This is a genomic window from Elizabethkingia occulta (assembly GCF_002023715.1).
GTDB classification, from domain to species: domain Bacteria; phylum Bacteroidota; class Bacteroidia; order Flavobacteriales; family Weeksellaceae; genus Elizabethkingia; species Elizabethkingia occulta.
Window position 1 is genome coordinate 1 of the sequence record NZ_MAHX01000018.1, and the last position, 57,671, is coordinate 57,671.

Here is a 57,671-nt window from a genome sequence, read left to right on the forward strand (position 1 = left end):
AGACCGCACTTTTCCTTGAATTACAACATTCCAAGTCAGGTACACATCAATAATAATGTGAAATTGAAAACTTATAAAAAACAAAATCAGAATAGAAAGATTCTACTCTGATTTAATATATTTGATTTATTAAACTAGTCAACCTTTTTCAGGACTAGTCATTATTTTTTTCTAACAGACCAACTACCACTCCAGGATCCTTGTTTCCAAGTCCCGCCTTTTGAATTTAGGTTTCCATATAAGGTAAAGCCGGTACTTGGTGAACTTACCTTTTCTAGAGCACCTCCTTCAAATACAATTCCCTGTAGAAAAGTTTCACTGTTCCCTGAAAAAGTTTTAGTCACTTCCACACTGCCACTCTTCTTAATATTTATGATAAGAGCTCCCGTTGCATTTCCAGACAGTTCACCAACATATGTCCCCATATAAGGTGAGGCATAGTTTTTAATAGCTTCTCTTTCTCTCATACTATCACAGGAGAGAAACATTAGTGAAGCTAATATAATAATAGAACTGAATTCTATTTTTATTATCATATTTTTATTATTCAAAAGTATCAATTTTACTGCTACGCCAAGCACTATTCTTCCAAGTAAATATATGTATAAATATCATTAATATTATACGATTAAATTACACATATTATAAAATATTTTCAAGCTACTAAGTATAATAATATTTACTCAATCCAAACTCAGGAATAGAAAAACCTCCTTATATCTCCGCAAATAAAAAAGCCGGAAGAAAATCTTCCGGCTAACTATACTAGAATAGCTAATATTATATTTATCTACATCTACTTTCCAGACAAATATTTCACAGCCTCATTCATCACCCTATCTACAAACGTTGTCGGCGAGCTGCTCATGGCTGCTACCTCAGCATCCGTAGGTGGTGTTACAAATATATCAGGCTTCACTCCAATACCCTCTACAACGTTACCATTCATATCTTTTGTTGCCATTACTGGCATATAAAACCTAAACACTCCCGCTATAGAAGGATCAAAAAAGTTTGTGTTAATAAGACCTCCGTTAAATGCATCCTGATCTGTGGTTAAACCAGCAGTTGCCCCTGCACTGTAATCCCCTATAGAAATAACATGATTCCCCTGGCTTTTCAGCATCATTGTTGACATTTCAGACATACTGGCACTTCCTTTATCCGTTAAAATGACGATCGGAATGTTTTTAGGCAAGCCAAACTTATGAGGTTTTGTCTGCATCGGAACCCATGGCGTATAATTAAACTGACCATTCCCTTCTTTAGTTCTCTGATAAGACCAAACCGTATTCTTTGTAACAAAACGTTCCACAAATACTCTGAAATCCACTACAGCACCACCCCCATTATTTCTGACATCAATAATGAGTTTCTTGATATCACCTTTGCGCAAAGGATTTAAAAATTTTTGATAGAAAGGTCCTTTGGCAGCGATACTCTTTGCATCTGCCTGAAAAGAAGTCAATGCATACCCTTTTTCGACATGCTCTTTAATTCTCCCCATAAACCATGTAATATACTTATCACTATCATTATTGAGGACAGATGCATAAACAGACTTATCACTATAAGCGACCAAACCTTGAGAATCCAATTGCAGCTTCTTGGCCAAAGTAATGAAATTATCGGAAACAACTTCCGTATCTCTAAATACAACAGCCTCTTTATTAAAAGATTTGACATCATCGGAATTAAAAAAAACATTCCATTGATTCAGTATATTTAGAGTAAAATCTCTTACTTTATTTCTGGTATTTACATCTTTAATAGTATTCAAATCAGAATTTTTACCTATTTCTTCTGATGTCAGAATATAATTATCTACAGAATTAGGAGTCAAATATCGATCATGATTATCAATCTGAAGGTTATACAATGCAAACTGATTATAACTGATATAGTATATATCGGGATTGGTTTTCAGATTCCCCATAAAACAAGTAAAGCTTCCAGAACTCAATGTCGTTGGCTTCTCAATTCTAGCTGTCATATAGTTCATCTTGTCACTAAAATTGTATACATTGCTTTCTTTGGTTTTCATTCCGCCACGGAATATTTCCCCTTTCAGACTTGAAAGTTTAGACTCCGGCATATAAACGATCATTCCAAAATGCCTGTCAATAATAGGGTCTATAATATTAGTAAAGTATTCTATCGCTTTTTTCCGATCAGCCAAAATATCATTATCACTCATATCTTCTTTCATTTCCCATGTTTTCAGTGCCGCAAACTTAGGATAATATTCCCGGTAGACAGTATTCCAGTCCATCCCATCTTTACGTTTTTGTTCATAGAAGTAATTGTAACGTTGATCCATTATATTCCAGAATACTTTAAAAAGATCAGCATAAGACTTCACGTCATTTCGTGTATATCTTGTTGGTTCCGTTATGGATATTTCATCATCCTTTACACAGGAGTTTAATGTTCCGATAATTGTAAAAAGTCCCAGGCTTAAAACGATATATTGTTTAAAATTTCTTTTCATATTAATATAATTATAATGAGTTAAACAGAGGTTAATTGAATTTATAGGAAATTCCTACCGAAATCATATACGAACGGATTGTAGCTTTCTTGTTTTTATCTGTATTGGCTTTATTAATATCTGACAAACCATGCTGATATTGATAAGCCCCATATACATCAAACTTATTAAAGGAATAGCCTAGCTGAGCCTGCCCCTGAAAACCATAACCAAATCGATCAAGCCCGTTTTCGTTCTTTTTGAAATCATAAGTATCCGATACTTTTGTATAAGGGAAATTACCATCTACCTGTAATTCACTAAAGACAGGATACTGACCATTTCTTTTCATACTAAGCCAGTATTCCATATACATACCTCCAGCAACTTTAGCCCAAACACCTCTGTCTTCATGCGGATTCTTCAGGATATATCCACCAACCAGTAGAGGGAAAGCCAGAAAGTTATTATTGTATTCCGTATATCATCCGGAACGACTGCCTGTTCTTTCGTACTTATAATTTTTCTGTAGAAAAGAAACCCCTGTAGATACAAAAAGAGATTCCCATATCATATACTCACCTGATAAATTCACTCCGATACCATACCGACTATTGTATTTAGAATCTACCTGATTAGACAGATTAGTCTTCATTGCGCTGTAAGTATATCCTGCATCCAGGCCAATTTTAAACCTATTCTGCGCATACAAACTTGCCCCTAAGTAAAAAAGACAAAATGTGAAAATTTTAAATAAAAGTTTTTTCATATAAAATTATTTTATTGATTATCAGGTAAATATATACATAAATATTATCAAGTTTATTTAACATAATAAATATTTTAAATATAAAAAGCATGAAAAATTAAAATTAATACACTACAAAAGCTTTATACAAAAGAAAATTTTAAATAAAAAAAATAATTAATAAAATATCATTTTATGATACAAATCATAAAATATTTTAATAAAACATGTTTTCACACTAATTCGTATGGAAACATATACCTAACTCGTAATAAGAAAACCTGTATACTCGAATAAACTTTTATTCAAAAAAGAGAAGAACGTACTTATATCTTTGCAAATAAAAAAGCCGGAAGATTTTCTTCCGGCTAACTATTAGAATAGCTATATTATAATTATGTAAATCTACTTTCCAGACAAATATTTCACAGCTTCATTTATCACCCTGTCTACAAAAGTTGACGGAGAACTGGTCATCGCTGCCACCTCTGCATCTGTAGGAGGTGTTACATAATAATCAGGCTTCACCCCGACCCCTTCTATAACCTGTCCGCTGGAATCTTTAGTTGCCATCAAAGGCATATAGAAACTAAGATAATAAGCAACCTGATCTCTGGTACCACCATTGAAGTCATCCGGCGATCCTAAACCAGCTGTAGCTCCCGCACTAAAATCTCCTATCGAAACTGCTTGAGATCCCTGAGTTTTAATCATCATCGTAGACATTTCAGACATACTATAACTTCCCTTATCTGTTAAAACAGCAATTGGAATATTAGATGGAAGACCAAATTTATTTGGATTAGTTTGCATCGGAACCCAAGGCGTATAATTAAATTGTCCGTTCCCTTCTTTTGTTCTCTGATACCCCCAAACAGCAGGTTGTGTAACAAATCGTTCTGTAAAGAATCGTGCATCAACTACTGCGCCACCGCCATTACCTCTTAAATCTATAATAAGCTTTTTAATATCTCCTTTATGTAAAGGATTGAAAAAAGATTTATAAAGCGGAGCCTTATTAATAACCCCTTGTGCAGCATCCTGAAACTGAGGCAATCTATACCCCCATTGCACGTGATTATTCATACGGGCAATAAACCATTGAATATAAGGGAGACTTTCAGTTGTTAAAACCGGTGCATAAGTTGCCCCACTAGTATACGCTACCAAATTTTTCGATTTCGTCAATGCTTTCTGAGTTGCATCCAGAAAAGCATCTGTAATGATTTCCGTATTATTAAATCCTGCAATCTGGTCATTAAATGCTTTTACTTCTGCAGAAGCCGGGAAAGAATTCCACTGATTCAGAATATTAACTGTGAAATCCCTTACTTTAGTTCTAAACGTTGCATCTTTAATAGCATTCAATTCATTTGAAGCATCAATATCGGCAGTCGTTAAAACCAATCCGTTTCCAGGGTCTGGGCTAAGATACTTATCTAATAATGTAATCTTAACCGTTGAAGATAATGCAAATTGATTATAAGTGAAATAATAAACATCCGGGTTAGACTTCAGATTTCCTGCCAAATAGGTAAAAGTTGAACCATCTGCCAAAGTATAAGTTTGAGTCAAGGTATTATTCAACCTATCCTTCATATAGCCATACTTTGAATTAAATGCATAGATATTATTTCTTTTTGTTTTCATTCCTCCCGAAAACACCTGAGAAGTAATAACACCGTTATTACTAGCTGGAATTCTTACGGTTAACTGAAAATGCCTATCTATAATAGGATCTATAATATCAGTAAAATATTGTGCAGCTTTCAGCTTGTCATCGTTAATATCTTTATCATTATCCGTGCTCCTACCAAATGTTTTCAATGCTGCAAACTTTGGATAATATTCACGATAAATAGCATTCCAATCCATTCCATCAGCTCTTTTTTGCTCATAGAAATAATTGTAGCGCTGATCCATTACTGTCCAGAATACTTTAAAAAGATCAGCATAAGATTTTACATCACTACTGGTATATCGCGTAGGCTCCGTTATAGAAGTTTCTTCGTCTTTCACGCATGAGTTTAGTGTTAAGGCTGACAGAGCCAAGCCTAAAGCAAAAACTGGTATTTTTATAAAATTTCTTTTCATAATTTAAATAGTTATTTGGATGATAAGGTTAGTCGAATTTATAAGATACACCTACAGAAATCATATAAGAACGGGTCGTTGCTTTCTGATCTTTATCTGTGTTGGTTTTGCTGATATCCGATAAACCATATTGATAATTATAAGCTCCATATACATCAAACTTATCAAAAGAATAACCTAACTGAGCCTGTCCCTGAAGCCCATAACCAAAACGATTCAATTGGTTTTCATTCTTTTTAAAGTCATAGGTATCTGATACTTTTACATAAGGAAAGGTACCGTCAGGCTGCAGCCCTCCAAAAACAGGATATTGACCTTCTCTTTTCATATTGAGCCAATATTCTGTATACATACCACCTGCTACTTTAATCCATACTCCTTTACTTTCATGTGGATTATTCAGAATATAAGCCCCAACCAATAAAGGGAAAGAAAGGAAATTATTCTTGTAATCGGTATACTGTCCGGAGCGGGTTCCTGTTCTTTCATATTTATAATTCTTTTGCAGGAAGGAAACCCCTGTAGACATAAAAAGAGACTTCCAGATCATATATTCTCCGGAAAGATTTACTCCAAAACCATAGCGGCCAGAGTATTTTGTGTCTACTAAATTTGAAACATTGCCATTTAATACACTGTACGTATATCCGGCATCCAGGTCAATTTTAAACTTATTCTGTGCAAACAGACTTGCGCCCACGGGTAATAGGCAAAGACATAAAGCCTTGCATAAACTTTTTTTCATAGATTTTTTTGATTTGGTTAATTACACAGGGGCAATATACAAAATATTATTATTACAACAATTTAACATAATTAAATATTCTTCGATGAACAAAACCAATAAAAATTAAATGTTTCAGTACTTAAAAACTGAAACTATTACACAAACTATAAATCATTACAAAAGCATTCAGTCACAAAAAAATATTTACCTTTGCTATAACAAGAAATTATGAAAGTAGAACTGCCGGAAAAACTATATTATTCTATTGGAGAAGTTGCCAAAGCTTTTAATGTAAACACCTCTCTTATTCGTTACTGGGAGCAAGAGTTTACTATTATAAAACCAAAAAAAAATAAGAAAGGAAACCGTTATTTTACTCCAGAGGATATTAAAAACCTGAAAGTTATTTATCACCTGGTAAAGGAAAAAGGTTATACATTAGAGGGTGCCAAAACAGCCTTAAGTACATCTCCTAAAGTTGAAAAAACGGTTGAATTGATAGACCGATTGGAGTTTGTAAAAGCGGAGCTGCTAAAGCTAAAAGAATCTTTAACTGAAAATGAATAAAGTAAAAATATACTATTTACACTAACTACTTAACCATGAAAAAAATTCTGAATAATAAATACTTTTGGCTTTCAATGACAGCTCTTTTTGTCTTATTATTTATAGCAAAAACTTCTAACCTTATTGCTTATGGTTTCCAGTTTCATACAATAGAAAGCAACGCATTCAATACGGGATTATTTACAGGAAAAATATTTACTTTAATCTCATTTTTAATATTATCATACTCATTTTATAAAAAATATTTATATTTAGGGAGAAATAATATTAAATAATGAAATATGAAATCTCTACTCTCATTTCACATGAGAAAGAAACAGTTTATCGGATTAACTGTTTTAGGGGTTTTGGTGCTTATTTTAGAGGTATCTTTTCATTTTTATAAAAAATACAAAACCCAGCAACCTTCCGATGCTATAGAATTTATTCCTGCTGATAAATCTGCCTTTATTCTTGAAGCTTTTAACCCCAACGACCTTAATCTCAAACAATGGGAGAAGCTGGGATTTACAACAAAGCAGGCAACAACCATCCTGAATTATAAAGAAAAAATCTGCAAAGGAAATTTCACCTCCAAGGAACAACTATCCGAATGCTTTGCAATAAGTAAAGATAAATTCGCTGAGCTTAGCCCATATATATTACTTCCGGAAACTACTAATAACAAAGATCCTGAATATCGAAAGAAAGACAAAAAACTCATAATAAAGGGGAAATTCAATCCTGACCATTACAATGCACAAGACTGGGTCAGATTAGGATTTTCGGAACGCCAGTCAGAATCTATTCTGAAATATAAAAAGTATTTGGGAGGCAGCTTTCAGTCTAAGGAAAAGTTTAAAGAATGCTTTATCATTAGTGAAGAACAGTACTTACAACTTGCTCCTTTCCTCATTCTTCCGCAACAAAAAAATACAGATAAGCCTTTGATAAAGGAATTAAAACTTAAAAACGCGTTCGATCCTAATACACTAACAGCACTGGAATGGAAAGATCTTGGCTTCTCAGAAAAGCAGGTACAGGGTATGCTGAATTATAAAGAGAAAATTTTGAAAGGGAGTTTTAAAACTCCTGCAGACCTACAAAAATGCTATATGATTTCTGCTGAAAAATTTGAAGAATTAAAACCCTGGATACGCATTAATCAACCCGTAACAACATCTATTTCATCTCAAATCACAGAACCGGATATCAATACTATCTCTTTCCGGCAACTCCGTGATTATGGTTTTGACGAAAAAGCTGCCGCCAGCTTTCTGGGATTCAGAAAAAAATTGGGCGGCTTTGCTCAAAAAGAACAAATACTGGAAACCTATAACATCGATAAAGATTTAGCCTTAAAACTTATTCAGGAAGCTAAAATAGACCTCAGTAAGGTTAATAAAATTGATATTCTTACAACAGATGAATCTACACTAAAAGGACATCCCTATTTCCGATTTTATGCAGATAAAATAATATTTTACCGTACCTCGCTTTCAGATAAAAATGACATTCTGAAAAAACTGAATGCAAAACCAAAAGATCTCGAAAAAATACTGTGGTATCTGAAATAATACGATTACAAATACGTAAATTCGTGTAACCATTCGCTTATACTCCTAAGCAACCAACTAATAACCAACAACCAATGAACAGCATTATACTAAAAAACGTGTCCGTTAAAAGGGGCAGCGACAACTTATTAAACAATATTGACTTTACTTTAAATTCCGGAGAACATCTAGCTATAATAGGGCCTAGCGGAAGTGGAAAATCTCTTTTGGCAATGGCTTTAAAAGGGCAAATCCTACATACCGGAACCATAGAATACAGAAAAAACAACGAACTTACAAAACCCAAAATCGCTTATATTACAAGTACATATGCATTAAAAAACAAATCCAATGTTTCTGATTTTTATTATCAACAGCGGTTCAATACTAGTGATGCAGAGGATTCAGCAACTCTTACAGATGAACTCTTGAAAAAAGGCGATACAGAATCTGTAAACAAATGGCTGGATAGATTTCAGTTAACACACAGAGCTCAGGCTCCTCTTATACAACTCTCTAACGGGGAGCTAAAAAAAATGCAGCTTATCAGCCATTTGTTAAATAATCCCGAAATCCTGATTCTGGATAAAGTTTTCACAGGACTTGATGTCCTAAGCAGAAAAGAATTACATATAATTATCAATCAGCTAGCCAGTGAAAATGTAAAAATTATCCTGATCACAGACCATCATAACATTCCGGGCTGCATTACTCATTTCGCAGAAATGTCCGACGGTGGTATTACAGAATACAACAGCATAAATCGACTTAATTTTACTGAAACACAACAGACCGGATTCAACAAACCTCTTCCTGTTATTCAAAATCCTTCTGTTGATGCACCGCTAATTCGGATGGAAAATGTAACCATCCAGTACAATAACAATATCATTCTAAACAATATCAATTGGCAAGTAAACCCTGGTGAATGCTGGCAGATAAAAGGGCATAACGGTGCCGGAAAATCTACTTTACTCAGCCTCATTAATGGTGATAACCCACAAGCCTACTCTCAGCAGATTTATCTGTTTGGAAAAAAAAGAGGAAGTGGAGAAAGCATTTGGGATATTAAAAAGAAAATTGGATTTGTATCACCGGAACTTTATAACTTTTTTGATCGCAATACAACTGTTGAACAAGCTATTGGATCCGGACTCTTCGACACTATTGGCCTTTTCAGAAAACTAAATGAACAACAGGCATTAAAAGTAAAAGAATGGCTCAGTTTCTTCTCTCTGGAAAGTAAAGCAACAAAATTACTGTCTTTTTTGTCCACCGGAGAACAACGATTGGTACTGATTGCAAGAGCTCTTATAAAAGATCCGGTTATGCTTGCTTTAGACGAACCTTGCCAGGGACTGGATGATTCTCAGATCACTACAATTACTCATCTTTTGGAACAAATCCATCGAAACAGCAATATCAGCATGCTCTTTATCAGCCATTACGATGACGAAGTACCTTCCTGTGTAAAGCATATACTGGAACTAAATAAAGGAGTTCTCACTATTAGCGAAAGAAAATAAAACACTGAATATCAGGCTCATTAAAAAAATACAATTTTCTTATGTTTTTCATTATATTTGAGAAAAATAGACACCTATGAATTTCGAAACTTCAGAAAACCTGAAAATGATTGCTGAAACAGCACGTGATTTTGCTGAAAAAAATATTCGCCCTCACATTATGGACTGGGATGAATCTCAGCATTTTCCAAAAGACTTATTTCATCAGCTTGGTGAAATGGGCTTTATGGGAATTGTTATCCCTGAAAAATATGGAGGTTCCGGACTTTCTTACGATGAATACGTAGCTATTGTAGACGAAATTTCTCAGGTAGATCCTTCTATAGGACTTTCTGTGGCTGCCCACAATTCACTTTGCACCAATCATATTTATGAATTTGCAAATGAGGAGCAGAAAATGAAATGGTTGCCTCAATTAGCTTCAGGAAAGGTAATTGGCGCATGGGGACTTACTGAACATAATACCGGCTCCGACGCCGGAGGAATGTCTACCACTGCTGTAAGAGATGGTGATGACTGGATTATTAATGGTGCTAAAAACTTTATTACCCACGCTATTTCGGGCGACATTGCTGTAGTAATGACGCGTACCGGAGAAAAAGGCGCTCCTAATAATGCAACTGCTTTTGTTCTTGAAAAAGGAATGCCTGGTTTTACATCAGGAAAAAAGGAAAATAAACTGGGAATGCGTGCATCAGAAACAGCCGAATTAATCTTCGACAACGTAAGAGTACCAGACAGCCACCGTTTAGGTGAGGTTGGTGAAGGCTTTAAGCAGGCTCTTAAAATACTAGATGGCGGAAGGATTTCTATTGCAGCCCTTAGCTTAGGTATTGCTAAAGGTGCTTATAAAGCCGCTTTAAAATATGCTAAAGAGAGAAAGCAATTCGGTCAGGCAATTGCCGATTTCCAGGCAATAAACTTCAAACTGGCAGATATGGTTACTGAAATTGATGCATCAGAATTATTGATTCAGCGTGCTGCTTATTTGAAAAACAATAAACAAAAAATGACTCGTGAAGGAGCTATAGCTAAACTATACGCTTCTGAGGCTTGTGTAAAAATAGCAAATGAAGCTGTACAAATCTTTGGAGGTTATGGTTACACCAAAGACTTCCCTGCAGAGAAATACTACAGAGATTCCAAGCTTTGTACAATAGGCGAAGGAACTTCTGAAATTCAGAAACTTGTTATCGGAAGAGATATTACCAGATAAAAAATAAAGCCTGATTTTTTCAGGCTTTTTTATTGGCCGAAAGTTTGGCACGAAATATTCTATATATAGGAAACATTTGAAGTTTGCATTGCACATCAATATATTTCAAAATTCGTAATTCACTCTTCATACTTTAAAATAGGACATTGCTTATATTTGTTTAATAATCTATCTCACCAATGAAAAAAGTATTCATAGCAACTTTGGCCTTTATGGCTTTATCTACATATTCTGTAAGCGCCCAGACAAGCGAAATCAATCAGCGTATTAAAAACGAAAGAGGCGTATTGCTCATCGGACAGCAAAATATGGAACCATTCAACAAGAAACCATTTAAAGCATGGTATGATGAAGAATACACGCCTTATGTTGTCGACCAGCCCTCTATAAAGAAACTGGAAAAAGAAAACATATCTTCTTACGATATGACTATATTTATTGGATCATGGTGTCCGGATAGCCACCGTGAGTTTCCAAGATTTATGAAAATACTTCAGGAGTTGAAATATCCCGTAGACAAAGTGCAGATTTTCGCACTAGACCGTCAGAAAAAAAGCCCGCATGAAGATGAGAAGCTTTACAACGTCACTCACGTTCCTACTTTTATTATAAAAAAGGATGGTAAAGAAATCGGAAGAATTACTGAAGCTCCGGAAACAGGATTTTTAGAAAAAGATTTATTGAACATTATAAACAAAGCAAAATCTTCTTCTTAAACTTTATTTCATCAATAATCATTAAAACATTTTTTCTTTGAGAAAAACTCCAACTTACATAGGTATTTTAATAGGTATACTCTCTACCCTTCTTGTTGTTTCCGTATGGCGCGGTTGCAAAGAGAAAAAAGCTGAAGCCATTAACCAGGATTATTATCTGATTAGTAATCAGATAAGTAAAATGAATAAAATGGTGGTTTTAGAGCAGAATTTCTCAAGCTTTCAAACACATAAAAGTGCTGCTTTTAAATTTGGTGGCTACGACATCCTTCCTAAGGAAATGGTATTGTACACAACCGCTAAAGCGCAGGTAACCTACGACTTGAAGCAAATGAAGATAGATGTAGATACCATTAACAAAAAATTGGTTATTACAGAACTTCCAAGAGCTGAAATCAAAATATATCCGGATGTAAAAATTCATTTTATGGATGATTATGCCATGAACAGATTCGACCAGAAAAGCATCAATGGAATTATGGAATCTGCTAAACAAAACATGGTAAAAAGTGTTGACAAGAAGAAACTGGAACAAGAAGGACATGAACAGCTGGTAAAGAATATAAATGATATTTTTGTTTTGGCTAAAGCTCTGAACTATAAAATAGAGGATAAAACCGGAGAACTGAAAGGAATTATTCTTTAAAATACATCCTTTTCGAGGTTTAAAACCTTGAAAAGGATCTTCCTAATAAAACCTCATAGGTCTCAAAGACCTATGAGGTTTTATTTTTAAATTCATGATAACTAATCAGATACAAATCCTGGGGAAATACAGAGAAAAAATTGCTATTGGCAGATATTATTCCTCCGGAATACCTACTTCTTGATATACCTGTTTTTTACACAGATAAATCTCCTCCGGAGCATTTTTCTGATTTCTTAGACCAGGATTTATATAAATAAAATTCATCATAATGAATGAGGAGCTCCGTCAGGAGCTTTATCTATATAGATAGATTATAATTTAGGAAAATGGCGTTCCGGAGGAACGCTATCTTAATATAAGGGTCTGTTAAAAGTAGAAAGACCCCCGAACATGTCGGAGGCCTTTCAAAAAATAAACCCTAATAATAAATCAACTTTAATATTTAAACTATCGTAGATTTTCCAATTTGAATGTTTTCGTAGTTGTAATAACTACCATGCTGTGTGTTACGGATAAACTCCGCTACAAAACTTCCTACTTCTGATGTAGAATAAGATTTTGTTGTATTGAGATCCTGGGTTACAAAACCTTCTGCTATAGCTTTTTCTACAGCTTTCTCAATTGTTCTGGCAGCAACATCCCACCCAAGGTGGTCCAGCATCATTGCTGCGCTTAAAATAGATGCTAACGGATTGGCAATTCCTTTCCCTTTAGCCTGCGGATAGGATCCGTGAATTGGTTCGAACATCGAGTTAGACTCTCCTACCGATGCGGATGGCATTAGGCCAATAGATCCACCAATAACACTTGCTTCATCCGAGATAATATCTCCGAACATATTTTCCGTCAGAATAACGTCAAACTGTTTCGGATTCAGGATCATTTGCATTGCTGCATTGTCCACAAAAATATAATCCAAAGCAACATCTTCATACTGAGGAGCTATCTCCTGACATACTTTACGCCACAATCTGGACGTATCCAATACATTGGCTTTATCGATTAATGTAAGCTTCTTGCGACGCTTCTGAGCTGCCTGAAATGCAAGGTGTGCAATTCTTTCAATATCTGTTCTGTTATATTGGCAAACATCATATGCATATTCACCATTCTCTTCCGTAAATTTCTCACCGAAATAGATACCACTGATCAGTTCACGATAAATTACCATATCTGTTCCGTCGATAATCTCTTTTTTCAACGGGCTGCTTTCTGCTACCTTATCAAATATTTTTACAGGTCGCAGATTAGCGAATAGTCCCAGCTCTTTTCTTAGCTTTAGTAATCCCTGCTCCGGACGTACTTTAGCTTCCGGGTTGTTATCAAAATGGGGATCACCTATTGCACCAAACAAGACTGCATCTGAGTTTTTGCAGATATCCAGAGTTTTATCCGGTAAAGGATTTCCTGTCTGAAAAATAGCTTCAGCACCAACTATAGCCTCCTGAAACTGAAATTTGCAACCGTATACTTCAGAAACGGCATTTAATACTTTAATACTTTCATTTACTACTTCCGGTCCTATTCCGTCACCAGCAAGTACAGCAATTTTCATTTCGCTCATTAGAATGTGTTTTGTAAGTTTTTTTCGAAAGCATCGATTTGAGCTCTTTTACTGATCAAGAAATCAATATCGTCATAGCCGTTCATCAAACATATCTTTTTGTAAGAGTCCAGATCGAAGCTTTCGGATTTATGGTTAAAGGTTATAGTTTGCTTCTCTACGTCCACTGAAATTTCGGTTCCAGGGTTATTAGTTATGGTTTGTAATAATTCTTTCAGAAATTCTTCGGATACCTTTACAGGCAGCAATCCGTTATTCAGCGCATTACCTCTGAAGATATCGGCAAAATAGCTGGATACAACTACTTTAAATCCGTATCCTGTTAGTGCCCACGCAGCATGCTCGCGGCTGCTTCCACAACCAAAATTGTTACCTGCTACCAGTATTTCTCCATAATATTTTGGATTATTAAGAACAAAATCTGTATTCGGATTATTTTCTTTATCAAATCTCCAGTCTCTGAAAACATTTTGCCCAAAACCATTCTTGTCAATACTTTTCAGGAATCTTGCAGGAATAATCTGGTCTGTATCTATATTTTCCGTTGGTAAAGGAATTGCTGTTGAAGTAATATGTGTAAGCTTCTGCATTTTTCTTAATTTTTAGAAATTAAAATTCTCCCTTCTACTGCTACCTTAGCCGCAGTTAGCGGACTCGCTAAAATAGTTCTGGCACCTTGCCCCTGTCTTCCTTCAAAGTTTCTGTTCGATGTAGAAACACAATATTCGCCTTCAGGGATTTTATCATCATTCATTGCCAGACATGCTGAGCAACCAGGCTGACGAATTTGGAAACCGGCTTCTGTAAATACCTTATCCAATCCCTCATTATAAATCTGCGTTACAACCTGTTGTGATCCCGGAACGATAAGCGCATTAATATTTTCGGCTTTTCTCTTTCCTTTAATATATTCTGCAACTGAACGGAAGTCTTCGATTCTTGCATTGGTACAGCTACCAATGAATACATAGTTTACAGGAATATCGCTGGCAGATTGCCCTGCCTGTAATCCCATATACTTTAATGCTTTTTCTTCAGATTCAGTTACAGGAGTCGGAACACTTTCATTTACTGATATTCCCATTCCCGGATTGGTTCCATAGGTAATCATTGGATGAATATCTTCTGCATTGAAATGGAATTCTTCATCAAATGCCGCTCCGTCATCGGACTTCAAGGTTTTCCAATAGGCTACCTTCTTCTCCCATTCTTCTCCTTCAGGTGCAAACTTGCGGCCTTTTACATAAGCGAAAGTAGTTTCATCTGGTGCAATCATTCCGCCACGGGCTCCCATTTCTATACTCATGTTGCATACCGTCATACGACCTTCCATAGACATCTCCTCAAAAACATTTCCGGCATATTCACAGAAATAACCTGTTCCGGCATCTGTTCCTATTTTAGAAATAATATACAGAATGACATCTTTTGGCTGTACATCTTTATTCAGTTTACCATTTACGGTAACACGCATAGATTTAGGTTTGTTCAGCAGCAAACATTGGCTGGCAAAAACCTGTGCTACCTGACTGGTTCCAATACCGAAAGCTATAGCTCCAAAGGCTCCATGAGTAGACGTATGGCTGTCTCCACACACAATACTCATCCCTGGCTGGGTAATTCCCAATTCAGGAGCAATAATGTGTACAATTCCCTGATATGGGTGGCCTAAACCATATAATTCTACATTATTTTTTTTACAATTCTCTGTCAGTTGCTCTACCTGTGTTCTGGAAAGATCGTCCTTTATTGGCTGATCCTGATCCAGTGTAGGCACATTATGATCGGCAGTTGCCGTAATTTGTTTCGGACGGAATACCTGTACTCCTTTAGATTCCAACTCCGCAAAAGCCTGTGGGCTCGTTACTTCATGGATCAGGTGTCTGTCGATATAAATAATCTGAGGTCCGTCCGGCACCGTATCTACAACATGGGCATCCCAGACTTTATCGAATAATGTCTTCTTATCTGCGTTCATAATTGGCACTTTGGCTATATACATTCATTATAACATTCAAATCTTCATCATTTACTTCTTTCTTGCTGTCGGCTACTTTTAAGAATTCAGAGTATAAAACATCCAATTCGTTTTTAGTAATATCAAAACCAATATTTTTATATCTGTAAGCTAATGCTGAACGTCCGCTTCTGGCTGTAAGAATAATTGATGATTCAGTTACCCCAACATCTTCCGGATTAATAATCTCGTATGTTTCACGGTTTTTAATCACACCATCCTGGTGAATCCCGGAACTATGCGCAAAGGCATTGGCACCAACAATAGCTTTATTAGGCTGTACAACCATCCCCATCATATCCGAAGTCAACTGACTAAGTTCGGTTAGCATTCTGGAATTAATATCTGTAGCTAAATGAAGGTCTCTATGTTGTTGCAAAATCATTACCACTTCTTCAAGAGCAGTATTGCCGGCTCTTTCCCCTATTCCATTGATCGTACATTCAATTTGTCTTGCTCCGTTTATTGCTCCGGCTATAGAATTAGCTGTAGCCAGTCCAAGATCATTGTGACAGTGGCAAGAGATAATTACATTATCAATACCCTTTACATTTTCTTTCAGGTATTTTATTTTAGCTCCATATTCCTCTGGCAAACAATATCCGGTAGTATCCGGAATATTCAGTACCGTAGCTCCGGCTTTAATTACCGCTTCACATACACGTGCTAAATGAGCATTATCTGTTCTTCCGGCATCTTCCGCAAAGAATTCTACATCTTCAACAAAGCTTTTAGCAAAGCTTACAGCTCCTACAGCACGCTCGATAGCCTGCTCCAATGTAATATTGAATTTATATTTAAGATGGGATTCGGAAACTCCTATACCTGTATGAATCCTTGGTCTTTTAGCAAATTTCAGTGCCTGAGCAGCAGATTCTATATCTTTTTTATGAGCACGGGAAAGTGCACATACTTTAGCATTTCTTACTAACTTTGCAATCTCGGTTACAGAATGAAAATCACCGGGACTGGAAATAGGAAAACCTGCTTCGATAATATCTACACCGAGCTCATCGAGTTTTTCTGCGATAACTAACTTTTGTTCTACATTCAATTTACAACCCGGGACTTGTTCCCCATCACGTAAGGTAGTGTCAAAAATTTCAATCTTCTCGGCTTTCATAATGAAGTTTTAATTAATTTTGACTCAAAAGTAGATGAATTCACTATTACCGGTTTTTCAGATTCGCTAAAAACTACAATATCCATTTCATTGAAAACTTTTTATAAAAAACTGATTATCAAATAAATAAACTTTCATTTTTTACAATGGCAGATTTGCAAAAAGATTTTCTTTTCGTACTGATAAAGTCACTTTCTACATCAGAAAAAAGACAATTTAAGCTTTATGTTAACCGTTTAGGAATAAATGTAGATGCTAAATTTCTTCTCTTATTTTCCGAAATGGAAAAAATGAAAGAATATGATGAAGACATCATCATTTCAAAAAAAATATCTACCAAACAGCAGCTTTCTAATCTTAAAGCACACTTGTACAAACAAATATTGGTGAGCCTTCGCATGAATCCAAGTCTTCAGAACAACAGAATACAACTGCGGGAGCAACTGGATTTTGCCACCATTCTTTATCAGAAAGGTCTCCACCGCCAGGCACTGAAGATATTGGATAAAGCCAAACAAACCGCTATGGATCTTGATGAAAAAACACTAGCCATAGATATTATAGATCTGGAAAAAGTTATAGAATCCCAATATATTACACGAAGTATAGAAGGACGTGCTGATGAACTTATTGCTCAGTCCCATGAACTTAGTATTCAGAATTCATATTCCACAGAACTCTCCAATCTATCACTGAAGCTGTACAGTGAAATGCTAAAAAACGGTTATGCTCAGAATGACACCGACAAGGAAAGTATTATCCATCAGTTTAATGAGCAAATACGGAAAATAAGTTTTTCTAAATTAAATTTCAGGGAAAAATTGTGGTTCTATAAAGCCCATGTATGGAAACATCTTTTGCTTCAGGATTATAAACATGCCTATAAGTATTCTCAGAAATGGGTGGAATTATTCTATGAAAATCCTGAAATGATAAGTAACCACCCGGTATGGTATATTAAAGGCAATACTAATCTGATGAAGATTCTTTTCCTGAATGGGCAGGTAAATAAACTGGAAGGCTGGTTTGAAAAATTTAGAGAAACAACCAACTCGGGGTATTTTACTACTAATGAAAACCTGCAGTCTCTTACTTTTCTGAATGTTTATAATACTCAAATGAATATTCATTTTATAAAAGGAGAGTTTTTCATTGGTACCAAACTTATTCCCGAAGTCGAACTGAAGATGGAAAAATTCCGGGATAAGATAGATGACCATCATCTTCTTATACTATATCTGAAAATTGCAGCCCTCTACTTTGGTTCTAAAAAATATAAAGAGACTATAGAATACGGGCAAAGAATTCTTCAGGCCAAAGGGTTCAGCATACAGGAAGATTTGGCATTTCATACAAGAGTATTGATTCTAATGGCAAAATACGAGTCCGGAATGGATGAGGATTACGATGAATTTGCAAAACAAACCCATCGTTTTGTATCTAAAATGAAAAATGCAAGTGAAATTCACTTTAGTATCAGTGAGTTTTTCCAGAAACTAAATGAAGTTTTCTTTTCAGAGCAGGAGAAAATTTTCATGGAATTTTATAACACCCTTAACATATACAACCAGAACCCTTTCCATAAGCGTACTTTGGTATATATTGACATTCAGAGTTGGGCAGAAGCCAAAGCTACACACATAGATGTTGTAGAAATTATCAGACAAAAAGTAAAGAATAGAAAACTGTAGCTGATTTTTTCTCATTTTTTTGTAATTTTGCGTACATTTTTTTACTATGATAAAGATCACACTTCCGGACGGAAGCATTAAGGAATTCGAGGCAGCGGTAACTCCGCTACAGGTGGCGCAATCCATTAGTGAAGGATTGGCACGTAACACTATTTCGGCATTGGTAAACGGGACACAGACAGAAGTGACCACGCCAATAACGGAAGATGCCACGGTTCAGCTTTTTACCTGGAACGACGATATGGGTAAAAAAGCTTTCTGGCATTCCTCCGCTCACCTATTTGCTCAGGCAATATTGGAGATGTTTCCCCATGCTCACCTCACAATAGGCCCTCCAATTCAAAGCGGGTTTTATTATGATGTTGATTTGGGTGATGATACTATTTCTGAAAAAGATTTTGCAGAAATAGAAAAAAGAATGCTGGACAATGCTAAGAAAAATTCACCATTCAAAATGTATCCTGTTTCCAAAGCCGAAGCATTGGAGATGTATAAAGACAATCCATATAAAACTGAATTGGTTGAAAATTTAACTGATGGCGAAATTACTTTCTGCTCTCATGACAATTTCACAGATTTGTGTCGTGGTGGTCACATCCCGGCAACAGGAATCGTCAAAGCAGTAAAAATACTTAATGTATCGGGTGCTTACTGGCGTGGTGATGAAAAAAACAAACAGCTAACTCGTGTCTACGGAATTACTTTCCCTAAACAGAAAGATTTAACAGAATATCTGGAGCGTCTGGAGGAAGCGAAGCGTCGTGACCATCGTAAACTAGGTAAAGAATTAGGAATTTTTGCTTTCTCAGAAAAGGTAGGTGCAGGTTTACCATTATGGTTACCAAAAGGAGCTGCTCTTAGAAAAAAACTGGAGAATTTCCTTTCTGCTGCACAGAAAAAGCAAGGATATGAGTTCGTTATCTCTCCGCATATCGGTCACAAAGACTTATATGTAACTTCCGGTCACTGGGAGAAATACGGAGCAGATAGTTTCCAACCGATTAAAACGCCACACGAAGGAGAAGAGTTCTTATTAAAACCTATGAACTGTCCTCATCACTGTGAGATTTACAAAGCACAGCAATGGTCTTATAAAGATCTTCCAAAGCGTTATGCTGAGTTTGGTACAGTTTACAGATATGAGCAAAGTGGAGAACTTCACGGTTTAACCAGAGTTAGAGGATTTACTCAGGATGACGCTCACCTTTTCTGTACTCCGGATCAGTTATTAGAAGAATTCGAAAAAGTAATTGACTTAGTACTTTATGTTTTCTCTTCTTTAGGATTTGCTGATTTTACAGCTCAGGTTTCTTTAAGAGATAAAGAAAACAGAGAAAAATATATCGGTTCTGAGGAAAATTGGGAAAAGGCAGAACACGCCATTATAAATGCTGCTAATAAAAAAGGACTAAAAACTGTTATAGAATATGGTGAAGCTGCATTCTACGGACCCAAACTAGACTTTATGGTGAAAGATGCATTAGGCAGAAGCTGGCAGCTCGGAACTATTCAGGTAGACTATAATTTACCTGAGCGTTTTGATCTTTGGTATACAGGTTCTGATAATGACAAGCACAGACCGGTAATGATTCACCGTGCTCCGTTTGGATCTATGGAAAGATTCATTGCAATACTTATAGAGAATACAGCCGGAGATTTCCCGTTATGGCTTAGTCCTGAGCAATTTATCATTTTACCAATCAGCGAAAAATATGTAGATTATGCAAAAAAAGTTTCGCAATTGTTAGAAATTCACGATATTTGCGGTCTGATTGACGAAAGGAATGAGAAAACGGGTAAAAAAATCCGTGATGCAGAACTTAAGAAAATCCCATATATGCTTGTTGTAGGCGAAAATGAAGCTCAAGACGGAAGCGTTTCTGTAAGAAGAAGAGGCGAAGGAGATTTGGGTGTCATGTCAGTAGACGATTTCGTACTACACGTAAAGAAAGAAATAGCTAACCATTTAAATAAATAAGACCATAGCACTAAGAAGACCAAACAACAGACCACCGATGCGCAAAAAGGAAGATGCGCATATGATTAACGAAAATATCAAAGTGAGAGAAGTCCGCTTGGTGGGTGACAATGTAGAGCCGGGAGTATATCCAACTGCTGTTGCACGTAAAATGGCTGAAGAGCAGGAATTGGATCTTGTGGCAATCTCTGATAAAGCAGAGCCTTATATTTGTCGTATTTTGGACTATAAGAAATTCTTATATGAACAAAAGAAAAAACAAAAAGAACTAAAGGCTAAGCAAGTTAAAGTTGTTGTAAAGGAGATTCGTTTCGGCCCTCAGACTGATGATCACGATTACGAATTCAAGAAGAAACATGCTGAGAAATTCCTTGAAGAGGGAGCTAAGCTTAAGACTTACGTATTCTTCAAAGGGAGATCTATTATCTTCAAAGATCAAGGAGAAATCCTTCTTCTTAAACTTGCTCAGGAACTAGAGCATGTTGGAAAGGTAGACCAGCTTCCTAAACTTGAAGGTAAAAGGATGATCATGATGATGAGTCCAAAGAAACCTGCAAAATAAGTACAATGTACTACATTGTAGCAATAATCATTGATAAATTATTATATAGCTACATTGATAAAAAGATATTGATAACAAAATATAAAAAAGCAAAACAATGCCTAAATTAAAAACTAAATCAGGAGCTAAGAAGCGTTTTGTTCTTACCGGTTCTGGAAAGATCAAAAGAAAGCACGCTTATAAAAGCCACATCTTGACTAAAAAAGAAACTAAGCAAAAGAGAAATCTTACGCAAACAGGTCTAGTTAGTGCAGTGGATACAAAAAGCGTACTTAGACAATTAGCAATCAAGTAGTTTTTATAAATCTAATATCGGTTTATAAGAATTCTAACAAATTCAAAACAAGTTAACCCTGAAGCGGAGCCCATTAAGAGTAATATAATGTTACCGCCCTCTTCAAAAAAACAATTAAAATTATGCCTAGATCAGTAAACGCGGTTGCCAGTAGAGCACGCAGAAAAAAAATCATGAAGCAGGCTAAAGGTTTTTTCGGTAGAAGAAAGAACGTTTGGACTGTAGCTAAAAACGCGGTAGAAAAAGCAATGCAATATGCTTACCGTGGTAGAAAAGAAAAGAAAAGAAATTTCCGTTCCCTATGGATTACCAGAATTAACGCTGGATGTAGAGAGCACGGTGTTTCTTACTCCAAATTTATGGGGGATCTTAAGAGAAACAACATCGAGCTTAACAGAAAAGTTCTTGCTGACTTAGCAATGAACCACCCTGAAGCTTTCAAAGCTGTTGTAGATCAAGTAAAATAATTAATAATTTCTGTTATCAATATAGAAACTCCCGGTTTTTCTGGGAGTTTTTTTATATATTTATGCCTTTAAAAACTAAGAAGAACTAATAACTCATAAATATGAATAACTCATTTAACAGAAGAGACTTTATCAAGACCAGTTCTATGGCAGGAATGGGCGCCTTAATTCCCTCGAGCACTTTATTCAACATCTTCGATTTTAACCCTAAAAAGGTAAGAGTAGCTTTTATCGCTGTTGGTTTACGTGGACAAACTCACGTAGAAAATATGGCAAGACGTGATGATGTGGAGATTGTAGCATTTGCAGATCCGGATCCTTACATGGTTGGACGTGCACAGGAAATTCTGAAAAAGAATGGTAAGAAGCCTGCTAAAGTTTTTGGGAATGGTAATTACGATTACAAAAACATGCTTAAGGATAAAAATATCGATGCTGTTTTTGTATCCTCTCCATGGGAATGGCACCATGAACACGGCGTAGCAGCTATGAAAGCCGGTAAAATTGTTGGGATGGAAGTTTCCGGTGCTATAACACTGGACGAATGTTGGGATTATGTAAAAGTATCTGAACAGACCGGAGTTCCGTTAATGGCATTAGAAAACGTATGCTACAGACGTGATGTAATGGCTATTCTGAATATGGTAAGAAAAGGAATGTTTGGGGAACTTGTTCACGGAACAGGAGGCTACCAGCACGATTTAAGACCTGTTTTATTCAACAGTGGTATCAATGGTAAAAACGGAGATGGTGTTGAATTTGGAGAAAAAGCATTTAGTGAAGCAAAGTGGAGAACGAATCACTATAAAAACAGAAACGGGGAACTTTACCCTACTCATGGTGTTGGTCCATTGCATACAATGATGGATATTAACCGTGGGAACAGATTACTAAGATTATCATCTTTTGCATCCAAAGCAAGAGGATTACATAAATATATCGTGGATAAAGGCGGAGAAAGCCATCCTAATGCAAAAGTAGAATGGAAACAAGGAGATATTGTTACTACTCAGATCCAGTGTCACAACGGAGAAACTATTGTATTAACACACGATACCAGCTTACAAAGACCATATAACTTAGGATTCAAAGTTCAAGGTACAGAAGGTCTTTGGGAAGATTTCGGCTGGGGAGAAGCAGCACAAGGATTTATTTACTTCGAGAAGATTATGAACCATTCCCACAGATGGGATAGTTCTGAAAAATGGATTAAAGAATACGATCACCCTATGTGGAAGAAGCATGAACAGAAAGCTGTTGGTGCAGGTCATGGCGGTATGGATTACTTCTTAGATAATACGTTTGTAGAATGTATTAAAAGAAATGAAGCATTCCCACTAGACGTTTATGATCTAGCTACATGGTATTCCATTACTCCTCTTAGTGAAAAGTCTATCGCTGAAAACGGTGCCGTTCAGGAAATTCCTGATTTTACAAACGGCAAATGGAAGAATGCTAAAAATACATTTGCAATAAATGACGACTACTAAAACTAATGCAACTTTACTTGTCCTGGCAGGTGGCTTGGGCAGCAGATACAAAGGAAAAAAACAAGTAGATCCAATGGGACCTTCAGGTGAGTGCCTGATGGAATATTCTATTTATGATGCTAAGAACGCTGGTTTTGATCAGCTTGTACTTATCATCAATGACTACTTTAATCAGGAAACCAAAGATCATTTCCAAGCTATTGCTGACAAAGCTCGCATAAAGCTGGATTTTGTGATTCAGGCTCTTGACTCTCTTTTACCAGAAAAGCATAAAAACAGACTGGAAAACAGAGTAAAACCTTGGGGTACAGGTCACGCTATTTTAACGGCTAAGGATGTTATCAAAAATCCATTTGTGGTAATTAATGCCGATGACTATTACAACAGAAAGGCCTTTGAAAAAGCTTATCAGCTGATCAATTCAGGACAAATTAATGAGCATCAGTATGGAATGGTAGCCTACCCTCTTTCAGCAACGCTAAGTGATAACGGAAGTGTATCTCGTGGTGTTTGTACAACCGAAAATGGTTTACTGAAAAAAGTAGTAGAGCATACCAATATTTCTGAAGAAAACGGAAAAATCATCCACACAGATGATTCCGGAAACAAAACAGAATTAGCTCCTGACACACAGGTTTCCATGAACTTCTGGATTTTGGATACTTCTGTATTCCAAGTTTTAGAAACTGAATTCGATCAATTTTTAACTAACCTAAGCTCGGAGAAAGCAGAACTTTTCATCCCTTTTGTTATTGACGATATGATCCATAATGAGGGCTTAAAAGTTGTTGTTGAATCTTCACAGGATAAATGGTTTGGAGTAACCTATCCTGAAGACAAAGACTTCGTTATCAAATCTGTTCAGGAAATGGTAGATAACGGCTATTACCCGGCTTCGCTATGGTAAACTATGAACAACTACATTAAGATTTTACAGTCTTTTATATCTATAAAAGATGAAAATAAAGTGTCCATCATTCCTATTAATGATGGACACATTAATACTACATTGCGTGTAGATATTAATGACAACGATACGCAACAGTATATTTTACAGAAAATAAATCATCATATCTTTCGTAAACCGGAAGTAATTATGCATTCTATAGATGTGGTAAATAAGCATCTTCAGTCGGCAGGATATGAATATGAAATTCTTGAAACTGTCCCAAATCTGGAGGGCGAATTTCTAACCATAGATGAGAACAAGGATTACTGGAGAATGACGAAATTTATTCCTAATACTTATTGTGTTACAAAAGTAAAAGACAGTGACCAAGCTTATGAAGCTGCGAAAACATTAAGTGTTTTTTATTCTAAAATTCTGAACCTTGATCCAAATCTGATCGAATCATCGATTCCGGGTTTTATAGACTTTGAAAAAAGAATTAACGATTACAAAATTTCTTTGGAAAAAGCTTCTGAGGAAAGAAAAAATCAAGCTTCTGAGGAAATAAACTTCGTTAACGAATACCTGGATCTTCCGGACCTATTCATCCAAAATCAGAAAAACGGAAGCTTTCCACTACGGATTGTACATGCTGATCCTAAGATCAGTAATATACTCTTCGACAGTAATACTCATAAGGGTCGTAGTGTAATAGATCTAGATACACTAATGCCTGCAACCATTCTGTATGATTTTGGTGATATGGTAAGGTCGTATACCAATCTAAAGGAAGAAGATGACCCTAATCCTGAGAATGTATTCAGTAGAGAATATTATGATGCTGTAAAAGAAGGTTTTCTTTCTAATACATCAGATTCGCTGACAAATGCAGAGAGAGATAATCTGGATTATGCAGGTCAGGTGGTTGTATTTATACAGGCAGTACGCTTCTTAACTGATTTTTTAAATGGAGATACCTATTACAAAACAAAGTATCCTACCCATAATCTGGACAGAACAAAAAACCAGATTAATCTATTAAAAGAATTACTTAAAATGAAACCAGCATCATAAGCTGGTTTTTTTATTTTCAATCAAAAACATCAACTTATCCTTTCACTTTTACCATTCATCAAATAAAGTTTAGTATCAATAGCCTTCTTCGTTGTTTTGCGTCAGATTTAAACAACATTTACAATGAAACGACGAATTTTAGGACTCACTGTATTATTAGCATGTATTACCTGCTCTGTAGAAGTAAGCGCACAACAACAACCTTCTATTTTCCATTTAGGTGTAAAAGGAGGCGGAAATTTCACTAAGGTATCTACATCATCAGGACTAACTGGAAAATACGATTATGGCTATCATCTGGGAGCTATGGCTCGGATTGATCTTGGTAGTTTATATGTGCAGGGTGAAGCCTTATATAATCAAAAAAGAACATCTTATGACACTGATAGCGAAGGTTCTCAAAAACTAAAATGGAAATCAATCGATATTCCTGTAGTAATAGGTTACAAAGTTATTAATGATAAAGACTATAATGTAAGAGTCTTTGCAGGAGGTGTATACAGTTACGCATTTAGTGATAACCTTTCGGCTTCTACAGCATTACAGGAAAGCTTTAAAAAATTTGACAAATCAAATATCGGAATTACCGGGGGTATTGGACTGGACTATAAAAACTTTACAATAGACCTGAGATACGAAACCGGACTTTCCAACATTAGCAAAGAATTCAAATCCAAACCTCATAGTTTCTCACTTGGTATTGGCTACTTCTTATTCTAAAAACTTAAATTATCTTTACCAATTAGAAACTACGGATTTGTAGTTTCTAATTTTTTATAAACCTACTCTGTATTATTTATGACAAAACCTTTTGCTCTAAGGAAGTATATATTTACTATAATATTCTGGTTTGCTTTTGGCATTTTCCTCTGGCTAAATTTCCAGGCAACAGATGGAAAGCTTAATTCTTTTTTTCAGACCTGTGTTATTTTAATCAGCTCTTTTATTTTCACTCAATTTTTAACAATCAAACTTCTTCCTAAAGCTCTGAGAGCGAAAAAAATGAAGTGGTTTCTTATACAGGCAATTCTAATTATTTTTTCACTCAGTATTATATTTGCTTTAGTTTTCACTTATATCCGTGTTGATAATGGTAATCCTTTGCCAGAAGATTTTTTAAATCAACTTCCTTTCTTGTGGAAAGGTTTCTATATGTCTATTCCCGCATCTCTTCTCATTAATGGTACAGCCTGCGGAATAAAATTCTATCAGGAACATGGAAAAATAGAACGGGATCATATCCTTCTTCAACAGGCACACCTGGAAAATCAGTTAAAGTTATTACAGGATCAGATCAATCCACATGTAATGTTCAACATTCTGAACCATATTCATATTCTTATGAAAAGCAATACTGAATTAGCTTCTTTTCTTTTATTAAAATTTTCAGATATACTTCGTTACCAACTCTATCATTGCAATCAGAATTTGGTAGTATTAGACAAAGAAATTCAGTATCTACAGGATTTAGTAGAGGTAGAAAAACTAAGGTGGGGAAATGAACTGAATGTAAAAGCAGAATGGCGGATCGAAAATAAAAAAGCACTTATTATACCTCTCCTTCTTGTTCCGTTTATTGAAAATGCTTTTAAATATGTATGCAGACTCCCAGGACAAACTGGCTATATAAATATTTTATGCAGAGAAAAAGAAGGTTTGCTTTCTTTTTATGTAGAGAACTCTTATTCGGATTTAGTGGTAAGCAGAAAGAAAGACGGAGCTCACGGAATTGGATTGCAAAATGTAAAAAAGCGATTAAAACTTCAGTATCCGGACACTCATGACCTTAAAATTGAATCAGAAGGAAACATCTATAAAGTATCCTTAAAACTAAAATTATCTAACGAAAATGACCAATAATTATACCCTACCCAAAATGAAATGCCTGATTATAGATGATGAACCATTGGCAAGGTTCCATCTTAAAGATATGGCAGATCAGATCGAATTCTTAGAGGTTATTGCTACTTGTGCAACAGCATTGGAAGCAAATACTAAAATACAGGAAAACCAGATTGATCTTATTTTTCTGGATATCAATATGCCCTATTTAACCGGACTTGAATTTTTGGAACAACTGGAAAATCCACCATTATGTATTCTTACCACAGCTTATTCAGAATATGCGCTGGAAGGCTATAGATTACAAGTAGTTGATTATCTTCTGAAACCTATAACTTTTAATCGTTTTTATCAGGCTGTAAATAAAGCTCAGCAGCAATTTATTATGGCTGAAAAAATGAAAAAAAATGTTCAGCTGGAAGATCCTTTTTTATATGTTCGCCAGGGAGATACTTTTATAAAAGTTTCCTGGGTGGACATCCTTTATGTTGAAAGTATGCAGAACTATACTAAACTGCATTTTAAAGAAAAATCTATTGTAATCCATCAGACAATGAAAGCTATTGAAGAATCGCTTTCGACAGAGCATTTTTTCAGGATTCATAAATCGTTTTTAATTAATATCACTCACATAGAAATGATTTCCAGAGGACGCCTGTATATTAATAAAACTGAGCTTCCTATATCCAGAACCCGTAAAGAAGAATTACTTAATCAGGTTGTCTATAAGAAGCTCATTAGTAAATAAGAATCTGCCTATGGCAGATTCCAACGCAGCGCTACAGCTGTATAGAATGAGTTGGTAAAACTCGGATCTTTTTGTTTTTTCTCTTTAAAAAAGCTTTTCAGACTACGGTCATTCTCACTAAAAGATCTTACAAGCACACTTCCGCCGGTAATACGCAGACTTAATGATTTTCCGATTTTTATTTCGGGTCTTAATCCTGCTGTTATCTGCTGATAGCCTAATAGTATTGATTTATCTTCCTTTTTTCTCTCTACTACCATACCGTCTAATCCTACTACAGCTTTTAAAGCAAACATATCAGAGAACTGATAGCCAACAGTTGCTTCTTCCGGGAATTTTACGCTAACCTTAAATTTAGTACCTGTTTTCCAATCTAAATAAATGAAAGGCATAATCATCGGAACTCCGAAAGCTGTCGTTATTCCCGGTCCAAACCCAAAAGCCAGGTTAGGATTAAACTGCTTTATAAATACTACACCTCCCTGCCCCAGGATATCATTCTTGTCTACATTTTCCAAATCAGTATAGACACCAACAGTTCCCATAATCATCATGCTCCATTTCCCTCCTAAAGGCCTAATATGCTGCAATCCAATCTGAGCATTCAGCATTTGATCCGGAAATAGTTGTGCAGCATAGTCTTTATGGGACAACTTCGCATAAGAGCCACTTACTAATAGCGACCATGCTTTTACCTTTCCATCATCTGTTTTCTTCACAGACAAAGGAATACTAAGATTCATTTGTATTCGGCGAAAGTTACTTTTTGAATTGGTTTTTGTGCTGTCCTCCGGACGGATGTAATTGGAATAAGGTATGTATTCCGTTTTTAGTTCTCCGGATATTCCGGATTGTGCATTTGCCCAATAAAAAAATTGGGTCATACAATAAAAAGTAATCAAAAGACCTTTTCTCATAGCTTAAATTTTTTGCAAAGAGAGGTCTTTGATAATCTGATACAAAAATTACTTGATTAATTGCATTTGGGTTATGACGAAATGATAACATAACCGGACAAAAAAGATCAGAGAATGTTCTCTGATCTTCTTACTTTAGTTATATTTCATTTAAAAATTACACTGTCATTCCGATATCAATACCTTTAATTTTTCGGTAGATATCAGTTGCATAATTATCTGTCATACCCGATACGTAATCTATAATACCCAATACTTTTTGGTAATCGGAAACTCCTTCATACACAAATTGTTTAGGCAGAAGGCGTAATGCCATTTTATCATAGTTTTTTCTGTCCGATTTATCCTTTAAAATTGAAGGAATAAAATGGTTAAGTAACTCATACATTACATTATAACCTGCATTTTCAATTTCTACTACTGCCCGGTGGCGGTAGATATTTTCGATAGAATATTTCTCTATTTTTTCTAAAGCATCACATTCTTCTCCAAAAATTCCTAAAAGCGATTTGTTTAGACTTCCATCTAGAATTTGCGGAATATTCTTAATATAAATTTCTTTTGTTTTCGAAATTAGAGAGTTTATTACCTTAGCTCGCAAATAAGAGATTCTTTCGTTCTCATTGGTAATCTGTTCAAGGTTTTTTCTGACTCTTGGCATATCATCTGCGTTTACAGATTCTATAAGTGTAGTGAAAAGCTCTTCACAAGGTTCTGTTTTTACAATTCCCAGGCGGTGCGCATCTTCCATATCGATAATATTATAGCAAATATCATCAGCCGCCTCTACCAGCCAAACAAATGGATGTCTTTTGTAGATAACCGGAGATTCTGAAGTCTTAATCAGATTAACAGATGAAGCAATATCTTCGAAAGTTTTTTCTTCACTCTGGAAAAATCCAAACTTCTTGCGTTGAAGATCCTTTTTCGTGAAGTCTTTAGCAGATGATTCACAAGGATATTTAGCAATAGAAGCTAATGTTGTGTTTGTCAGCATTAGCCCCCCCTCGCTCTTGCCTATTTGTTGCTGGGTTAAAACTCTTATTGCGTTTGCATTTCCTTCAAAATTAATCAGATCATTCCATTCTTTCTCAGAAAAGTGAGGTTTCAGAGAGCTTTCATTTCTTTCAAAATAACTTGCAATAGCATCTTCCCCCGAATGTCCAAATGCAGGATTACCAATATCATGACAAAGGCAAGCTGCAGCGATAACATTATTCAGATTATACTGGTAAAACAGACTGCTTTCTTCCTCCAGATCAGCAGCAAAATCTTCAGCAATATGCTCTCCTATTATACTTCCAAGAGAACGTCCCACAGAAGCTACTTCCAGAGAATGAGTTAATCTGTTATGTACAAAAACACTTCCGGGCAATGGGAAAACTTGTGTCTTATTCTGGAGTCTTCTAAATGCCGAAGAAAAAATAATTCTGTCAAAATCTCTTTGATAAGCACTTCTGGATGCCGTTGTGCTTTCCTGTACTCCTGCCCTCTTGGTTGTAAAAATCGTATTCAAATTCATTGCGGTACCAAAATTAAATCTAATTTTAAACAAAAAGAATTTTTAATCAGAAAAATTGTACCTATTCCTTTTATAACCCCTCTAAAGCTTTTATTAAATAAACAATCTATTTAGTGAAAAAATAAATCAATCAGATTTTCAATGCTTATTTTAATTCTTTTATTAATTATATATAATAAAAATAATTCCCAAACACATTAACAATCATTCACAAAAGCTATTAAATAAAATTAATATTCATAACAAATATGTATTTATTTTTTCATTAACTTCACTAACTGTAACGGATTATAACTCAATATTTTTGGATTTATTCCGTTATATAATCTGAATAAAAAAAGAAATTTAATGGAGACTGTAGTAATTACGGGTGGAAGCGGGTTGATAGGAAATCATCTCGCCAAGCTTCTCGTGGAGGAAGATTATAAAGTGATTCTTCTTTCCCGGACACCCGACAAAAACAAAGGGAGTACTAATATTCGATTTGCAGGATGGAACCCAGCCACAGGTGAAATTGAAAAAAAAGCTATTGAAGAAGCCGATTATATTATACATCTGGCTGGAGAAAATATTGGTGCAAAAAGATGGACGTCTTCCCGAAAGAAGGAAATAGAAAATAGCAGAATACAAAGCTCTGCGCTATTATGCAAAAGTCTTAGAGAAATCCCTAATAAAGTTAAAGCTGTAATATCAGCATCCGGTATTAATTATTATGGTGGTGATTATGACAACCGTATGACCTTTGACGAAACGGCTCCTAAAGGGAAGGGATTTCTTGCTGATGTCTGCCAAAAATGGGAGGAAAGCATAAAACCTGTTGCCGATACAGAGAAAAGATTGGTGATTATGAGAACCGGTGTTGTCATGTCTCCAAAAGAAGGGGCTTTAAAAGAGTTTCTGAAGCCTTTAAGTTTTAGAATTGCTCCTATCCTCGGAAGCGGCAAACAAAGAATGAGTTGGTTACACGTAGATGACATTACAAGAGCTTATCTTCATGCCATAAAAAACGAATCTGTAGAAGGAATTTATAATATTACAGCTCCCCATGCTATTTCGTACCGTCAGGCTATCATTAAGATTGCAAAAACTAAATACAGAACCATTTTTATACCTCTCAAAATCCCTTCATTTGTTTTAAAGATGATGAAAGGTGAAATGGCAGAAGGAACAGTTTTAACAGGTATTACAACAAATTCCGCTAAGTTTACCAATACAGGATTTCAGTTTTTATTTCCTATATTCAACAGAGATTGTATAAAAGATTTATTAGGAAAATAATTACCTGAAAAGTCATTCCATTCACAAACAAGAAAAGATAAAAAAGGCCGTATCATCAATGATGTACGGCCTCATTTGTGTGAAAAATAGTTTAATCTTCCTTCATATATATATTCACCTTCTCTGCGCATTTACGTCCTTCGGTAATTGCCCACACCACCAAAGATTGCCCTCTTCTGGCATCACCGCAAGTAAAAATTTTATCCTGATTCGTTTTATATTCAATATCATTACCAATCAGATTGAGTCTTGGATCTAACTGAATATCTAAAGCCTCAACCAATCCTTTATGCTGTACATGTAAAAAGCCCATTGCCAGAAAAGCGTAATCACAGTCAATAATAAACTCTGAGCCTGGCTTTTCTACAAAAGATGTATAACGTTTCGTTAAAGGATCTTTCGCCCATTCTACTTCCGTAGCTCTTACTCCCTTCAGATTTCCCTGCTCATCTTTTAAAAACTCTTTACAATTAATCATCCATTTCCTCTCGCAACCTTCATCATGAGAAGTGGTTGTTTTCAGAACCATTGGAAACATTGGCCATGGCATTGTTTCATCCCTTTGGACTGGTGGCATAGGCATAATCTCAATCTGTAGAACCAGCTCCGCACCTTGCCTGTTAGAGGTGCCTATACAATCCGAGCCTGTATCTCCACCACCAATAACAAGTACTTTTTTCCCGTTCACATTAATTTCTTCGTCCGGATATGCTATATCGCTAACTCTCTTATTGCTTTGTTTTAGAAATTCCATAGCGAAATAAACACCTTTAGCATCTCTGTTCGGAATTGGCAGATCTCTTGGAATTGTACTGCCTAATGCCAATATAACAGCATCAAAATTGCGGTCAAGCTCTTCAGCAGAATAATCTACACCAACATTGACATTGGTTTTAAAAACCACACCCTCCTGCTCCATTAATCTGACTCTCCTTTCTACAATTTTCTTATCCAGTTTAAAATCCGGAATCCCAAACCTCAACAAACCTCCCACTTCCGAGTCTCTTTCGAAAACAGTGACCAGATGTCCCATCTTATTTAACTGATCTGCAGCTGCCAGTCCGGATGGACCTGATCCTACTACAGCTACTTTTTTTCCTGTTCTGTTAATGGCAATCTGAGATTTTACATAGCCTTCCCTGAAAGCAGTTTCTATAATATTTTTTTCAATTTCTTCTATCGTTACCGGTAATTCATTAATTCCAAGCACGCATGATCCTTCACAAGGCGCCGGGCAAATTCTTCCGGTAAATTCAGGGAAGTTATTGGTGGTCGAAAGTATATCATACGCTTTCTTCCATTGGTTATTGTATACTGCATCATTAAACTCCGGAATTACATTCCCCAACGGGCAGCCACTCTGACAAAAAGGTATTCCGCAGTTCATGCAGCGGGCTGCCTGATTATTTAACAATTCGGCAGATGGCAAGTGCTGGAACTCCTGATAATGTTTCACCCTGCTTTCTACCAGTTCTTTCACCGGTAATTCTCTATCATATATTAAAAATCCGTCTGTCTTTCCCATGGCTGCTAATTAGTTTCTTTGTTTTCTTTTTGCTTTAGTAAAGCTTTTTTATAATCTCTCGGATATACTTTTACAAAATATCCCTGTGCCTGTTCAAAATCACTTAGTAAATACTGACCTATCTCACTCCCTGTAATGGTAACATGCTCCTCTATTAATTGTTTGATTAACTGAATATCTGATTCCTCCAAAGGCTCCAGATCTGCCATATCCGGATTAAAATTTTTATCCAGAGATTTATTGACATCCCACACATAAGCGATTCCGCCACTCATGCCTGCTCCAAAATTTCTTCCGACATCTCCCAAAATAACAACCGTTCCTCCTGTCATATATTCGCATCCGTGATCACCTACTCCCTCTACTACCGCTGTTGCTCCGGAATTTCGAACACAAAAACGTTCTCCCGCCATTCCGTTAATAAAAGCTTTTCCGCTAGTTGCTCCATATAAAGCCACATTACCGATAATGCTATTTTCATGTGCCTTAATTTTGGATTCTTCAGGTAATTTTACAGCCAGCTTTGCACCAGAAAGCCCTTTACCAAAATAGTCATTGGCATCACCTTCCAAAATCATTGTAAGTCCTTTATTACAGAATGCTCCATAGCTTTGTCCTGCAGTTCCCTTGAAATCGAATACCAGTGAATCTTCTTTCATCCCTTCGGATTTATACTTCTTGGTAATTTCATGGGATAATATAGTACCTATGGCTCTGTCTGTATTTTTAACCTCAAAGAAAGCTCTAACCTTACCTTCATTCTGCAGTGCCTCTTGTGCTGTTTCCAACATTTTCCACGATATAGAATCATCCAATTCATTATCCTGATCTTCTGATTTCACCAATGGTAAATCACTTTCGACTTTTTGCAGAAAATCATTAAGATTTATATTCTGATGCTTCCAGTGTTTTAGTTTTTCTTTTTTGGTTAAACACTGATACTGCCCTACCATTTCATCTATCGTTCTGAATCCTAAAGCCGCCATCAGTTCTCTTACCTCTGTAGCCAGAAATCTGAAATAGTTAACCAGATGATCCGCACTACCAGAGAATTTTGCCCTTAAATCAGGATTTTGTGTAGCAATACCTACAGGGCATGTGTTTAGATGACATTTACGCATCAGAATACATCCCTGAACAATAAGTGCAGATGTTGCGATTCCCCATTCTTCAGCACCTAGTAATGTAGCAATAACAATATCTCTTCCGGTCTTTATCTGACCATCTGTTTGAATTGTTACCCGCTGTCTTAGTTTATTTTTAATTAAGGTTTGGTGCGTCTCTGCCAGCCCAAGTTCCCAAGGCAGTCCCGCATGTCTTACAGAACTCACCGGAGATGCACCGGTGCCACCATCGTAGCCAGATATTAAAATATGATCGGCTTTCGCTTTCGCTACACCAGACGCAATAGTTCCTACTCCTGCTTTTGAAACAAGTTTAACACTAATTCTTGCATGTCTGTTTGCATTCTTCAAATCAAAGATCAGCTCAGCTAAATCTTCTATTGAATAAATATCGTGGTGTGGCGGTGGAGAAATTAAGCCTACTCCAGGAGTAGCATGACGGGTTTTTCCAATCCAGCTGTCTACTTTATCTCCAGGTAATTGCCCTCCTTCTCCAGGTTTGGCTCCCTGTGCCATTTTTATCTGTATTTCTTCTGCTTCAGCAAGATATCTACTGGTTACACCGAACCGCCCTGAGGCAACCTGCTTAATTGCGGAACGCATACTATCACCATTTTGTAACAAATCGTAACGCAGCTCATCTTCTCCTCCCTCTCCGGTATTGCTTTTTGCTCCGATACGATTCATTGCAATTGCCAACGTTGTATGGGCTTCCCAGGAAATGGAACCAAAGGACATCGCCCCTGTAGCAAAACGTTTTAGTATGTTTTCTATAGGTTCTACTTCTTCTATAGCTATTGCTTCACGATCATTTTTTAGTTCCAGCAATGCTCTCAGGCTTACTGGTGCGTCATTTCCTATATTAACAGCTCTGGAATATTTTTTGAAAATTTCATAATCATTTTTCCATGTAGCTTGTTGTAATAAATGAACCGTATTTGGATTATATTGGTGGTATTCTCCTGTCTTTTTCCATTGATATACTCCGCCTTCCTTTAGTACTTCCTGTTTCATTACAGGACGGAAAGCATTATTATGCTTAATAAGTGCTTCTTTGGCAATTTCATCAAATCCAATTCCCTCAATTCTCGAAATAGCCCCGGTAAAACAACTATTTACAACCATTTTGTTAATACCAACAATTTCAAATATCTGAGATCCCTGATAAGACTGTAAAGTTGAAATGCCCATCTTAGAAAAGATCTTCAATAATCCGTCTCCTACAGACTTTAAGTAATTCTTTTTAAGCTGATCCAAATCCCCTTCTATCTCTCCGGCTAAATGTAATTGCCTGATAGAAGCTAGTGCCAGATATGGGTTAATTGCCGTAGCGCCAAAACCTAATAAGGCAGCAAAATGGTGTACTTCCCATATATCTCCTGCTTCTATTACAATACCAATTTTCCGTCGGGCACCTTTACGTACCAGATGGTGATGTACAGCAGAGCATGCCAGTAATGTAGGAATCGCAACATGGTCGGAGTCTATAGCTCTGTCTGAAAGTATCAGGACATCGAATCCATCTTCCACAGCATCCATTGCATATCTGCAAATACGATCTATCCCTCGCTTCAGGCTACCAGGATTTCCATCTGCTTTGAAATATGTATGAATTGTTTTTGCCTGAAAATTCCCAGTGTCTATACTTCTGAGTTTTTCCAACTGTTCATTATTTAGAATCGGCTGTTTTAAAGTAATAGAATGAGCAAAGTTTTTGTCTTCAGAAAGAATATTTCCGTTTCCGCCAATGATAGTAGCCAGAGACATCACCATTCTCTCCCGAATAGGATCTATTGGCGGGTTTGTTACCTGCGCAAATAACTGTTTAAAATATGAGCTTAGGTGCTGTGGTTTTTCGCTAAGTACAGCCAAAGGAGCATCGAATCCCATAGAACCAATAGGCTCTTTTCCGGTAAGTGCCATAGGTTTAATAACCTGATCCACATCTTCACGTGTATAACCAAATGCCTGCTGATATTTAAAAATATCATCTGTCTGTAGCATAGTAAAACGAATTCTCGGTGCTGGCAACTCTTCCAAACGTATCTTCTGACTATCCAGCCATTCTTTGTAAGGCTGAGAAGTACATATTTCTTTTTTAAGTTCTTCATCACTGACAATCTTACCTTTGGCAAGGTCTACCAGAAACATTTTTCCAGGCTGAAGACGTCCGCTTTTAATAATTTTAGCAGGATCTACAGGCAAAGCACCAGATTCTGAAGCCATCACAACCATATCATCGGAAGTAACACAAAATCTTGACGGGCGTAATCCGTTTCTGTCCAAAGTGGCTCCGATAATTTTACCATCTGTAAATGAGATAGAAGCAGGTCCGTCCCATGGCTCCATTACACAGGCATGGAACTCATAGAAATGTTTTTTGTAATCTTCCATGATCTCGTTACCATCCCATGCCTCAGGAATAAGCATCATCATAACGTGTGGTAAAGATCGGCCTGCATGCACTAGCATTTCTACCATATTATCCAGATATGCTGAATCTGACTGATCAGGAGTAACCAATGGCAAAAGCATATCTACTTCCTGAGCAGTAAAATAAGGACTTGTAAAAGTTTTCTGAGAAGATTTTAACCAATTAAGGTTTCCCTGAACGGTATTTATTTCCCCGTTATGTGCCAAATATCTAAAAGGCTGTGCAAGACTCCATGTAGGGGAAGTATTGGTTGCAAAACGGGAATGCACCATTCCAAAAGCAGAAGTAAGTTTAGGATTTGTTAAATCTTTGAAATAGTGTCTGATCTGTATACTTCTCAATTGACCTTTGTAAACAAGCTTTCTACATGAAAGCGAAGCTACATAAAAACCAATAGGGTCGTTTTGCAGAACATTATTAATCTGATTACTGATATAATTACGGAAAACGAAGAGTTTTCTTTCAAAACTATCTTCATCATCGATTCCGAAAGGCTTTTCGATGAAGATCATTTCCATTACCGGCTCTACTTCCTTCGCGAGTTCACCAAGTTCAATATTGTTCACAGGGACAGGTCTGTACCCCAAGACATTTAATTCCAATCTGTCAGCGGCATGCTGAATAATATTTTTGCATTCATCAATAAGTGCCATATTTTTAGGAAAGAAGAACATTCCTACTCCATAGTCTCCCAACCGCGGCAAATCTATTCCATAAGTAGAAGCTTCTTCCTCCAATAGTTCATGTGGAATCTGGATTTGTATACCTGCTCCGTCTCCGGTATTACTTTCATAGCCGGTAGCCCCCCTGTGTTCCATATTCTCCAGCATTGTTATTGCATCTGCAACAACTTTATGACTCTTAACTCCCTTAATATTAGCTACGAAGCCAACACCACAAGAGTCAAATTCAAATTCAGGTCTGTACAATCCATAGTTCTTCATAGTCCTCAGTTTTCAGACACGAAATTACGAATTATATCTATAAAATAAGATTTACATAAATATTGAATAATTTTAACACACAATAAGTGTTGATTTTATTCAATTACAATCATTTTATTAAAAATGTAATATAAACTAATTTCATTATAATGATTTCAATATATAATTATTAAACAATAAAAATCATAAATAACTGAAAATCAATAGATATAAGTTTTAAAACACTTTAAATTTCTTTAAAATAGAATTATAAAACAATCAACTACAAAGCAAATATTCAAATTTGTCTTAAAATTATTTTCACATACTGTAAATAATTTTATTTATTTTTTGTAAGCAAAACAAATACAAAATATTAAAAATATAAAGTTTTTAGAATGATTATAAATTATAAAAGAAAAGATATTTTCACTACTTTAATATATAAATACAAATAAAAAAGCCCCAAACTAAGTTTGAGGCTTCATTATTTTCATGCGTAAATTACATATAAGCTTCGATTGGTGTACATGTACAAATTAAATTTCTGTCACCATAAGCTTCATCAATTCTGGAAACTGTAGCAAAGAATTTATTGTCTCTCACCCATTCTAATGGATATGCTGCTTTTTCTCTTGCATATGGCTTGTCCCATGCATCAGAAATAACAAGCTCCATTGTGTGTGGTGCATTTTTCAGTACATTATTTTCAGCATCTGCAACTCCTTCTGCAATCTCATCGATCTCTTTTCTGATAGAGATTAATGCTTCTGCAAAACGATCGATTTCAGCTTTACTCTCACTCTCAGTAGGCTCTATCATTAAAGTACCTGCTACCGGGAATGAAACTGTAGGTGCATGGAATCCGTAATCCATAAGACGTTTCGCAATATCAGCAACTTCAATCCCTAAAGATTTGAATTGTCTGAAATCTACAATACATTCGTGAGCTACTCTGTCGTTCTGATTACTGTAAAGAATTGGATAATGCTCCTTTAAAATATTTTTAAGGTAGTTTGCATTAAGGATTGCATGTTCTGTAGCTTTTCTAAGTCCATGAGCTCCCAGCATTTTGATATATGCATAAGATATATTCAAAATTAAAGAAGAACCATAAGGTGCTGCAGAAATTGCATCAATTGCTTTCTCTCCTCCTGTTTTAATATTAGGGTTAGAAGGAAGGAATGGTACTAAGTGCTCAGCCACACAGATTGGGCCAACACCAGGACCTCCCCCTCCGTGAGGAATAGCAAATGTCTTATGTAAGTTCAAGTGACAAACGTCTGCACCAATATTTCCCGGACTTGTAAATCCTACCTGAGCATTCATGTTTGCACCATCCATATATACCTGACCTCCATTGTCATGGATAAGTTGAGTAATTTCTTTTACGTTTACATCAAAGAATCCATAAGTAGATGGATATGTAATCATAATTGCAGATAAATTCTCTTTATTCTGCTCTACTTTTAGTTTTAGATCTTCAAAATCAATTTCTCCATTTTCAAGGTTCTTCACTACTACAACCTTCATACCTGCCATAGCTGCAGATGCCGGGTTAGTACCATGAGCAGACTGAGGAATTACAACTACATCTCTGTGGAAATCTCCTCTGGATCTGTGGTACTCGCGAATAACCATTAATCCTGCATATTCACCCTGAGCTCCTGAATTTGGCTGAAGCGATGTCGCTGCGAATCCTGTAATCTCAGCAAGATCTCTTTCCAACTCCTCAATTAACTGCTGATAACCCAAAGCTTGTCCTTTTGGCACAAACGGATGAACAGAACCCCATTCGCTCCATGAAAGCGGAAGCATCTCTGCCGCAGCATTCAGTTTCATTGTGCAAGATCCTAATGAAATCATAGAATGCGTTAAAGAAAGGTCTTTTCTTTCTAGTTTTTTGATATAACGCATTAATGCTGTTTCCGTATGATAGCTATTGAAAACCTCATCTTTAAGTATTTCATGCCTTCTTACCAGGTTCTCAGGAATAGAGCATTCTTCTTTGATTTCAACTACAAATGTCTGGGCACCTTTGAATTTTGCTAATTCATCTACTAATGCTTGTAATTTAACCAAAGTAGATGTTTCATTAAGTGAAGCACTTACAAATTCAGGTGTAAAGTAATTCAGGTTAATTCCTGCTTCTTCCAACTGAGTTTTTAATTTATGTTTATCTTCTTCAGATAATTTGAATTTAACCGTATCAAAAATAGGGTGTTTTACAACCTCATAGCCTAATTTTTCTAAAGCTCCGCGTAAAGTATTCGCTTTGTAGTGTACCTGATTAGCAATAAATTCTAATCCTTTTGGCCCATGGTAAACAGCATACATACCTGCCATTACAGCTAGTAAAACCTGTGCCGTACAAATGTTAGACGTTGCTCTTTCCCGCTTAATATGCTGCTCTCTGGTTTGCAAAGCCATTCTTAATGCCGGCTTACCGTACATATCCTGAGAAACACCAATAATTCTTCCCGGAATATCTCTCTTATAATCTTCTTTACAAGTAAAGAATGCAGCGTGAGGACCTCCGTATCCCATAGGAACACCGAAACGCTGAGATGTACCAACAGCACAATCTGCACCCATTTCAGCTGGGGATTTTAATTTGACCAAAGCTAACGGATCACATGCAACAGCAACCTGTAAAGCAAGGGTTTTGTATGTGGAAATAAGATCCGTATAATCTACAACAACTCCGTTTTTACCAGGATACTGAAGTAATGCACCATAGAATGTATTATCTAATTGCATTGCCTCATGATTTCCTATTACAATTTCAATATCTAATCCTGAAGCTTTAGTTGTAAGAACTGCAATAGTTTGTGGCATTACAAGATCCGAAACGAAGAATTTATTTACGCCTCCTTTCTTCTGTTCTTTTGTTCTGTTTGCAAAGAACATGTGCATTGCTTCTGCTGCTGCTGTACTTTCATCTAACAAAGATGCATTGGATAACGGCAGTCCTGTTAACTCAGCCATTACAGTCTGATAGTTAAGAAGCGCCTCAAGACGTCCCTGTGCTATCTCAGCCTGATATGGCGTATATGCTGTATACCAACCTGGATTTTCAAAAATATTTCTCTGAATAGCCGGTGGTAAAATAGTATCATGGTATCCGTAACCGATATAGTTATCGAATTGTGCATTCTGGCTCGCCAGAGCTTTGGAATGCTGCAACATTTCGTATTCTGAAAGTGCCGGAGAAATATCCAGATCTTTGTTTAAACGAATCTGTTGCGGAATTGTTTGTGAAATTAGTTCTTCAACACTCCCTACACCAATTTTTTGTAACATTTCGGATTTGTCTTTTTCGCTCATGCTAATATGGCGATTGACAAACTGTTGTGTGTTCATATAACTTTTATTAGATTTTTCAGAAATTTTGGAGTGTAAATTTACAAATTTTTAAAGGATATTCAATGCATAAAATTCAGCTTATGAATTCCCGTTTTCATAGTACAACTAGTGATATTTATCAGGTTTAAAGCACCAGCCTACAGAAAGCTTTTTACCACTTTTTCTCCTTCATTATTATCATTTCGTAATTAAAGATTACATTTGCTTTTTATACAGTCTATGAAAAACTCTATGATCGAAAAACTTTCTTCTTTTATTTCCAACTTATTCAATCCTGTATTTTCATTTCTATTCTTTCTTTTATATTACGCGTTCAATACGATGGAAATTGGAGAAGCATGGTTATTTATAGGGAAGGCTGTCCTCATCTTTGCAGTTCCTATATTAGGATATATCTATTATAATGTAAAGAAAGGAAAGTTTACAAATATGGATGTTTCCAACAGAAAACAAAGAAACAGTCTTTACTACTATATCATCGCTTTATTACTGCTATTCATTGTAGTAAATCTTATTACAGATAAAACTATACCGGCTGCTTTTTATTATCTTACAGGACTCCTGTGTATAATGATGTTAAGTAATTTCTGGATTAAAAGCTCTATGCATACAGCTCTTAATTTCTTCGTTGCAGCACTTTTTTACCAACTTTCACCAACTTTAGGATTGATCTGGAGTGGACTCACTATAATCATTGCTATCACGCGTCTTATCCTGAAAAGACATACGCTGAGCGAGGTACTTTCAGGCGCAGTTATCGGAATAATATTTTCCATAGCTTTTGTTTATTGGAATTAATCCCTACTTTTGAGTAAAATAATTTTTATGAAGAGCCTTACTCCGGCAGAGGAAACGTTAATGCATGCGTTATGGACAATAGAAAGAGGGTTTCTTAAGGATATTATGGAAGCATATCCGGAGCCTAAACCACATCACAATACAGTAGCAACAGTATTGAAAATATTGGTTGAAAAAGGATTTCTGAAAGTAAAACCTTTTGGCAGACTTCACCGTTATGAAGTAAAAGTTTCTAAAGAACAATATTACCAACAGCTACTAAGATTGTTTATTGAAGAATATTATAATGCATCTCCTGAACTTTTACTAGCTGAAATGGTCAGATTAGAGCTATTAAACGATCAACATCTAAAACGATATACTACAGGTGCTATTGCTGAGTCTGCTTCTGTAAAAGAGGAAGAAACTAAAAAAGCAAAACCTGAGAAAGAAAAGAAAAAGAAGAAAGAGAAATCTAAAAAGAAAAAAACTGAAAAGAAATCAGTAGAATAACTTTCTTTCTGTAACAAGGATATACAAATACCCTGAATTTTGAAAATTCAGGGTATTTTTTTATTGTAATGCCTGTATAAGGCACAAAATTAAAGTAAACATCATATCTTTTACAGTTATACCGTTATGAGATCAGGCTCCTCCGGAGCATTTCTGTTAATCTATCCTTTTTCTTATATCATAATCTAATCCAAAAATTATAAGACAGAGTAAAAGATGAGACAGTGCCAAAAAGCATATCACTTTTTTATCCTGAGCCTGTTGAAGGATTTTATTTTCGTATGCACAGAACTTTTTGCTGAAGTTCTAATTTTTACACCTGATCTACTGGCATTAATTTTTCATCCAGTATGAAAATAAAAAAACCGGAAGATTTCTCTTCCGGTCACGACACGACAATTGTCGTCTTTTTCTAGTATCTATTATTATTAAATGATCTTCTAGGTTTTTCTTCTTTAGGTCTAGCTTCAGAAACGTTTAGGTTTTTACCTTGAAACAAAGCTCCGTTTAAAGATTCAATAGCTGTGTTAGCTTCATCATTGTTTGGCATTTCAACAAAACCAAAACCACGAGAACGACCAGTCTCTCTGTCCATAATAATTTTAGCAGACTGAATAGCACCATATGAAGCAAAAAGTTCTTCTAATTGAGATTCCTTAACTGAATAGTTAATGTTTGAAATAAAAATGTTCATTATAAAAAATTAAAATTGTTGATAAAATATGATTTAAAGTAATCAAAAAGCGTAATGAACATCCTATTGACTTCTGTTAAATAATGTAGGCAAGGTACAACAATTTTATCGAATATTGTAAGTTTCTTCCAAAATATCAAAATATTTTCTTAAAATATTTTCTTTGGAAAATCTGTTTTCCATGGAATACCTTATTAATTCAGGAGATTTATCACTATACAGTGATTCCAAAATTTGTTTTGCAAAGCTTTCATGTTTCTCAATATTTAACATTTCTCCGTTCACTTTTGGCTGAATAATTTCTGAAAGACCATTTAATTTACTATCTGCCAAAACATAAGTACCACAACATCCGGCTTCCAATAATGTATTTACTGAATCATCACATTTAGAGGAAAGGATAAATAAGTCTGAATATTTTACAAAGGCGCAAGAATTAGTCATTGTACTATGAAAAATCACATTATCCAGCTTCAGAGTATTTTTTGCCTGCCGTATTTTTTCTTTACTTATTTCATCTGTTAATATATGAAGTCTCACCTTTTCATTTTCAAGATGTTTGAATACCTGTAACAGATGCTCGAACCCTTCTGTAGAAGATGAATCTCCCATTGTAACAATATTTTTGTATTCATCGTCGAAAAAATGAGGTTTCCGGACATCAGAGAATTTATTATCCATCTGATCAAAATCCACAGAATTATGAATTTTCGCTAGTTTATGGGGTTCAATTTTAAAATTCTGAATAAGATCATTACGCGTATCCTCAGAGGATATAATAATCCTATCATAATTATTATAAAATCTGTAGAAAAAACGCAGACTCCTTCTGAATAATTGTCTGGAGAAACCCTCATTCATTTTTGTAATAAACTTAGTATGCGGAAAGAAGTAAGAAAAGTATGCAAAATAGACATTCAGCTCTTTTGCATTACAGAAAACAATATCCGGATTTCGTTTTTTAATTTGTCTCAGGATAATCGCTAGAGAATTTCTGATTTTCCCTACCTGCAGATCAATAACCTCCACATATTCCCGAAGTGTATTCAGATTATAATAATGCCTTCCTTTATTTAATAATAGAACAGAGGGGCGGAAAACATCTCTTGGTAAATATTTCAACAGCATTGAAACAGTATATTCCTCCTGACCCGGTCTGAGATCAGGAAGAATAAACATAATTTCAATAAGTTTCATTTTTCCTGCTTTTAGTTCGCTACATCGCTAATAAATTTTATACGCAGCATTCGGATTTCCTCGTCGGAAAGTTCGTCAGAAAATTCAGAGCATAAAGTCTTCATACTATCGCTCTCAGACTCCATCATAAATTCCATAAATCCTTCGACGATATCCTCATCAAAATTTTCGTCGATATAATAATCGATATTTAGCTTCGTTCCCTGATAAACGATACTCTCCATTTCGGAAAGCAGATCGTCCATTGACAAATTTTTAGCTTTAGCAATATCTTCCAAATCAATTTTCTTATCCGTATTCTGAATAATAAAAACCTTATGACTGGATTTATTTGCTACCTGCTTCAGTACCATATCGTCCGGACGGTCGATATCGTTTTCCTCAACATACTTTTTTATAAAATCCGCAAATTCCTTTCCGAATTTTTTGGCTTTTCCTTCTCCTACTCCATATATCTTAGAAATCTCGTCTATACTAATAGGATATTGTACTGTCATATCCTCCAAGCTTGGATCCTGAAATACCGTATATGGCGGAATATTATTTTTCTGGGCTACTTTTTTCCTTACCTCTTTCAGTAAACTGAACAATTTATCGTCCAGTCCTCGCGCCGTATTTCCTAATGTGACTTCGGAAGATATTTTAGCAGTTTCTGCAAGATTATATACCCTGTCTTCTGCTATTTCAAATTTCGACTTCAGTTTACCGTCGATACAGTCTAAACCTTTTTTCGTAAGTTTTAATACCCCGTAAGTTTCAATATCTTTTAATAAAAAATCCTGAACTACCGCTTGTCTGATAATAGATTTCCAGTAATTATCCTCCTTATCTTTACCACTACCAAAGTGGTGATTGTTCTCGAGTTTATATGACTTGGTTACAGCATTTTCTTTACCTGCAATTACAGCAACCAGATCTTTTGCTCTGAATTTTTGTCCCAAATCCCTTACAAGGCTCAGAATTTTCGTCAGATCCTCACTTGCATCTTTTAACACAGGTGGGTTTACGGAATTATCACACATCTTGGCACCTGCTCCGTTTACCGGATCAAACTTTTCACCAAAATAATACAACAGGTACTGGCGGCGACTCATGGATGTTTCAACATATCCCACTACTTCGTTAAGCAGTTGTAACCCAATCTCTCTTTCCGAAACTGGTTTCTGAGCCAGAAACTTTTCAAGTTTTTCAATATCCTTCGGATCGTAGAAAGCAATACAATGTCCTTCTCCTCCATCTCTTCCGGCACGTCCAGTTTCCTGATAATAACTTTCTAAGCTTTTGGGTATATCGTAATGTATTACAAATCTTACATCCGGTTTATCAATTCCCATTCCGAATGCTATAGTTGCAACAATAACGTCCACCTCTTCCATCAGGAATTTATCCTGATTGGTTACACGTGTTTTGGCATCTAAACCTGCATGATATGGTAATGCATTCAGTCCATTTACCTGAAGAAGCTGTGCGAATTCTTCTACTTTTCTTCTGCTGAGACAGTAAACAATTCCTGATTTACCATTTTGAGCTTTGATAAATTTAACAATCTCTTTATCGATGTTTACTTTCGGACGTACTTCATAAAATAAATTGGGTCTGTTGAAAGACTCTTTATATACAAGAGCATTCGTCATACCAAGAGTTTTCTGAATATCATCCTGAACTTTCGGAGTTGCTGTAGCCGTTAGTGCAATAACAGGAACATCTGCAATTTTATCGATAATACTTTTTAAATTTCTGTATTCCGGACGGAAATCATGCCCCCATTCTGAAATACAATGCGCTTCATCTATTGCAAAGAACGAAATAGGAACTTCTTTAAAGAAATCTATATATTCCTCTTTAATCAACGACTCCGGAGCTACATAAAGCAACTTTGTCCTTCCGTTCCGGATATCATCCATCACGGTTTTCGTCTGAGTTTTGTTCAACGAAGAATTAAGAACGTGTGCTACTCCCTCTTCAGAAGAAAGCCCGTTAACCGCATCTACCTGATTTTTCATTAGTGCTATCAGTGGTGAAACCACAATAGCTGTTCCCTCGCTCATTAATGCCGGCAACTGGTAGCATAATGATTTACCTCCACCTGTTGGCATCAGAACAAAGACATCACTTCCTTCTAAAAGTGAAGATATAATTTGTTCCTGATACCCTTTGAATGTTGTAAATCCAAAATACTTTTTCAATGACTCCGCTATGTTCGCAGATTTTGTATTCATCCTTTGATTTAAGTTTACTAAATTTGCATCTTATCAAAGATAATGAAATTAATATAACAAAGCAATATCTACATTGAAAACCGAAGAAATTCTAAGCCTTGCTAAAAAGACCTTTTCCATAGAGATTCAGGAGCTGGAAAGGACAAAAAATTCACTAAATGAAAATTTTATTCAGGCTGTTGAAAAAATTTATGAAACTAAAGGTAAGCTTGTCGTTGTAGGCATTGGCAAAAGTGCTCACGTTGCCAATAAGATAGTGGCAACTTTAAACTCCACAGGCACTCCTACGCAATTCCTGCACGCTGCAGAAGCAATACATGGAGACCTTGGTTTACTGGCTAAAGAAGATGTTGTTCTTTGCATATCAAATTCCGGAAATTCTCCCGAAATTGCATCTCTTGCTCCTTTCCTGAAAAACTATTCTTCATGCCTTATTGGTATGACTGGAAATCTAAACAGTAAGCTAGCCGAATCTTCAGATATTATCATTAGTTCTGCCGTTGAGCAGGAAGCCTGCCCTAATCAGCTAGCTCCTACCAGCAGTACAACTGTACAAATGGCGTTGGGAGATGCTCTTGCAATATGCCTGATGGAGCTAAGAGACTTTAAGGATACTGATTTTGCTAAATACCACCCTGGCGGATCATTGGGAAAAAACCTTACGGCTACAGTTGCCCAGTTCCTCTCGGATAACAAACCTGAAGTACACGAGAGTGCTAATATTCGGGAAATTATTATTTCTATCAGTGCTTCTAAACACGGAATTACAGTGGTTACCAGTGGGAATGATATAATTGGAGTAATTACCGATGGAGATTTGCGCAGAATGCTAATGCAGAATGAAGATGTTTCTGGTATTACAGCTCATCAGATTATGAGCAAAAACCCTAAAACTATTGACAAAAATTCTCTGGCAAAAAATGCCATGGAGATTTTGAAATCCAATAATATTGGTCAACTTGTTGTAACAGAAAACGGAACATATTCCGGTATTATTGACATTCATAAATTATTAGACGAAGGTATTATTTAAACCATGAGCGAAACTAAAGAAAAAGAGATGTCCTTTCTGGGACATATTGGCGAATTAAGAGGACATTTAATACGTTCCATCCTGGCTATTGCTATTGGTGGTTTTGCTATTGGATTCAATATTAACTGGGTTATGGATCATATTTTATTTGGTCCAACAAAACCAGATTTTTTAACATTTAAAGTGGTAAATCATTTTTCACAGATGATATTCGGGCATGATACTATTGATCTACCGGAAAAGTTTCCAATTCAGGTAAGAAAATTATTTGAGCAGTTCAATGTAATGATGGCAGTTTCTATTGTTGGAGGTATTATGATTGCATTCCCCTATATTGTATGGGAATTATGGAAATTCATCAGCCCGGGGCTACATGAAAACGAGAGAAAAAACTCAATTTTTGTAATCAACAGTACATGGCTAATGTTCATGCTGGGAGCACTTAGCGGGTATTTTCTGGTTATGCCTTTTGTCATCAATTTTGGTTATTTCTTTCATATCTCAGACACAATTCGGGTAGACATTGACCTTTCCAGTTATATTACTATTTTCTTGCAGGTGGTTCTAGGGATGGCTGTTATTTTCCTTTTCCCTATTGTTGTGTATATGCTTACATCCATCGGAATTCTTACGCCTAAATTCTTAATTACTTATAGAAGACATGCAATTGTGGTTATTATGGTTGTTGCAGCTATTATTACACCTGCCGATGTATTGAGTATGATGGCAGCAGCTTTACCTCTGCTTGTACTATATGAAATAAGTATATTTATGTCCAGACTTATGGAGAAAAGAATGAAAAAAAGAGCAAAGAATAAAGAAACGCCGGAAACCAATCTGCCTAAGATAGAAAACTAAACATCTCACATCACTATGAAAAAAATTATAATCTCTGCGCTTCTGTTATCAGGAGTTCTGGCGTATTCTCAAAATAAGAATGCTTTTGGAGAAAAAGAACATCTATTTACAAAACAAGATTCTCTGTTCGGATCTAATACAAAGTACAGAGATTTCTGGGATGTGAAAAAATACGATATTGAAGCTGAGCCTAATTTTGCACAAAAAAGCGTAAAAGGCAACAACAGAATTAGCTTCAGTATTACAAAAGATATCAACAACCCTACATTTCAGATAGATATTCAGCAACCTATGAAGGTTTCTAATGTGATGAGTGACTTCGAAATTACCTCTCAGAAAAGAGACGGAAATTTCCTATTCGTTCAGACCAAAGGAAACTTTAGAAAAGGTGACGAGCACTTTATCAGCATGGATTTTGAAGGAAATCCTGTTGTTGCCAAAAGGGCACCGTGGGATGGTGGCTGGGTTTTCACTAAGGATACTTCCGGAAAACCATGGATGACTACAGCTACCGAAGGTATTGGTACCAGTGTATGGCTACCTATAAAAGACTATTGGGGAGACGAGCCGGACAATGGTGTAACTTTTACAGTTATCAGTCCTAAAGATCTTACAGGTGTATCTAACGGACGCCTTATAGAACAAAGAATTGAAAATGGTAAAAACGTTTCGGTTTGGGAAGTTAAAAATCCAATTAACGATTACAGCATTACGCCGTATGTTGGAAATTATGTTCACTTCGCAGATAGTTTTGATGGTGAAAAAGGAAAGTTATCTTTAGACTATTATGTTATTAAAGAGAATCTGGATAAGGCTAAAAAGCAATTTGAGCAGGTAAAACCTATGATGAAAGCTTTTGAACATTGGTTTGGTCCTTACCCTTTCTATGAAGATGGTTATAAACTTGTTGAAACACCTCACCTGGGAATGGAGCACCAAAGTGCTGTAGCCTATGGAAACAAATATCAAAATGGATATTTGGGAAGAGATCTCTCTGGTACAGGAGTCGGATTGAAGTTTGACTTTATTATTATCCATGAAAGTGGACACGAATGGTTTGCAAATAATATTACAGCACAGGATACAGCTGATATGTGGGTACACGAAAGTTTCACATGCTATTCGGAGACTCTTTATTCAGATTTCATCTTTGGTAAAGAGGATGGGAACAAATATCTTATAGGCCAGAGGCACAATATCCAAAACGATGCGCCAATTATTCCGTCTTACGGTGTAAGAGCACATGGCAGTGGAGATATGTATTATAAAGGAGCAAGTATGCTTCATACAATCCGCCAGGTTATTAATGATGATGAAAAATTCCGCCAGATCCTCAGAGGTCTGGGAAAAGAGTTTTATCACCAAACCGTTACCGGCAAGCAAGTACAGGATTATATCAACCAGAAGTCCGGCATAGATTTCTCAACAGTATTTAGTCAGTATCTTACTACTACTAATATTCCGAAACTGGAATATAAGCAGGATGGTAAAAAATTATCTTTCAGGTGGGTAAATACTGTAAAAGATTTTAAATTACCCGTTCGTTTAAAAAATTCTAAAATTGTTATAACACCTTCTGAAGAGTGGAAAACAGTAAAACTAAAGGATAAGAGTCCTGTAGAATGGGATGCAAATTATTATATTGATTACACCCTCATACAATAGAAAAAACACTCCATATGGAGTGTTTTTTTTTATATTATCCATTATAAAAAGTTATTTTTCATATTTTTACACTCAGGAATATAATTTAGAATAATAAGAATATGGCAAGAAAAGTAGTAGACGGTCCAATAAGAAATAAGGAAAAAACTAAACAAAAATTATTAAACGCTGTTGGAAAAATTCTGGCAACAAAGGGATATTCTGAATTAAAAGTTTCTAAAATTGCAACTGTTGCAGGATTAGATAAAAAACTTATCTATTCTTATTTTGGAAGCACAGATAAGCTTATTGATGAGTATATAAAATCACAGGACTTCTGGGCTAATGTAGATGATCAGGAGATCATGACTTCCGGTTTCTCCGATGGGGGACAAGAAATCACAACCAATATGATCCTGCAGCAATATGATACTTTGGCTAAAAATAAAGAGTATCAAAAAATTATTTTATGGGGAATCTCAGAAACCAGACCATCTCTGAGAAAGCTTGCAGACGACAGAGAGGCCGTAGGAAACCCTTTATTAGATCAGGTCATAGATCCTCTGTTTAAGGAGAAATCAAAAGAATACAGAGCTATACTGGCAATGCTTGTGGCAGGTGCATACTATCTTAATTTACATTTTACGGTAAATGGTTCTACTTTCTGTGGACTCGACTTTAATAAAGAAGAAGATGCAAAGATTCTGAAAGATGCTATAGCCACTATTATAGACGACCAGTACAAAAAGCTGGAGAAAAAATAAAAATTCAGAACTTGTTTAAATTTTAATTCAAAAAAGTGTTAGGCTTCGACAGGCTCAGCCTGAAAACGCTAAAAAGAAAATATTTGAGACGAGCAATGTCACTCTGAGCCTATCGAAGAGTATTAATTATAAAATTTAAACAAGCTCTTGGCAATACTTTATAAAAAAGCCGGAAGTTATCTTCCGGCTTTTCGTTTTTATTTCAAAACGCTTTACAAAATTGCTTCGCGTACTCTTGTTAGTTTTTCCAGTAATGCTTCCAGATAATCTAATTTCAGCATGTTTGCACCATCCGATTTTGCCACAGCAGGGTTAGGATGTGTCTCGATAAAGATACCATCTGCACCGACTGCAATACCAGCCTTAGCAATAGTTTCAATTAACTCTGGTCTTCCTCCCGTAACACCCGAACTTTGGTTAGGTTGCTGTAATGAGTGGGTAATATCTAATATTGTAGGCGCATACTGACGCATTGTAGGAATTCCGCGGAAGTCTACAACCAGATCGGTATAACCAAAAGAGTTCCCTCTTTCAATCAATGCTATTTTATCATTTCCTGAATCCTTTACTTTGTCTACAGCAAACTTCATAGATTCTGCAGAAAGGAATTGTCCTTTCTTCAGTGTTACAGCTTTCCCTGTTACGGCAGCAGCTATCAATAAATCTGTCTGGCGCACTAAGAAAGCAGGAATCTGTAATACATCTACATATTGGGCGGCTAATGCTGCATGTTCATTTTCATGAATATCGGTTGTTGTAGGAATATCGTACTTCTCCCCTACTTTTTTAAGGATTTCAAGCGCTTTAATATCTCCTATTCCGGTAAAACTGTCAACACGTGAACGGTTGGCTTTTTTAAAAGAACCTTTGAAGATATATGGAATATTGAACTGATTGGTAAGCTGAACTACTCTTTCTGCTACTTCCATAGCCAAATCTTCGCTTTCGATAGCACAAGGTCCAGCAATAAGAAAGAAGTTCTTAGAATCTTTATGTTTGATCTTATCTAATGCCTGAATCATTTTATTAAATATTTATTTTTATAATTATCTGTTTATCAAAGCTACTTTCAGTTATTTACTCATAGCTTTTAGTATTTTTTCTATCGTATTAATGTTGCGACTTGTAAGTCTGTCTTTAAGCGATTTCTTTCCAAGAACTTTGCCAAAATCTGAATTCAGCGTATTTCCTTTAGGAGTCTGCCAGTAGAAATTTGTTTGGACAATTTCAGCCTGCTCATTTTCCTTATACACCGCGGTATCAAAAAGCTGCATCAAAACATCTTCTGTCCCTTCTGTTGTTATGAAAGTATAGTTATGATATTCTGGTGAAGAGTTAAAAGGCGAACTACTAAAAATAGCTTTTATTTCAGCTTCATTTCTGATAAAAAGAAAAGCTTCATAATCGAAATAATCTGAAAGTTCTTTTTCCAGTTTTGTTTTCAGATTCTCTACAGAATCTGCGGAAGAAAAAATAATATTGCCTGATGCCAAAACCGAAGAAACATCTTTTACTCCTGCATTCTGAAAGACTTTACAGACTTCCGCCATCTTCATGTTAGTCCCTTTTACATTTACACCACGGAGGAATGCGCAGTACTTTTCCATGCTTACAAAATCTTCTTCAAATTTACGAAAGTATTTTGTTATAAACAGCCTGTTATGATTAGTAAAAGAATTAGTGTGAAACTGCTTTCAGTCCGATAAGAGATCCTATCAGGGTAAACAGAAAGAAGATTCTCCAGAAGCTTGCAGGCTCTTTAAAAATAAAGATTCCTACGATCACTGTTCCTACAGCACCTATTCCTGTCCATACTGCGTAAGCTGTACCAATCGGTAATGTTTGTGTTGCTTTCATCAGAAGAAGCATACTAATGGTTACCGTCACAAAGAATCCGCCGTACCACCAATAAGACTCGACTCCGGTTGTTTCTTTTGCTTTTCCCAAACACGACGCAAACGCAACTTCACAGATCCCTGCAATAATTAAAATTATCCAATTCATTTTTTAAAATTTAGCGGCACAAAATTAATACATGCATTTTGGAAAAAAATTTACATATGATAAAAAATCATCTGATTTCTGCCCGAATCCGACTAAGACTTACCTGGGTAATTCCTAAGTAAGAGGCTATATATCCCAGCTGTATTCTCTGCAGAAATTCCGGATGCTGCTTCATCAGATCTTTATAACGTTCACCAGCCGCCCGGACCTGTCTGGATATAAGCCTTTCCTCAGTCTTTATAAGCTCCTGTTCTGCAAGTCTTCGCCCCCAGTTGGCAATATGAATGTCTTGCTGGTAAAGCTTTCTTAAACTGTCTATTTTTAGCTCATATAGTTCACAGGCTTCCAGAAGTTCGATATTTTCATAACCTGGCTTATTTTCAACATAACTCCGCATAGAGATCACAGTATTCCCTTCTTTTCCAAACCAAAAGGTAATTTCATTACCATCTTGTAGCACATAGGCCCGGACAATTCCTTTTTTAATGAAGTAAACTGAGGTTTCTACCTTGTCTATTCCCATCAGATTATAAGCTTTTGGAAAGCTAACTTCATGAATATGTTTTTGAAGTTCTTCTCTGGACTCTTCCGGCATTACCCATATCTGATCCAGAATTTCGTTTAAAGTCATTCAGTATATTTTTGGACTTTTATATCATTAAAAATAATAAAAACTACCACAATGTGGTAGTTTTTATTATTTGAATATTTTATTTTTTTATTGCGTTGCTTTAATCACCTGACTTGTGATCTGATCCATTTTCTCTTTAGAGTAAGTTGAATCATAAGGCTTCATTACATTGAACAGGTATTCGTAGAAAGGTGTAATCTTCTGTACATTTTCAGATTCTTTATACGCCTTTTCTTTACCCATAGCCTGAAGTCCTTTAACAAAGTCTGAGAATCTCTTATCTACAGGGGTAATTGAATTTACAATATACTGGTAAGCTTTATCTTTCTGTCCCATCTCTTCGTAAGCATCACTTACTGTACTTACAACAACAGAATACAGATACGGCTGTAAAGAAAGCTGCTTTCTCACAAACTTCTGCTGTGACGGATCCAGGTTACTGAAATAATCGTATTCATTAAAAATATTCTTTTTCAGTTCTTCAGCAAGCTTAAGACCTTTCTGTTCCTGACCTGCAACAATATACCCGTAAACTATCTCAGCTAAAGAACGCGGATCATTATATTTAGCCACCGGAATTTCTGCCGAAGCAAGGTCTAATAATTCTAAAGCTCTCTTCTTATCACCTTTTGCTACTAATTCCTGAGCTGCACGTGAAGCACTCATTCTGTAGCTGATAATATTCTGGGTTGCAGTTTCATCGTAGTGGTTATACAAATCTTTGAAGTTACCCCACTTGTAGCTTTTCACTACGTTATAAAGATCGTCTGCATCTACTCTTCCCATATCGCCTCTATTATTTGTTTCCGTTTTAATCGGAACCAAACGATAAGAGAACCCATCGAATTGTAAATAATCACCCAGGAAGAAAATATTCGCTGCATCATATACACCTCCGGCAGAGAAGCTAATTGGACGTTTCCAATCGAATGTAGCTAATAAATCCAACAGGAATACATTGTTCTTCATAATAGAAGATTTTGCATAATCTATTGTGATATGATCTACTGCCAATCCAGCTTCCTGTGGTTTAATAATTCCTGCTTTTACAGCATTGTTTACATTAACAGGAAGAACAAATTTACTAACCGGAAGGAAGTTTAATTTTTCATATTTATCATCACCAAAGATAAATTTCAATACAGTGTCTTTATCCTCAGATTTCATTTTCAGGAAGTTCACTGCGTCCTTCATCGTCATAGAATCCTGTACAAGGTATTTTCTGAATGATGACAATACAGTACCCGGAGCTCCCTGAGATTCAAGGTTTTTATAAATAGCATTCCAGTCTTCTTTGGACATTACATATACCTGGTCATTTACACCTTCTTTATAATTTTCATGAGACATAGATAATGGTATAGGATTAGAATTATCTACCTTACGCATCATCTGATCGATAAACCAAGGTGTTGTAAGAAGAGCCTGGTGAGCAACTCTTACGTCATTTCTGAACCCTTCTGTCTGCTGGATTCCCCATACAGGATATGTATCATTATCTCCATAGGAAATCATAATTGTTTCTTTTGGAAGAGATTTCAGGAATGAATATGCATAGTCATAAGCAGCATATTTATGACTTCTGTCGTGTACTCTGTAATTCTGGAAGCCCATCATAAACGGAATTCCTAAAAGGATAACACCTGCAACCCAATTAGCTTTGCTATCCTTTACTTTCTGATCCAGGAAATAGAAAACGGCAGCAGCTCCTAATCCGATCCAGATTGCAAAAGCATAGAACGAACCTACCATCGCGTAGTCACGCTCACGTGGTTCAAAAGGTTTAACACCCGTATAGTAAACAATACCTATACTCGTAATAATAAACAGAGAAAGGATTGCATAAAATCGTCCAAAATCTTTGTTTAGCTGAAAGAAGAATCCTACTAAACCTAAAAGAAGGGGAAGAAAAAAGAATGCTACAGTAGATTCATTTTTATAATATGCCGGCATTTTGCTCTGGTCACCATGCATTGCATTATCAATAAACGAAATACCACTGATCCAGTTTCCATTTGTATTTTCCATCTGCCCTTGCAGATCATTCTGTCTTCCGACAAAATTCCACATCAGGTATCTTACAAAATAGTAACCATTCTGGAAACTAACGAAATAATCGAAATTCTGACTGAAAGAAGGCTTTTTGATGTTGATCAGGTTATAATTTTTCACCTGCATATAATCATCCACTTTTATAGATCCGTCGTTATATTTCTTCTTTAGTTCATCAAATATTTTATGAGCCTGAGGATCATCGGAAACATCAGGATTGCTATAATTGAATGTAAAGTCCGGTGCTCCGTACATAGAGATATAATTAGACATTACATCTTTATCACTATTGAACATTCTCGGAAAAAAGCCTACATGATTTTTATTGAAAACAATATTATCTCTCTGTCCAACTAAAACATAACGTCCGGTTTTATCATCCTTTTCGTAAATATCACCAGTTTTGATTGTTTTATAACTTCCGTCTTCATTTTTTTCCATTCCGTTATAATCCAGGTAAGCTGTATAATTCTCACCATAAGACGTTGGCCAGTCACCATACTGTACACGGTTATAATAATCCAACATACCAATAGCATTGTCAGGATCATTCAGGTTAATTGCAGGATTTGCCATTGCACGGATAGGAATAACCATCCAGCAAGAGAAACCAATAATCATGTAGACAAGGCTAAGGGCAATCGTCTGGAAAACACTGTTTTTCTTCTTTCTCGCATAGCTTATGGCCAGATAAGAGAGTCCTGCCAACACAAGAAAAGCGAATATTGTTCCTGAATTAAAAGGTAAACCAAAGCCATTAACGAAAGCTATTTCGCTTTTCGCGAACATGGTCATGATAAAAGGAAATACTCCTTTGAATACCAGTCCCAAAATAACAAGTGTTACCACATTGGCTATGATAAAACTTTTCCAGGTAAAAGTGTATTTTCTTGAATAGTAGATAAGACATATTGCAGGAACAGTCAGCATACACATCATGTGTACCCCAACAGAAAGCCCTGTTACAAAGAAGATAAGAACAATCCATCTTTCGTTATCACTTTCATTAAATTCGTTTTCCCATTTACAGATCAACCATAAAAGTAAAGCAATAAACATACTGGACATGGCATATACCTCTCCTTCTACTGCGGAGAACCAGAATGTATCACTGAATGTAAAAGCCAAAGCTCCTATAATTCCCGAAAAAAGAACGCCTACAGTCTGATTATCTGTAAGTTCATCCATTTCTTTGTTCAGAATCCTTCTTACCAGATGTGTAATTGTCCAAAATAAAAATAATATAGTGAAGGCACTACATAAAGCCGACATAGCATTAATAACTGTTCCGTAATGATGTCCGTCTCCAAATGCAAACATTGCTACAACTGCGCCTATCAACTGGAAAAGAGCCGCTCCCGGAGCGTGGGTTACCTGCAGTTTTACTGCAGAAGATATGTATTCTCCACAATCCCAGAAACTGAGATTCGGCTCAATTGTAGATAGGTAAGTAACTGCGGCGACCACAAAAATTCCCCATCCTAAAAAGGTATTCCATTTCCTAAATGTCCATTCCTTCATGCTAAAATTTTAAATTGTGTTGCGAAATTAAGGTTTTTAAAATACTTTTTATAGTTTTTTTTCATTTCAGGCAAAACATGATAAGAATTAGGCTTTCTATAAATCACTATAAATTAATGCTTTTTAAGTTTTTTTTAATCTTTGATTTTTAAATCGTAGATTTTGGCATAATTTTGACATATTGAAACCAAATATTTTTATATTTTTGCAGATAGTTCTTATTAGAGAAAAATGATATATAATGACTAATGTATTCGATAACATTCTTGGTTTAATCGGGAACACTCCCATGGTTAGGTTAAACCGTGTAACGAACCACATTCCGGCTACAGTATATGCTAAACTAGAATCTTATAATCCCGGACACTCAACAAAAGATAGGATTGCGATCCATATCATCGAGGCCGCGGAGAAAAAGGGTATCCTAAAGCCAGGTGCTACAATTGTAGAAACTACTTCAGGAAATACAGGCTTTTCAATCGCAATGGTTAGTATTATAAAAGGTTACAAGTGTATACTTGCTGTTAGTGACAAAACTAAACCAGAAAAAATTGCTTACCTAAAAGCTTTGGGAGCAACAGTATATGTTTGCCCTGCCAGTGTACCGGCAGACGATCCAAGGTCTTATTATGAAGTAGCAAAAAAAGTCGCTTCGGAAACTCCAAACTCAATCTATATTAACCAATA

Annotated in this window: 46 protein-coding genes and 1 pseudogene (1 of these 47 running past the window's edge); 25 read left to right on the top strand and 22 right to left on the bottom strand. The window is 35.9% G+C overall.

Features of this window, described 5'->3' with window-relative positions; translation table 11 throughout:
- Nucleotides 1–161 precede the first annotated feature (161 nt).
- From BAZ10_RS14100 to BAZ10_RS14120, 5 genes and pseudogenes are all read right to left on the bottom strand, one after another.
- Nucleotides 162–536 (bottom strand): hypothetical protein, encoded by a 375-nt coding sequence (locus BAZ10_RS14100; RefSeq protein ID WP_078772585.1) that lies wholly within the window; start codon nucleotides 534–536, stop codon nucleotides 162–164.
- 260 nt (nucleotides 537–796) lie between these two features.
- Nucleotides 797–2,491 carry a S41 family peptidase gene (locus tag BAZ10_RS14105; RefSeq protein ID WP_078772586.1) on the bottom strand — a complete coding sequence of 565 codons (1,695 nt, stop codon included), beginning with the start codon at nucleotides 2,489–2,491 and terminating at the stop codon, nucleotides 797–799.
- Between the two features lie 31 nt (nucleotides 2,492–2,522).
- Nucleotides 2,523–3,239: pseudogene (locus BAZ10_RS14110) on the bottom strand (outer membrane beta-barrel protein).
- Between the two features lie 384 nt (nucleotides 3,240–3,623).
- Nucleotides 3,624–5,312: a S41 family peptidase gene (locus tag BAZ10_RS14115; protein ID WP_078772587.1), complete on the bottom strand. Its 1,689-nt coding sequence runs from the start codon at nucleotides 5,310–5,312 to the stop codon at nucleotides 3,624–3,626.
- A 28-nt stretch (nucleotides 5,313–5,340) separates the two neighbouring features.
- Entirely contained in the window at nucleotides 5,341–6,057 is a 717-nt protein-coding gene (locus tag BAZ10_RS14120; RefSeq protein ID WP_078772588.1) for an outer membrane beta-barrel protein, read from the bottom strand.
- Nucleotides 6,058–6,267: 210 nt separating this feature from the next.
- Here BAZ10_RS14120 and BAZ10_RS14125 point away from each other — a divergent pair, with 210 nt between their 5' ends.
- The 6 genes from BAZ10_RS14125 (at nucleotide 6,268) to BAZ10_RS14155 (ending at nucleotide 12,245) form a co-directional block, all read left to right on the top strand.
- Nucleotides 6,268–6,606: a MerR family transcriptional regulator gene (locus tag BAZ10_RS14125; protein WP_078402159.1), complete on the top strand. Its 339-nt coding sequence runs from the start codon at nucleotides 6,268–6,270 to the stop codon at nucleotides 6,604–6,606.
- Nucleotides 6,607–6,887: 281 nt separating this feature from the next.
- Entirely contained in the window at nucleotides 6,888–8,162 is a 1,275-nt protein-coding gene (locus BAZ10_RS14135) for a hypothetical protein (RefSeq protein ID WP_245803822.1), read from the top strand.
- 74 nt (nucleotides 8,163–8,236) lie between these two features.
- Complete coding sequence (locus tag BAZ10_RS14140; protein ID WP_078772591.1) at nucleotides 8,237–9,667, top strand: ATP-binding cassette domain-containing protein; 1,431 nt, start codon at nucleotides 8,237–8,239, stop codon at nucleotides 9,665–9,667.
- Nucleotides 9,668–9,743: 76 nt separating this feature from the next.
- A complete protein-coding gene (locus BAZ10_RS14145; protein WP_078772592.1) occupies nucleotides 9,744–10,883 on the top strand; it encodes an acyl-CoA dehydrogenase family protein in 1,140 nt (379 codons plus the stop codon).
- 179 nt (nucleotides 10,884–11,062) lie between these two features.
- Complete coding sequence (locus BAZ10_RS14150; RefSeq protein WP_078772593.1) at nucleotides 11,063–11,599, top strand: TlpA family protein disulfide reductase; 537 nt, start codon at nucleotides 11,063–11,065, stop codon at nucleotides 11,597–11,599.
- A 37-nt stretch (nucleotides 11,600–11,636) separates the two neighbouring features.
- On the top strand, nucleotides 11,637–12,245 hold the full coding sequence (locus BAZ10_RS14155; RefSeq protein ID WP_078772594.1) for a DUF4230 domain-containing protein: 609 nt from the start codon (nucleotides 11,637–11,639) through the stop codon (nucleotides 12,243–12,245).
- A 445-nt stretch (nucleotides 12,246–12,690) separates the two neighbouring features.
- On the opposite strand, the gene leuB is transcribed toward BAZ10_RS14155, so the two are convergent.
- Genes leuB through BAZ10_RS14175 form a run of 4 tightly spaced genes read right to left on the bottom strand, consistent with a single transcriptional unit; the run spans nucleotide 12,691 to nucleotide 16,952 of the window.
- Complete coding sequence (gene leuB, locus BAZ10_RS14160) at nucleotides 12,691–13,812, bottom strand: 3-isopropylmalate dehydrogenase (RefSeq protein ID WP_078772595.1); 1,122 nt, start codon at nucleotides 13,810–13,812, stop codon at nucleotides 12,691–12,693.
- On the bottom strand, nucleotides 13,812–14,402 hold the full coding sequence (leuD, locus tag BAZ10_RS14165; protein WP_078772596.1) for a 3-isopropylmalate dehydratase small subunit: 591 nt from the start codon (nucleotides 14,400–14,402) through the stop codon (nucleotides 13,812–13,814). The genes leuB and leuD overlap by 1 nt, the downstream gene beginning before the upstream one ends.
- 5 nt (nucleotides 14,403–14,407) lie before the next feature.
- On the bottom strand, nucleotides 14,408–15,790 hold the full coding sequence (gene leuC / locus BAZ10_RS14170) for a 3-isopropylmalate dehydratase large subunit (protein ID WP_078772837.1): 1,383 nt from the start codon (nucleotides 15,788–15,790) through the stop codon (nucleotides 14,408–14,410).
- Complete coding sequence (locus BAZ10_RS14175) at nucleotides 15,777–16,952, bottom strand: 2-isopropylmalate synthase (RefSeq protein ID WP_059322341.1); 1,176 nt, start codon at nucleotides 16,950–16,952, stop codon at nucleotides 15,777–15,779. Before BAZ10_RS14175 ends, leuC begins: the two co-directional genes overlap by 14 nt.
- Before the next feature lie 146 nt (nucleotides 16,953–17,098).
- Between BAZ10_RS14175 and BAZ10_RS14180 the strand changes: the two genes are divergently transcribed.
- The 11 genes from BAZ10_RS14180 (at nucleotide 17,099) to BAZ10_RS14230 (ending at nucleotide 27,988) form a co-directional block, all read left to right on the top strand.
- The gene (locus tag BAZ10_RS14180; protein WP_078772597.1) at nucleotides 17,099–18,643 is read left to right on the top strand and encodes a hypothetical protein; all 1,545 of its coding nucleotides are present in this window, start codon (nucleotides 17,099–17,101) and stop codon (nucleotides 18,641–18,643) included.
- A 46-nt stretch (nucleotides 18,644–18,689) separates the two neighbouring features.
- The gene (thrS, locus tag BAZ10_RS14185; protein WP_078772598.1) at nucleotides 18,690–20,621 is read left to right on the top strand and encodes a threonine--tRNA ligase; all 1,932 of its coding nucleotides are present in this window, start codon (nucleotides 18,690–18,692) and stop codon (nucleotides 20,619–20,621) included.
- A gap of 37 nt (nucleotides 20,622–20,658) precedes the next feature.
- A complete protein-coding gene (gene infC, locus BAZ10_RS14190) occupies nucleotides 20,659–21,183 on the top strand; it encodes a translation initiation factor IF-3 (RefSeq protein WP_009085972.1) in 525 nt (174 codons plus the stop codon).
- A 97-nt stretch (nucleotides 21,184–21,280) separates the two neighbouring features.
- Nucleotides 21,281–21,478, top strand: a complete 198-nt coding sequence (gene rpmI, locus BAZ10_RS14195) for a 50S ribosomal protein L35 (protein WP_009085970.1) — start codon at nucleotides 21,281–21,283, stop codon at nucleotides 21,476–21,478.
- Nucleotides 21,479–21,600: 122 nt separating this feature from the next.
- Complete coding sequence (gene rplT / locus BAZ10_RS14200) at nucleotides 21,601–21,945, top strand: 50S ribosomal protein L20 (protein WP_009085968.1); 345 nt, start codon at nucleotides 21,601–21,603, stop codon at nucleotides 21,943–21,945.
- 101 nt (nucleotides 21,946–22,046) lie between these two features.
- Nucleotides 22,047–23,435, top strand: coding sequence for a Gfo/Idh/MocA family protein (locus tag BAZ10_RS14205; RefSeq protein WP_078772599.1), 1,389 nt, complete (start codon nucleotides 22,047–22,049; stop codon nucleotides 23,433–23,435).
- Nucleotides 23,422–24,342, top strand: a complete 921-nt coding sequence (locus BAZ10_RS14210) for a nucleotidyltransferase family protein (protein ID WP_078772600.1) — start codon at nucleotides 23,422–23,424, stop codon at nucleotides 24,340–24,342. The genes BAZ10_RS14205 and BAZ10_RS14210 overlap by 14 nt, the downstream gene beginning before the upstream one ends.
- Before the next feature lie 3 nt (nucleotides 24,343–24,345).
- Nucleotides 24,346–25,398 carry a phosphotransferase enzyme family protein gene (locus BAZ10_RS14215; protein WP_078772601.1) on the top strand — a complete coding sequence of 351 codons (1,053 nt, stop codon included), beginning with the start codon at nucleotides 24,346–24,348 and terminating at the stop codon, nucleotides 25,396–25,398.
- 123 nt (nucleotides 25,399–25,521) lie between these two features.
- Nucleotides 25,522–26,118 carry a porin family protein gene (locus tag BAZ10_RS14220; protein WP_078772602.1) on the top strand — a complete coding sequence of 199 codons (597 nt, stop codon included), beginning with the start codon at nucleotides 25,522–25,524 and terminating at the stop codon, nucleotides 26,116–26,118.
- Nucleotides 26,119–26,400: 282 nt separating this feature from the next.
- Nucleotides 26,401–27,258, top strand: a complete 858-nt coding sequence (locus tag BAZ10_RS14225) for a sensor histidine kinase (protein ID WP_245803823.1) — start codon at nucleotides 26,401–26,403, stop codon at nucleotides 27,256–27,258.
- A complete protein-coding gene (locus BAZ10_RS14230; protein ID WP_078772604.1) occupies nucleotides 27,248–27,988 on the top strand; it encodes a LytR/AlgR family response regulator transcription factor in 741 nt (246 codons plus the stop codon). The genes BAZ10_RS14225 and BAZ10_RS14230 overlap by 11 nt, the downstream gene beginning before the upstream one ends.
- Before the next feature lie 8 nt (nucleotides 27,989–27,996).
- Here the strand turns inward: BAZ10_RS14230 and BAZ10_RS14235 are convergent, their stop codons facing one another.
- Together BAZ10_RS14235 and dgt are read right to left on the bottom strand one after the other, a co-directional pair.
- The gene (locus tag BAZ10_RS14235; protein ID WP_078772605.1) at nucleotides 27,997–28,905 is read right to left on the bottom strand and encodes a DUF6268 family outer membrane beta-barrel protein; all 909 of its coding nucleotides are present in this window, start codon (nucleotides 28,903–28,905) and stop codon (nucleotides 27,997–27,999) included.
- A gap of 157 nt (nucleotides 28,906–29,062) precedes the next feature.
- Nucleotides 29,063–30,427: a dGTP triphosphohydrolase gene (dgt, locus tag BAZ10_RS14240; RefSeq protein WP_078772606.1), complete on the bottom strand. Its 1,365-nt coding sequence runs from the start codon at nucleotides 30,425–30,427 to the stop codon at nucleotides 29,063–29,065.
- 348 nt (nucleotides 30,428–30,775) lie between these two features.
- On the opposite strand from dgt, the gene BAZ10_RS14245 reads away from it, so the two are divergent.
- The gene (locus tag BAZ10_RS14245) at nucleotides 30,776–31,705 is read left to right on the top strand and encodes a TIGR01777 family oxidoreductase (protein ID WP_078772607.1); all 930 of its coding nucleotides are present in this window, start codon (nucleotides 30,776–30,778) and stop codon (nucleotides 31,703–31,705) included.
- 91 nt (nucleotides 31,706–31,796) lie between these two features.
- On the opposite strand, the gene BAZ10_RS14250 is transcribed toward BAZ10_RS14245, so the two are convergent.
- From BAZ10_RS14250 to gcvP, 3 genes are all read right to left on the bottom strand, one after another.
- On the bottom strand, nucleotides 31,797–33,230 hold the full coding sequence (locus tag BAZ10_RS14250) for a glutamate synthase subunit beta (protein ID WP_078772608.1): 1,434 nt from the start codon (nucleotides 33,228–33,230) through the stop codon (nucleotides 31,797–31,799).
- A gap of 5 nt (nucleotides 33,231–33,235) precedes the next feature.
- On the bottom strand, nucleotides 33,236–37,732 hold the full coding sequence (gltB, locus tag BAZ10_RS14255; RefSeq protein ID WP_078772609.1) for a glutamate synthase large subunit: 4,497 nt from the start codon (nucleotides 37,730–37,732) through the stop codon (nucleotides 33,236–33,238).
- A 483-nt stretch (nucleotides 37,733–38,215) separates the two neighbouring features.
- On the bottom strand, nucleotides 38,216–41,074 hold the full coding sequence (gene gcvP, locus BAZ10_RS14260; protein ID WP_078772610.1) for an aminomethyl-transferring glycine dehydrogenase: 2,859 nt from the start codon (nucleotides 41,072–41,074) through the stop codon (nucleotides 38,216–38,218).
- 234 nt (nucleotides 41,075–41,308) lie between these two features.
- Here gcvP and BAZ10_RS14265 point away from each other — a divergent pair, with 234 nt between their 5' ends.
- Nucleotides 41,309–41,875 (top strand): phosphatase PAP2 family protein, encoded by a 567-nt coding sequence (locus tag BAZ10_RS14265; RefSeq protein WP_078772838.1) that lies wholly within the window; start codon nucleotides 41,309–41,311, stop codon nucleotides 41,873–41,875.
- A gap of 27 nt (nucleotides 41,876–41,902) precedes the next feature.
- Nucleotides 41,903–42,367 carry a BlaI/MecI/CopY family transcriptional regulator gene (locus BAZ10_RS14270; protein ID WP_078772611.1) on the top strand — a complete coding sequence of 155 codons (465 nt, stop codon included), beginning with the start codon at nucleotides 41,903–41,905 and terminating at the stop codon, nucleotides 42,365–42,367.
- A gap of 412 nt (nucleotides 42,368–42,779) precedes the next feature.
- Here the strand turns inward: BAZ10_RS14270 and BAZ10_RS14275 are convergent, their stop codons facing one another.
- From BAZ10_RS14275 to recQ, 3 genes are all read right to left on the bottom strand, one after another.
- Nucleotides 42,780–43,061: an RNA recognition motif domain-containing protein gene (locus tag BAZ10_RS14275; protein ID WP_009085940.1), complete on the bottom strand. Its 282-nt coding sequence runs from the start codon at nucleotides 43,059–43,061 to the stop codon at nucleotides 42,780–42,782.
- A gap of 105 nt (nucleotides 43,062–43,166) precedes the next feature.
- Nucleotides 43,167–44,258 carry a glycosyltransferase gene (locus tag BAZ10_RS14280; protein WP_078772612.1) on the bottom strand — a complete coding sequence of 364 codons (1,092 nt, stop codon included), beginning with the start codon at nucleotides 44,256–44,258 and terminating at the stop codon, nucleotides 43,167–43,169.
- Between the two features lie 11 nt (nucleotides 44,259–44,269).
- Nucleotides 44,270–46,477 carry a DNA helicase RecQ gene (gene recQ / locus BAZ10_RS14285; protein ID WP_078772613.1) on the bottom strand — a complete coding sequence of 736 codons (2,208 nt, stop codon included), beginning with the start codon at nucleotides 46,475–46,477 and terminating at the stop codon, nucleotides 44,270–44,272.
- A 73-nt stretch (nucleotides 46,478–46,550) separates the two neighbouring features.
- Between recQ and BAZ10_RS14290 the strand changes: the two genes are divergently transcribed.
- The 4 genes from BAZ10_RS14290 (at nucleotide 46,551) to BAZ10_RS14305 (ending at nucleotide 50,776) form a co-directional block, all read left to right on the top strand.
- Entirely contained in the window at nucleotides 46,551–47,510 is a 960-nt protein-coding gene (locus BAZ10_RS14290) for a KpsF/GutQ family sugar-phosphate isomerase (RefSeq protein ID WP_078772614.1), read from the top strand.
- A gap of 3 nt (nucleotides 47,511–47,513) precedes the next feature.
- Nucleotides 47,514–48,368 (top strand): twin-arginine translocase subunit TatC, encoded by an 855-nt coding sequence (tatC, locus tag BAZ10_RS14295; RefSeq protein WP_078772615.1) that lies wholly within the window; start codon nucleotides 47,514–47,516, stop codon nucleotides 48,366–48,368.
- Nucleotides 48,369–48,383: 15 nt separating this feature from the next.
- Nucleotides 48,384–50,033, top strand: a complete 1,650-nt coding sequence (locus BAZ10_RS14300) for a M1 family metallopeptidase (protein WP_078772616.1) — start codon at nucleotides 48,384–48,386, stop codon at nucleotides 50,031–50,033.
- Nucleotides 50,034–50,134: 101 nt separating this feature from the next.
- On the top strand, nucleotides 50,135–50,776 hold the full coding sequence (locus tag BAZ10_RS14305) for a TetR/AcrR family transcriptional regulator (protein ID WP_078772617.1): 642 nt from the start codon (nucleotides 50,135–50,137) through the stop codon (nucleotides 50,774–50,776).
- Nucleotides 50,777–50,988: 212 nt separating this feature from the next.
- On the opposite strand, the gene kdsA is transcribed toward BAZ10_RS14305, so the two are convergent.
- From kdsA to BAZ10_RS14330, 5 genes are all read right to left on the bottom strand, one after another.
- Nucleotides 50,989–51,798 (bottom strand): 3-deoxy-8-phosphooctulonate synthase, encoded by an 810-nt coding sequence (gene kdsA / locus BAZ10_RS14310; RefSeq protein ID WP_078772618.1) that lies wholly within the window; start codon nucleotides 51,796–51,798, stop codon nucleotides 50,989–50,991.
- A 51-nt stretch (nucleotides 51,799–51,849) separates the two neighbouring features.
- On the bottom strand, nucleotides 51,850–52,383 hold the full coding sequence (locus tag BAZ10_RS14315; RefSeq protein WP_078772619.1) for a DUF1697 domain-containing protein: 534 nt from the start codon (nucleotides 52,381–52,383) through the stop codon (nucleotides 51,850–51,852).
- 70 nt (nucleotides 52,384–52,453) lie between these two features.
- Entirely contained in the window at nucleotides 52,454–52,780 is a 327-nt protein-coding gene (locus BAZ10_RS14320; RefSeq protein WP_009085924.1) for a DMT family transporter, read from the bottom strand.
- 67 nt (nucleotides 52,781–52,847) lie between these two features.
- Nucleotides 52,848–53,411, bottom strand: coding sequence for a Crp/Fnr family transcriptional regulator (locus BAZ10_RS14325; protein ID WP_045178969.1), 564 nt, complete (start codon nucleotides 53,409–53,411; stop codon nucleotides 52,848–52,850).
- Nucleotides 53,412–53,498: 87 nt separating this feature from the next.
- Nucleotides 53,499–56,984 carry a glycosyltransferase family 117 protein gene (locus BAZ10_RS14330; protein WP_078772620.1) on the bottom strand — a complete coding sequence of 1,162 codons (3,486 nt, stop codon included), beginning with the start codon at nucleotides 56,982–56,984 and terminating at the stop codon, nucleotides 53,499–53,501.
- A 241-nt stretch (nucleotides 56,985–57,225) separates the two neighbouring features.
- On the opposite strand from BAZ10_RS14330, the gene BAZ10_RS14335 reads away from it, so the two are divergent.
- On the top strand, nucleotides 57,226–57,671 hold the 5' portion of the coding sequence (locus BAZ10_RS14335; RefSeq protein WP_078772621.1) for a PLP-dependent cysteine synthase family protein. The gene runs 592 nt beyond the window's last position; 446 of the gene's 1,038 nt are visible here — the first part of the coding sequence; the start codon lies at nucleotides 57,226–57,228; the stop codon falls past the right edge of the window.

Coding starts and splice junctions, on each gene's coding strand:
- BAZ10_RS14280 (WP_078772612.1), bottom strand. CDS start 44,258: ATGAAACTTATTGAAATTATGTTTATTCTTCCTGATCTCAGACCGGGT.
- BAZ10_RS14235 (WP_078772605.1), bottom strand. CDS start 28,905: ATGAGAAAAGGTCTTTTGATTACTTTTTATTGTATGACCCAATTTTTT.
- BAZ10_RS14230 (WP_078772604.1), top strand. CDS start 27,248: ATGACCAATAATTATACCCTACCCAAAATGAAATGCCTGATTATAGAT.
- BAZ10_RS14245 (WP_078772607.1), top strand. CDS start 30,776: ATGGAGACTGTAGTAATTACGGGTGGAAGCGGGTTGATAGGAAATCAT.
- BAZ10_RS14210 (WP_078772600.1), top strand. CDS start 23,422: ATGACGACTACTAAAACTAATGCAACTTTACTTGTCCTGGCAGGTGGC.
- BAZ10_RS14330 (WP_078772620.1), bottom strand. CDS start 56,984: ATGAAGGAATGGACATTTAGGAAATGGAATACCTTTTTAGGATGGGGA.
- leuB (WP_078772595.1), bottom strand. CDS start 13,812: ATGAGCGAAATGAAAATTGCTGTACTTGCTGGTGACGGAATAGGACCG.
- kdsA (WP_078772618.1), bottom strand. CDS start 51,798: ATGATTCAGGCATTAGATAAGATCAAACATAAAGATTCTAAGAACTTC.
- BAZ10_RS14145 (WP_078772592.1), top strand. CDS start 9,744: ATGAATTTCGAAACTTCAGAAAACCTGAAAATGATTGCTGAAACAGCA.
- BAZ10_RS14325 (WP_045178969.1), bottom strand. CDS start 53,411: ATGACTTTAAACGAAATTCTGGATCAGATATGGGTAATGCCGGAAGAG.
- BAZ10_RS14315 (WP_078772619.1), bottom strand. CDS start 52,383: ATGGAAAAGTACTGCGCATTCCTCCGTGGTGTAAATGTAAAAGGGACT.
- BAZ10_RS14270 (WP_078772611.1), top strand. CDS start 41,903: ATGAAGAGCCTTACTCCGGCAGAGGAAACGTTAATGCATGCGTTATGG.
- BAZ10_RS14300 (WP_078772616.1), top strand. CDS start 48,384: ATGAAAAAAATTATAATCTCTGCGCTTCTGTTATCAGGAGTTCTGGCG.
- BAZ10_RS14115 (WP_078772587.1), bottom strand. CDS start 5,312: ATGAAAAGAAATTTTATAAAAATACCAGTTTTTGCTTTAGGCTTGGCT.
- BAZ10_RS14215 (WP_078772601.1), top strand. CDS start 24,346: ATGAACAACTACATTAAGATTTTACAGTCTTTTATATCTATAAAAGAT.
- thrS (WP_078772598.1), top strand. CDS start 18,690: ATGATAAAGATCACACTTCCGGACGGAAGCATTAAGGAATTCGAGGCA.
- BAZ10_RS14205 (WP_078772599.1), top strand. CDS start 22,047: ATGAATAACTCATTTAACAGAAGAGACTTTATCAAGACCAGTTCTATG.
- infC (WP_009085972.1), top strand. CDS start 20,659: ATGCGCAAAAAGGAAGATGCGCATATGATTAACGAAAATATCAAAGTG.
- leuC (WP_078772837.1), bottom strand. CDS start 15,790: ATGAACGCAGATAAGAAGACATTATTCGATAAAGTCTGGGATGCCCAT.
- BAZ10_RS14320 (WP_009085924.1), bottom strand. CDS start 52,780: ATGAATTGGATAATTTTAATTATTGCAGGGATCTGTGAAGTTGCGTTT.
- BAZ10_RS14175 (WP_059322341.1), bottom strand. CDS start 16,952: ATGAAAGCCGAGAAGATTGAAATTTTTGACACTACCTTACGTGATGGG.
- gltB (WP_078772609.1), bottom strand. CDS start 37,732: ATGAAGAACTATGGATTGTACAGACCTGAATTTGAATTTGACTCTTGT.
- BAZ10_RS14225 (WP_245803823.1), top strand. CDS start 26,401: ATGAAGTGGTTTCTTATACAGGCAATTCTAATTATTTTTTCACTCAGT.
- BAZ10_RS14150 (WP_078772593.1), top strand. CDS start 11,063: ATGAAAAAAGTATTCATAGCAACTTTGGCCTTTATGGCTTTATCTACA.
- BAZ10_RS14180 (WP_078772597.1), top strand. CDS start 17,099: ATGGCAGATTTGCAAAAAGATTTTCTTTTCGTACTGATAAAGTCACTT.
- BAZ10_RS14265 (WP_078772838.1), top strand. CDS start 41,309: ATGATCGAAAAACTTTCTTCTTTTATTTCCAACTTATTCAATCCTGTA.
- rplT (WP_009085968.1), top strand. CDS start 21,601: ATGCCTAGATCAGTAAACGCGGTTGCCAGTAGAGCACGCAGAAAAAAA.
- BAZ10_RS14305 (WP_078772617.1), top strand. CDS start 50,135: ATGGCAAGAAAAGTAGTAGACGGTCCAATAAGAAATAAGGAAAAAACT.
- BAZ10_RS14275 (WP_009085940.1), bottom strand. CDS start 43,061: ATGAACATTTTTATTTCAAACATTAACTATTCAGTTAAGGAATCTCAA.
- BAZ10_RS14125 (WP_078402159.1), top strand. CDS start 6,268: ATGAAAGTAGAACTGCCGGAAAAACTATATTATTCTATTGGAGAAGTT.
- BAZ10_RS14120 (WP_078772588.1), bottom strand. CDS start 6,057: ATGAAAAAAAGTTTATGCAAGGCTTTATGTCTTTGCCTATTACCCGTG.
- rpmI (WP_009085970.1), top strand. CDS start 21,281: ATGCCTAAATTAAAAACTAAATCAGGAGCTAAGAAGCGTTTTGTTCTT.
- BAZ10_RS14140 (WP_078772591.1), top strand. CDS start 8,237: ATGAACAGCATTATACTAAAAAACGTGTCCGTTAAAAGGGGCAGCGAC.
- gcvP (WP_078772610.1), bottom strand. CDS start 41,074: ATGAACACACAACAGTTTGTCAATCGCCATATTAGCATGAGCGAAAAA.
- recQ (WP_078772613.1), bottom strand. CDS start 46,477: ATGAATACAAAATCTGCGAACATAGCGGAGTCATTGAAAAAGTATTTT.
- BAZ10_RS14220 (WP_078772602.1), top strand. CDS start 25,522: ATGAAACGACGAATTTTAGGACTCACTGTATTATTAGCATGTATTACC.
- BAZ10_RS14135 (WP_245803822.1), top strand. CDS start 6,888: ATGAAATCTCTACTCTCATTTCACATGAGAAAGAAACAGTTTATCGGA.
- BAZ10_RS14250 (WP_078772608.1), bottom strand. CDS start 33,230: ATGGGAAAGACAGACGGATTTTTAATATATGATAGAGAATTACCGGTG.
- tatC (WP_078772615.1), top strand. CDS start 47,514: ATGAGCGAAACTAAAGAAAAAGAGATGTCCTTTCTGGGACATATTGGC.
- leuD (WP_078772596.1), bottom strand. CDS start 14,402: ATGCAGAAGCTTACACATATTACTTCAACAGCAATTCCTTTACCAACG.
- dgt (WP_078772606.1), bottom strand. CDS start 30,427: ATGAATTTGAATACGATTTTTACAACCAAGAGGGCAGGAGTACAGGAA.
- BAZ10_RS14100 (WP_078772585.1), bottom strand. CDS start 536: ATGATAATAAAAATAGAATTCAGTTCTATTATTATATTAGCTTCACTA.
- BAZ10_RS14105 (WP_078772586.1), bottom strand. CDS start 2,491: ATGAAAAGAAATTTTAAACAATATATCGTTTTAAGCCTGGGACTTTTT.